Source organism: Candidatus Electronema sp. JM (assembly GCF_048287415.1).
Classification (GTDB): domain Bacteria; phylum Desulfobacterota; class Desulfobulbia; order Desulfobulbales; family Desulfobulbaceae; genus Electronema.
The window spans coordinates 1-41,018 of the sequence record NZ_JBLWEN010000040.1 but is presented as its reverse complement, the minus strand read 5'-3'; the positions used below and the strand labels follow the sequence as shown (position 1 = coordinate 41,018).

The 41,018-nt window shown below is 53.8% G+C and carries 51 protein-coding genes, 1 pseudogene and 1 riboswitch; of the genes and pseudogenes, 35 read left to right on the top strand and 17 right to left on the bottom strand.

Going from position 1 to position 41,018, the window contains the following annotated elements:
* Positions 1-1,242 (bottom strand): annotated as a pseudogene (locus ACNKH6_RS08175) (pyruvate:ferredoxin (flavodoxin) oxidoreductase); the annotation flags it as partial.
* Between the two features lie 161 nt (positions 1,243-1,403).
* Here ACNKH6_RS08175 and ACNKH6_RS08170 point away from each other — a divergent pair.
* The 6 genes from ACNKH6_RS08170 to ACNKH6_RS08145 all read left to right on the top strand — a co-directional run bounded on the left by ACNKH6_RS08170 (position 1,404) and on the right by ACNKH6_RS08145 (position 5,833).
* Entirely contained in the window at positions 1,404-1,973 is a 570-nt protein-coding gene (locus ACNKH6_RS08170; RefSeq protein ID WP_417915059.1) for a hypothetical protein, read from the top strand.
* Positions 1,974-2,042: 69 nt separating this feature from the next.
* Positions 2,043-2,708, top strand: coding sequence for an MORN repeat-containing protein (locus tag ACNKH6_RS08165; protein ID WP_417915058.1), 666 nt, complete (start codon positions 2,043-2,045; stop codon positions 2,706-2,708).
* A gap of 24 nt (positions 2,709-2,732) precedes the next feature.
* On the top strand, positions 2,733-3,284 hold the full coding sequence (locus ACNKH6_RS08160; protein WP_417915057.1) for an epoxyqueuosine reductase QueH: 552 nt from the start codon (positions 2,733-2,735) through the stop codon (positions 3,282-3,284).
* A 79-nt stretch (positions 3,285-3,363) separates the two neighbouring features.
* Positions 3,364-4,383, top strand: coding sequence for a Holliday junction branch migration DNA helicase RuvB (gene ruvB / locus ACNKH6_RS08155; protein WP_417915056.1), 1,020 nt, complete (start codon positions 3,364-3,366; stop codon positions 4,381-4,383).
* A gap of 123 nt (positions 4,384-4,506) precedes the next feature.
* Positions 4,507-5,442, top strand: a complete 936-nt coding sequence (locus tag ACNKH6_RS08150) for an SDR family oxidoreductase (protein ID WP_417915055.1) — start codon at positions 4,507-4,509, stop codon at positions 5,440-5,442.
* Positions 5,417-5,833, top strand: coding sequence for a gamma-glutamylcyclotransferase family protein (locus ACNKH6_RS08145; RefSeq protein ID WP_417915054.1), 417 nt, complete (start codon positions 5,417-5,419; stop codon positions 5,831-5,833). Before ACNKH6_RS08150 ends, ACNKH6_RS08145 begins: the two co-directional genes overlap by 26 nt.
* On the opposite strand, the gene ACNKH6_RS08140 is transcribed toward ACNKH6_RS08145, so the two are convergent.
* Positions 5,819-6,694 carry a hypothetical protein gene (locus ACNKH6_RS08140; protein ID WP_417915053.1) on the bottom strand — a complete coding sequence of 292 codons (876 nt, stop codon included), beginning with the start codon at positions 6,692-6,694 and terminating at the stop codon, positions 5,819-5,821. The two genes, ACNKH6_RS08145 and ACNKH6_RS08140, sit on opposite strands and share 15 nt — an antisense overlap.
* Before the next feature lie 171 nt (positions 6,695-6,865).
* A complete protein-coding gene (locus ACNKH6_RS08135) occupies positions 6,866-7,402 on the bottom strand; it encodes a cold shock domain-containing protein (RefSeq protein ID WP_417915052.1) in 537 nt (178 codons plus the stop codon).
* 344 nt (positions 7,403-7,746) lie between these two features.
* Here ACNKH6_RS08135 and hemH point away from each other — a divergent pair, with 344 nt between their 5' ends.
* On the top strand, positions 7,747-8,691 hold the full coding sequence (hemH, locus tag ACNKH6_RS08130) for a ferrochelatase (protein ID WP_417915051.1): 945 nt from the start codon (positions 7,747-7,749) through the stop codon (positions 8,689-8,691).
* A gap of 5 nt (positions 8,692-8,696) precedes the next feature.
* On the opposite strand, the gene ACNKH6_RS08125 is transcribed toward hemH, so the two are convergent.
* From ACNKH6_RS08125 to ACNKH6_RS08090, 8 genes are all read right to left on the bottom strand, one after another.
* On the bottom strand, positions 8,697-9,353 hold the full coding sequence (locus ACNKH6_RS08125) for a ComF family protein (RefSeq protein ID WP_417915050.1): 657 nt from the start codon (positions 9,351-9,353) through the stop codon (positions 8,697-8,699).
* Between the two features lie 33 nt (positions 9,354-9,386).
* On the bottom strand, positions 9,387-9,980 hold the full coding sequence (gene yihA, locus ACNKH6_RS08120; RefSeq protein WP_417915049.1) for a ribosome biogenesis GTP-binding protein YihA/YsxC: 594 nt from the start codon (positions 9,978-9,980) through the stop codon (positions 9,387-9,389).
* Positions 9,977-10,849: an ATP phosphoribosyltransferase gene (gene hisG / locus ACNKH6_RS08115; RefSeq protein WP_417915048.1), complete on the bottom strand. Its 873-nt coding sequence runs from the start codon at positions 10,847-10,849 to the stop codon at positions 9,977-9,979. The genes yihA and hisG overlap by 4 nt, the downstream gene beginning before the upstream one ends.
* 59 nt (positions 10,850-10,908) lie before the next feature.
* Positions 10,909-11,280 carry a phosphoribosyl-AMP cyclohydrolase gene (gene hisI / locus ACNKH6_RS08110; RefSeq protein ID WP_417915047.1) on the bottom strand — a complete coding sequence of 124 codons (372 nt, stop codon included), beginning with the start codon at positions 11,278-11,280 and terminating at the stop codon, positions 10,909-10,911.
* Between the two features lie 135 nt (positions 11,281-11,415).
* Positions 11,416-12,615 (bottom strand): class I SAM-dependent methyltransferase, encoded by a 1,200-nt coding sequence (locus ACNKH6_RS08105; protein ID WP_417915046.1) that lies wholly within the window; start codon positions 12,613-12,615, stop codon positions 11,416-11,418.
* A 191-nt stretch (positions 12,616-12,806) separates the two neighbouring features.
* On the bottom strand, positions 12,807-13,310 hold the full coding sequence (locus ACNKH6_RS08100) for a hypothetical protein (protein ID WP_417915045.1): 504 nt from the start codon (positions 13,308-13,310) through the stop codon (positions 12,807-12,809).
* 53 nt (positions 13,311-13,363) lie between these two features.
* Positions 13,364-13,513 carry a DUF3096 domain-containing protein gene (locus ACNKH6_RS08095; RefSeq protein ID WP_417915044.1) on the bottom strand — a complete coding sequence of 50 codons (150 nt, stop codon included), beginning with the start codon at positions 13,511-13,513 and terminating at the stop codon, positions 13,364-13,366.
* Complete coding sequence (locus ACNKH6_RS08090; protein ID WP_417915043.1) at positions 13,510-13,704, bottom strand: hypothetical protein; 195 nt, start codon at positions 13,702-13,704, stop codon at positions 13,510-13,512. Before ACNKH6_RS08090 ends, ACNKH6_RS08095 begins: the two co-directional genes overlap by 4 nt.
* Positions 13,705-13,849: 145 nt before the next feature.
* Here ACNKH6_RS08090 and ACNKH6_RS08085 point away from each other — a divergent pair, with 145 nt between their 5' ends.
* A complete protein-coding gene (locus ACNKH6_RS08085) occupies positions 13,850-14,284 on the top strand; it encodes an FKBP-type peptidyl-prolyl cis-trans isomerase (RefSeq protein WP_417915042.1) in 435 nt (144 codons plus the stop codon).
* Here ACNKH6_RS08085 and ACNKH6_RS08080 read toward each other — a convergent pair.
* Positions 14,251-14,496 carry a hypothetical protein gene (locus ACNKH6_RS08080; protein ID WP_417915041.1) on the bottom strand — a complete coding sequence of 82 codons (246 nt, stop codon included), beginning with the start codon at positions 14,494-14,496 and terminating at the stop codon, positions 14,251-14,253. The two genes, ACNKH6_RS08085 and ACNKH6_RS08080, sit on opposite strands and share 34 nt — an antisense overlap.
* Positions 14,497-14,509: 13 nt before the next feature.
* On the opposite strand from ACNKH6_RS08080, the gene ACNKH6_RS08075 reads away from it, so the two are divergent.
* The 9 genes from ACNKH6_RS08075 (at position 14,510) to ACNKH6_RS08035 (ending at position 23,378) form a co-directional block, all read left to right on the top strand.
* Complete coding sequence (locus tag ACNKH6_RS08075; RefSeq protein ID WP_417915040.1) at positions 14,510-14,938, top strand: MazG nucleotide pyrophosphohydrolase domain-containing protein; 429 nt, start codon at positions 14,510-14,512, stop codon at positions 14,936-14,938.
* The gene (locus ACNKH6_RS08070; protein ID WP_417915039.1) at positions 14,935-15,378 is read left to right on the top strand and encodes a ComEA family DNA-binding protein; all 444 of its coding nucleotides are present in this window, start codon (positions 14,935-14,937) and stop codon (positions 15,376-15,378) included. The genes ACNKH6_RS08075 and ACNKH6_RS08070 overlap by 4 nt, the downstream gene beginning before the upstream one ends.
* A complete protein-coding gene (gene miaA / locus ACNKH6_RS08065) occupies positions 15,365-16,303 on the top strand; it encodes a tRNA (adenosine(37)-N6)-dimethylallyltransferase MiaA (protein WP_417915038.1) in 939 nt (312 codons plus the stop codon). The genes ACNKH6_RS08070 and miaA overlap by 14 nt, the downstream gene beginning before the upstream one ends.
* Positions 16,304-16,506: 203 nt before the next feature.
* Entirely contained in the window at positions 16,507-17,169 is a 663-nt protein-coding gene (locus ACNKH6_RS08060) for a TetR/AcrR family transcriptional regulator (protein WP_417915037.1), read from the top strand.
* Between the two features lie 24 nt (positions 17,170-17,193).
* Positions 17,194-18,561: an efflux RND transporter periplasmic adaptor subunit gene (locus ACNKH6_RS08055; RefSeq protein WP_417915036.1), complete on the top strand. Its 1,368-nt coding sequence runs from the start codon at positions 17,194-17,196 to the stop codon at positions 18,559-18,561.
* A gap of 39 nt (positions 18,562-18,600) precedes the next feature.
* Positions 18,601-18,819, top strand: coding sequence for a hypothetical protein (locus tag ACNKH6_RS08050; protein WP_417915035.1), 219 nt, complete (start codon positions 18,601-18,603; stop codon positions 18,817-18,819).
* Positions 18,820-18,969: 150 nt separating this feature from the next.
* Complete coding sequence (locus ACNKH6_RS08045; RefSeq protein WP_417915034.1) at positions 18,970-19,209, top strand: PIN domain-containing protein; 240 nt, start codon at positions 18,970-18,972, stop codon at positions 19,207-19,209.
* 42 nt (positions 19,210-19,251) lie between these two features.
* Positions 19,252-19,956 carry a restriction endonuclease gene (locus tag ACNKH6_RS08040; RefSeq protein ID WP_417915061.1) on the top strand — a complete coding sequence of 235 codons (705 nt, stop codon included), beginning with the start codon at positions 19,252-19,254 and terminating at the stop codon, positions 19,954-19,956.
* A gap of 290 nt (positions 19,957-20,246) precedes the next feature.
* Entirely contained in the window at positions 20,247-23,378 is a 3,132-nt protein-coding gene (locus ACNKH6_RS08035; RefSeq protein ID WP_417915033.1) for an efflux RND transporter permease subunit, read from the top strand.
* 48 nt (positions 23,379-23,426) lie between these two features.
* Here ACNKH6_RS08035 and ACNKH6_RS08030 read toward each other — a convergent pair whose 3' ends face one another.
* Both ACNKH6_RS08030 and ACNKH6_RS08025 read right to left on the bottom strand, forming a co-directional pair.
* Positions 23,427-24,299, bottom strand: a complete 873-nt coding sequence (locus tag ACNKH6_RS08030) for a YitT family protein (protein WP_417915032.1) — start codon at positions 24,297-24,299, stop codon at positions 23,427-23,429.
* A gap of 71 nt (positions 24,300-24,370) precedes the next feature.
* On the bottom strand, positions 24,371-25,375 hold the full coding sequence (locus tag ACNKH6_RS08025; RefSeq protein WP_417915031.1) for a TIGR00266 family protein: 1,005 nt from the start codon (positions 25,373-25,375) through the stop codon (positions 24,371-24,373).
* Between the two features lie 225 nt (positions 25,376-25,600).
* On the opposite strand from ACNKH6_RS08025, the gene ACNKH6_RS08020 reads away from it, so the two are divergent.
* Genes ACNKH6_RS08020 through ACNKH6_RS08010 form a run of 3 tightly spaced genes read left to right on the top strand, consistent with a single transcriptional unit; the run spans position 25,601 to position 26,242 of the window.
* Positions 25,601-25,855 (top strand): hypothetical protein, encoded by a 255-nt coding sequence (locus tag ACNKH6_RS08020; RefSeq protein ID WP_417915030.1) that lies wholly within the window; start codon positions 25,601-25,603, stop codon positions 25,853-25,855.
* Positions 25,855-26,061, top strand: a complete 207-nt coding sequence (locus ACNKH6_RS08015) for a hypothetical protein (RefSeq protein ID WP_417915029.1) — start codon at positions 25,855-25,857, stop codon at positions 26,059-26,061. Before ACNKH6_RS08020 ends, ACNKH6_RS08015 begins: the two co-directional genes overlap by 1 nt.
* Entirely contained in the window at positions 26,051-26,242 is a 192-nt protein-coding gene (locus ACNKH6_RS08010; RefSeq protein WP_417915028.1) for a hypothetical protein, read from the top strand. The genes ACNKH6_RS08015 and ACNKH6_RS08010 overlap by 11 nt, the downstream gene beginning before the upstream one ends.
* A gap of 6 nt (positions 26,243-26,248) precedes the next feature.
* On the opposite strand, the gene ACNKH6_RS08005 is transcribed toward ACNKH6_RS08010, so the two are convergent.
* Entirely contained in the window at positions 26,249-28,042 is a 1,794-nt protein-coding gene (locus ACNKH6_RS08005; RefSeq protein WP_417915027.1) for a DUF190 domain-containing protein, read from the bottom strand.
* Between the two features lie 66 nt (positions 28,043-28,108).
* Positions 28,109-28,180: riboswitch (Fluoride riboswitch) on the bottom strand.
* 150 nt (positions 28,181-28,330) lie between these two features.
* Here ACNKH6_RS08005 and ACNKH6_RS08000 point away from each other — a divergent pair.
* From ACNKH6_RS08000 to ACNKH6_RS07980, 5 genes are all read left to right on the top strand, one after another.
* A complete protein-coding gene (locus ACNKH6_RS08000; RefSeq protein ID WP_417915026.1) occupies positions 28,331-28,672 on the top strand; it encodes a CU044_2847 family protein in 342 nt (113 codons plus the stop codon).
* On the top strand, positions 28,669-28,998 hold the full coding sequence (locus ACNKH6_RS07995; protein WP_417915025.1) for a hypothetical protein: 330 nt from the start codon (positions 28,669-28,671) through the stop codon (positions 28,996-28,998). Before ACNKH6_RS08000 ends, ACNKH6_RS07995 begins: the two co-directional genes overlap by 4 nt.
* 6 nt (positions 28,999-29,004) lie before the next feature.
* Positions 29,005-29,919, top strand: a complete 915-nt coding sequence (locus tag ACNKH6_RS07990) for a hypothetical protein (RefSeq protein WP_417915024.1) — start codon at positions 29,005-29,007, stop codon at positions 29,917-29,919.
* A gap of 182 nt (positions 29,920-30,101) precedes the next feature.
* On the top strand, positions 30,102-30,620 hold the full coding sequence (locus ACNKH6_RS07985) for a hypothetical protein (protein WP_417915023.1): 519 nt from the start codon (positions 30,102-30,104) through the stop codon (positions 30,618-30,620).
* Positions 30,621-30,798: 178 nt separating this feature from the next.
* Positions 30,799-31,413, top strand: a complete 615-nt coding sequence (locus ACNKH6_RS07980; RefSeq protein WP_417915022.1) for an SAM-dependent methyltransferase — start codon at positions 30,799-30,801, stop codon at positions 31,411-31,413.
* Positions 31,414-31,457: 44 nt separating this feature from the next.
* On the opposite strand, the gene ACNKH6_RS07975 is transcribed toward ACNKH6_RS07980, so the two are convergent.
* On the bottom strand, positions 31,458-32,075 hold the full coding sequence (locus tag ACNKH6_RS07975; RefSeq protein WP_417915021.1) for a CAP domain-containing protein: 618 nt from the start codon (positions 32,073-32,075) through the stop codon (positions 31,458-31,460).
* Between the two features lie 20 nt (positions 32,076-32,095).
* Here ACNKH6_RS07975 and ACNKH6_RS07970 point away from each other — a divergent pair, with 20 nt between their 5' ends.
* From ACNKH6_RS07970 to ACNKH6_RS07930, 9 genes are all read left to right on the top strand, one after another.
* Complete coding sequence (locus tag ACNKH6_RS07970; protein WP_417915020.1) at positions 32,096-32,221, top strand: hypothetical protein; 126 nt, start codon at positions 32,096-32,098, stop codon at positions 32,219-32,221.
* Between the two features lie 120 nt (positions 32,222-32,341).
* The gene (locus ACNKH6_RS07965) at positions 32,342-33,172 is read left to right on the top strand and encodes a polysaccharide deacetylase family protein (RefSeq protein ID WP_417915019.1); all 831 of its coding nucleotides are present in this window, start codon (positions 32,342-32,344) and stop codon (positions 33,170-33,172) included.
* The gene (locus tag ACNKH6_RS07960; protein ID WP_417915018.1) at positions 33,159-33,518 is read left to right on the top strand and encodes a hypothetical protein; all 360 of its coding nucleotides are present in this window, start codon (positions 33,159-33,161) and stop codon (positions 33,516-33,518) included. Before ACNKH6_RS07965 ends, ACNKH6_RS07960 begins: the two co-directional genes overlap by 14 nt.
* A 175-nt stretch (positions 33,519-33,693) precedes the next feature.
* A complete protein-coding gene (locus ACNKH6_RS07955; RefSeq protein WP_417915017.1) occupies positions 33,694-35,280 on the top strand; it encodes a peptide chain release factor 3 in 1,587 nt (528 codons plus the stop codon).
* A gap of 267 nt (positions 35,281-35,547) precedes the next feature.
* Entirely contained in the window at positions 35,548-37,194 is a 1,647-nt protein-coding gene (locus ACNKH6_RS07950; protein ID WP_417915016.1) for a hypothetical protein, read from the top strand.
* Positions 37,195-37,540: 346 nt separating this feature from the next.
* Entirely contained in the window at positions 37,541-37,816 is a 276-nt protein-coding gene (locus ACNKH6_RS07945) for a DUF2442 domain-containing protein (protein ID WP_417915015.1), read from the top strand.
* A 223-nt stretch (positions 37,817-38,039) separates the two neighbouring features.
* A complete protein-coding gene (locus ACNKH6_RS07940; RefSeq protein ID WP_417915014.1) occupies positions 38,040-38,723 on the top strand; it encodes an ATP-binding cassette domain-containing protein in 684 nt (227 codons plus the stop codon).
* Entirely contained in the window at positions 38,713-39,462 is a 750-nt protein-coding gene (locus tag ACNKH6_RS07935) for an ABC transporter permease (protein WP_417915013.1), read from the top strand. The genes ACNKH6_RS07940 and ACNKH6_RS07935 overlap by 11 nt, the downstream gene beginning before the upstream one ends.
* Positions 39,463-39,474: 12 nt before the next feature.
* Positions 39,475-40,452, top strand: a complete 978-nt coding sequence (locus ACNKH6_RS07930) for an ABC transporter substrate-binding protein (protein ID WP_417915012.1) — start codon at positions 39,475-39,477, stop codon at positions 40,450-40,452.
* 67 nt (positions 40,453-40,519) lie between these two features.
* Here ACNKH6_RS07930 and ACNKH6_RS07925 read toward each other — a convergent pair whose 3' ends face one another.
* Entirely contained in the window at positions 40,520-40,762 is a 243-nt protein-coding gene (locus tag ACNKH6_RS07925) for a hypothetical protein (protein WP_417915062.1), read from the bottom strand.
* Between ACNKH6_RS07925 and ACNKH6_RS07920 the strand changes: the two genes are divergently transcribed.
* Positions 40,700-40,843 carry a hypothetical protein gene (locus tag ACNKH6_RS07920; protein WP_417915060.1) on the top strand — a complete coding sequence of 48 codons (144 nt, stop codon included), beginning with the start codon at positions 40,700-40,702 and terminating at the stop codon, positions 40,841-40,843. The genes ACNKH6_RS07925 and ACNKH6_RS07920 overlap by 63 nt on opposite strands.
* The last annotated feature ends 175 nt before the right edge of the window (positions 40,844-41,018 follow it).

Below are 41,018 nucleotides of genomic sequence, written 5' to 3'. Positions count from 1 at the left end.
GGACTTGTCGTAGTCGAGCGAGCTGAAGGTCACGTCGTCGTTCGGGCCGACGCAGAACTTGTTTTTCGGAGCCAGCGCGGCCATGTTGTCATAGACCGCCTTGACCATCGCCGGGCTGAACTCAGCGGAGCCAAGGCCGTAGCGTCCGCCCAGAATCATCGGCATGATCATGGTCGGGTTGGCTTCGGCGGCCTCGCCCACAGCAGCGCGGACATCAAGATACAGCGGCTCGGCAGGCGCGCCCGGCTCTTTGCAGCGGTCCAGCACGGTGATGCGCTCAACGGTCGGCGGCAGGGCATTGACCATCGCCTTGACATCAAAAGGCCGGAACAGGCGGACAACAACCATGCCCACTTTGCGGCCCTCAGCCACGAGGTGATCAATGGTGGCAGCGACGGTCTCCGCGCCGGAACCCATGATCACGATCACATCGGTCGCATCCGGCGCGCCGTGATAATCAAAGAGGCGGTACTTGCGGCCAGTCAGGGCGGCGAATTTGTTCATCGTCTCCTGCACGATGCCCGGCACCGCGTTGTAATACTTGTTGACCGTCTCGCGGCCAGTGAAATATACGTCCGGGTTCTGCGCCGTGCCGGACATGGAAGGCCGGTCAGGAGTCAGAGCGCGCATTCTGTGGGCGGTGATCAGCTTCTCGTCCACCATCGCCAGCATGTCCTCGTTGGTCAGCTGCTCGACCTTCTGGATTTCGTGCGAGGTGCGGAAGCCGTCAAAGAAGTGCATGAAGGGAATGCGCGAAGCCAGCGTGGCCTGAGTGGAGATCAGGGCCAAATCCTGCGCTTCCTGCACGTTCTGCGAGCAGATCATGGCCCAGCCGGTTTGCCGCGCGCTCATCACGTCGCCATGATCGCCGAAGATCGAAAGACCTTGGCAGGCCAGCGAGCGGGCAGTGACATGGAAGACGGTCGGGGTCAGCTCGCCCGCGATTTTGTACATGTTCGGCAGCATCAGCAGCAAGCCCTGCGAAGCAGTAAAGGTGGTGCAGAGTGCGCCTGTTGCCAAGGAGCCATGCAGCGAGCCAGCCACGCCGCCTTCAGACTGCATCTGGGAGATTGCCGGAACAGAACCCCAGATGTTCTTCTGGCCAGCTGAAGCCTTGACATCCGCCTCGGCAGCCATCGGCGAAGACGGGGTGATGGGGTAGATGGTGATGACCTCACTGGTGGCATAGGCGACGTGAGTGCAGGCCTGATTGCCGTCAATGGTGACCATTTTCCGCGACATAAGAAATCTCCCTGAATCCTGAAGTTGACGTATCCTGGCAGGATGCCGTAATATAATAAACTGTTTGAACGCAACGGCTGCGGCGGGACTGATTTGCAGGTTGCGGTATTTGCGTTTTGATGCTACAGAAATAAGGCGTTCCGCGCAGGATGCGGAGCGCGGTGCTGACCGCCAGAAAAGAACAGAAGTCTCTTATTATAGATGATTGCCGCCGTTTGCGCAAGAGAAAGAAAGGGTCTATGCAAAACGAGAAAACATCTGCTTGCGGACAGAGTAAACTGACAACGCGAAATTGGTTGCTGATCGTCGGAGTATTGCTGCTGTCACTCTTTCTTTTCTTATTTTTGAAAATAACAATCGCCTTGGTTAGGGACAAAACTACTCTGGCATATCCCAATAGAATCACGAAAGAAACAGGGTTGACGTTACCGAAGGATGCCACTATATTGGCGACAACTATGAATACGTTGACGATAGCCGACGGACCAAATTATTCATGGTTGTTTGAATGCAAATTAACCGATATTGTTACATGGATTTCAACAACTAATGGCTATACAGCTCCTGAAAATTGGGGTGACACCAGTTTTATTGACCAAAAAGGTAAAACGAGAAAACTTCATAGCGTTTGGAGGTCTGTGCAAAAAATGCCGGACGGCCAATATGAAACAGCATATCTCTTTGTAGATAAAGAAAGAAAAATATCCAGTTTGGATACATTTAGACCTTGAATGCAAAAATACTTATTTATCAATTTCTAATCTCGATATGTAATGAAGAAGAAATATCTATTTTTTTTGTTGTGTCTATGGACAGTCTCAGTTCATGCTGAAGACAGCAAGAATGCCGTTCCTCAAGGCAACTGGATTGCCGACGCGAAAACCGGCTGTAAGGTTTGGAATCCTGCTCCTGCGCAGGATGAGTCCATCAAGTGGTCAGGCGATTGCAAAGACGGCAAAGCGGTTGACAAAGGCTCGCTGGAATGGTACAAGAACGGCGAGCTGCAAAACACCATCACCGGTGTGCTGGAAGATGGCCGCTGCGTTCGGGATTGCTCTGCCAAAAGCAGGGCTGGTGACAGCTACGTCGGCGATATGAAGGACAACATGCCGTATGGTAAAGGCATTATCATCCGCGCTGACGGAAGCAAGTATGAAGGAGAAATGCAGGACGGTGAGCGGCACGGCAAAGGTGTCTTGAAATTCGCCAGCGGAGAAACCTATACCGGCGAATGGCAGCATGGTAAAATGCACGGCAAAGGTGAACTGGCCTCTGCTGACGGCAAACAAAAATACACCGGAGAATTTAAAGACGACATGCCGCATGGCCACGGCATCATGCTGTATGAGGACGGCAGCAAGTATGAAGGCGAGTGGTCAGAAGGCAGGCGGAACGGCAAAGGGAAATACACGACCAAAGACGGCGCGGAACAGGAAGAGACTTGGGAGAATGGGCAAAAGAAATAATGCCGGTTTTTTCATGACTGCGCCATGAAAATCCTTCTTCATGTCTGCTGCGGGCCGTGTTCAGTGTATCCACTTGCCTTTCTTCGTCAGCAGGGACATGACGTGACCGGCTGGTTTTACAATCCAAATATCCATCCTTATAAGGAATTCCGTCGGCGGATTGAAGCACTCGAAGATTTTTCCCGGCAGAAAAATTTTCGAGTGGAAATAGACCGCAGCTACGGCCTGCGAAATTTCCTCCGCCACGTGATTTTTCACGAAGAACGCAAGGAACGCTGCGGCATCTGCTATGACTTGCGCCTGCTGCCGACTGCAATGCGGGCCGCCGAGCAAGGGTTCGATGCCTTCACGACCACCTTGCTGTATTCCAAGTATCAGAACCATGCCGAGCTGCGCCGCAAAGGTGAAGCCTTGGCAGCGCAGTTCGGCAGCGCATTCTTTTATCACGATTTCCGCGAGGGCTGGCAGCAGGGGATTGATGAATCTATCGCCATGCAGCTTTATCGTCAGCCCTACTGCGGCTGCATCTACAGTGAGCAGGAGCGGTATGACAAAACCTTGGGCACCCCGGCGTGAGAAATAAAAAATCCCGCTGGGTTGCGGCAGGCCAGCGGGCAAAGGAGAGAAGGGAGCAAACACCACGTGAGGACAGAGGATGAAGCATGAGGAGGAGCTGACCGGCAAACGGCTGGTGGAAGGTCGTCGCTTGGCGGATGAGGTTCAGCCTGACATCAGCCTGCGCCCGCAGCGTCTGGACGACTGCATCGGCCAGACGCAGGTGCGGAGCAGTTTGCGGGTCTTCATTGAAGCCGCCCGCAAGCGGGGCGAGGCCCTCGACCACGTGCTTTTTCACGGTTTTCCAGGTCTCGGCAAGACCACGCTGGCCTGCGTCATCGCCAACGAGCTGGGCGCGGGCATCAAAACCACCTCAGGCCCTGTAATCGAGCGGGCGGGCGATCTCGCCGCAATTCTCACCAGCCTGCAAGCGGGCGACGTGCTGTTCATTGACGAAATCCACCGCCTCAGCAGCGCGATTGAGGAAATTCTCTATCCGGCGATGGAAGATCGCCAGCTTGATCTTGTCATTGGTCAAGGGCCGGGCGCACGCTCGGTGCGGCTTGATTTGCCGCCTTTCACGCTGGTCGGCGCGACGACACGGGTCGGCCTGCTCACGCCGCCGCTCCGCGACCGCTTCGGCGTGCTCCTCCGCCTTGAGCTGTACTCGCCCGAAGAGCTGGCGGCGGTCGTCAGCCGCTCGGCGCGGCTTTTCGGCATCGCCATCACGCAGGACGGCGCATTGGAGATAGGCCGCCGCTCGCGGGGCACGCCGCGCATCGCCAACCGCCTGCTCCGCCGCGTGCGCGACTGCGCCGAAGTCGAAGGCAAGGTAGTGATTAACGCTGACGCAGCCTGCCGCGCCTTGGACATGCTCTCCGTTGACCGCTTCGGGCTGGACGAGATGGACCGCCGCATCCTCCTCACCTTGATTGACCGCTTCCAGGGCGGCCCGGTCGGCTTGGAAACCTTGGCCACAGCGGTCTGCGAAGAAAAAAACACGTTGGAGGATGTCTGTGAGCCGTTCCTCATCCAGTGCGGCTTCCTCATGCGCACGCCGAGGGGCCGCGTGGCCACCGCAGCGGCATACGAGCATTTTGGCAGGACGCAGCCGGGATGAGCAGAAAAATTGGCAGCTTATTCTCTTGACAGCGGCGGCAAACCGCGCTAAAGCTATCAGAAAAGGCAATTAGAACAAGTACTCTTCACATCTCCCCCCACTTCAGCCGCACAAAAGGTCATCATGCAGGAAATTCACGCTGTCACCGGAGCCTTTGGTTTTTCAGGAAAATATATTACCCAGAGGCTGCTGGCTGAAGGGCATAAGGTAATCACGCTCACCAACTCATTTCAACGAAAAAACAGCTTTGGCGACAAGGTGCGGGCATTTCCCTTTCATTTCGATGCGCCGGAACAGCTGACCGAATCACTCCGGGGCGTGTCTGTGCTCTATATCACCTACTGGGTGCGTTTCAACCATTGCCTGTTCAAGCATGAGGATGCGGTGCAGAACACCCTGGCCCTGTTCAAGGCCGCAAAAGCAGCAGGTGTGCAGCGCGTGGTGTATGTGAGCATCACCAATCCGTCCGAGGATTCGCCACTGGAATACTTCAGCGGCAAGGCCCGTCTTGAGCGCGCATTGATCGAAAGCGGCCTGTCGTATGCTATACTCCGGCCTGCGGTGATTTTTGGCAAGGAGGATATTCTTGTCAACAACATCGCGTGGGCGTTGCGCCATCTGCCAGCATTTCCGGTTTTTGGCGATGGGCGGTATCGGCTGCGGCCCATCTATGTGGATGATCTTGCTGCGCTGGCTGTGCAGCAGGGCAAGGAGCGGGAAAATCGGATTATTGACGCGGTCGGCCCGGAAACCTTCACGTACCGGGAGCTGGCGGAAACCCTTGGCAGAATCGTCGGCAGCCAGCGGCCTGTTGTTGCTGTGCCGCCTGCGCTCGGCCATGCCGTGGGCTGGGCTGTAGGCAAGGTGTTTGGCGATGTGATGATCACGCGGGAGGAAATCAAAGGGTTGATGGACAATTTGCTGGATGTGGATTCACCTGCGGCAGGGCCAACCAAGCTGACCGATTGGGCCGCAGCGAACGCCGCCACATTGGGATTGCGCTACACCAGCGAGCTGGCCCGCAGAACTGACCGTGCAACGGCGTACCAAAGCAACTGAACTGCTCTTCGCCTACGGCACCTTGCAGGACGCAGAGCTGCAACGGATTCTTTTTGGAGCAGCCTGCATCATGCGCCGCGCGGTGCTGCCCGGCTGGACGCTACATGTCGTGCCGGAAGGCTGGCTTTTCATCAAGCCTGATCCGGCGGGAACAGTCTCCGGCAGCCTGCTGGAGCTGGACGCAGCAGCTTTGCAGGCTGCGGATTTGTGGGAAGAAACGCCGACGCTGTATCAGCGGGAAAAAGTCACAGTTCTGCTCGACGGTGATCAGCAGGAGGCGTGGGCGTACACCCGCCGGACAGCGGCTGGCGTTCCGCATTCCGGTAACGCATTGAGCCTGTTTTCGCGCGAGGATTTGCTGGCCATAGTCCGCCGCTCAGTCGTGGCATGAGGATGCGACTGCCAGCAGGGGAATGTTGCTGCCGAACAAGGTATTAGCGGTCTTGGCCAATACAAAAAAGGATGCCAGCGGCAGGATAATGACCTGAATCAAAAAAATGCCAAGATAAAGAAAAGCAAGTTGGAGTAGATTTTCAGTCAGGCTGCCGATATTCTTGCTCACCTCAGTCAAACCCTCGCGGAGTTCAGCAGATTTCTGCTGAAGAAAAGACGCTGTTCCCAGCAGGCCGCCCTCAGGAAATTTGAAATCTTTCAGCTTGTCGAAGCCTGCCGAGCTTGCGCTGAGATTGCTGCCAACCTGCTCAATCCGGTCATTGAAAAAATGCTGATTGACAACGTCATTGACCAAGGATGAGATCGGCAAGCAAAATCTGGCCGCGAAGAGCAGCAGCGCAAAGCGGGTCAGTGTGTTCTGTGCAAGGCGAACGCGTTCGCCGCCGAGCCAGACCAGCAGCGAGAGCAGGATCAGCAGGACGGCCAGCGCGGGCGGCGCGAGCGAGATGCCAATCTCATAGGCTAATTTCTGCACACCCAGCGAAACAACTGCTGTCACCAAGACATCGGAGACTCGCTCCGTAAGGTCATCAATCGGATCAAGGGCCTGTCCGACCGCCAAAGACACCCCCACTCCGGCAGGCTGCAAATGCAGGCTGGACTCCTTGATGATTGAGACTGAAGCGTTGATCACCCGGCAGGTGGCGTAGGACAGCCCGCCTTTGCTGATTGCTGTGCGGAAGTAGGCATCGGCTTGGTCGTCCAGCACCGGCAGCTTTAAGCCGGGGGATAAGAAAAGCAAAACAGCAGCGAAAATTCCGGCGGCGGACAGCAGGACTTTCTGCATCAGTGGGTTCATGCTGCGTTCCTGGGTAATGGTGATTTGCGAGTGATAAAGCGGAACGCACTTGAAAATATTTTTGTCAATTTTGACACTCCCCCTCTGATGCGGGGGAGTGTCGACTCTTTTTTATTAACAGGCTATAGCACAGCAGGGGCGATTCGTAAACCGCCCCCTGTCGCTACAGCATCAGGCCGCTTTCACCCAGGCCGCCTGAAGGCCCTTGTCGCCTTCCTCCAGAGCCAGGCAGACCGCCGCGCCTTCCTCAAGCTCGTTCATGCGCATGTCCTTGAGAGCGTTGGCGTGGAAGAAAACTTCCTGATTATCCAAGGTCATGATGAAGCCGTACTCGTCAAAGACCCGCTGCACCGTGCCCCGCGTGTCGCCGGGCGCGCCGCCCAGAACCTTGACGGTGGCCTCATGCTTGTGGTCGTGCTTTTTCCTGACTATATCTTTGAGCTGCTGATTGAGCACATCAAAGCTCTCCACCAGCAGGGGATGCACTTTCTCGCCCCAGCGCTTGACCACCACAGTGTCGTTGGGCACTGATGCGACCAGACTGACCTCGTAGCCGCCCTCTTTGTAGCCGGGCGTGGCTTCGATGCTGACCCGCAGGTGCAGGACGAAATTCGCGTAGTGCCGGATCAGCTTCTCGCGTTCTTCCTCGATTTTCTCCTGCCAGCCTGCGCGCATGTCAAGATTTCTGGTCTCAACTTTCAGATCCATATTTCCTCCAAGTTCTCAGCGTCAGCGACCCCATGCCGCTGCCTTTGGTTGCGCAGCAGTAGCTGCTGCGGTCTTCTTTCATCTCGCAATCATGGCGGTGTCCTCCTGAATGGTCTTGGCCCGAAGACGGAATCTGCGGAAAGGACGGAACAGGGAAGGATTGCGCGGCGCACGGCGGAAGAGGCCGCCGCCAAGCGGTGAAAATCAATCGTACCATACAGTTATTATAGACATTGAATGCGCGGCAGGCAAGGCCTAAAAAATGACATTCGCTTGACATTGGCGGCAAAATCCATGTACGCTGACCTCAGACTGACTGACAATTGAACTGAGGGGAGGAGAAAATGGAGAGAAAAACCGGAGTGCTGCTGCTGAACATGGGCGGGCCTGAGACGCAGGCCGATGTCCGTCCTTTTTTATACAACCTTTTTTCTGACCGGCAGATCATTCGTCTTGGCCCGGCCTTTCTCCAGCAGCCGCTGGCCGCTCTGATCGCTTGGCGACGTGCGCCAAAAAGCATGGCGAATTATCAGAAAATCGGCGGCGGCTCGCCTATTTCAGCCATCACTGCCAAGCAAGCGGCAGCCTTGGAGCAGGCTTTAGCAGCAGACGGCGCGTTCATTGTCCGGCCTGTGATGCGCTACTGGCATCCTTTCGCCGCCGCCTCGCTGATGGAAATGTCTGCCGCCGGAGTGACGGAGCTGATCGCTTTGCCACTCTATCCACAGTACTGCCGGGCCACCAGCGGCTCCTCCTTTGCCGATCTGCGCGAGCAAAATCAGAAGCTCGGCCTAAATTTGCCGATTAAGGAAATCCGCTCTTGGCCGGACGAGCCGGACTACATCGCCTGCCTGGCCGCCCGCATTCAAGCCGGGCTGGCTAAATTCGATGGGACGGCGCAAGTGGTGTACAGCGCACATAGCCTGCCGCAAAAGTTCATTGACGAGGGCGACCCTTATATGAAGGAAATCCAAAAGACTATCGCCGCAGTGGAGCGGCAGACCGGCCAGCAGGGCAGGCTCTGCTTCCAAAGCCGCAGCGGCCCGGTGCGATGGCTGGAACCGTCCACGCCGGACATGCTCCGCCAGCTCGCCGCCGAGGGCTGCAAAAAGATCCTCATGGTGCCCATCTCCTTTGTCTCCGATCACATTGAGACGCTGTACGAGATTGACATGCTGTATAAAGATATGGCGCAGGGGCTGGGAATGCGGCTGGAATCCACGCCCGGCCTGAACGACGATCCGCAGTTCATCGCCGCCTTGCGAAAGCTGGTCGTAACACCACGCTGACAGCCTTATCTCGCAATTGTCCGCGCTGCGGTGAAGGCCGTAATTTCCGCCGCTCCGGCCTGCCGCAGCACCTCGGCGCATTCACGCAAAGTTGAGCCGGTGGTAAAGACATCATCCATCAGCAGAATGCGCCTGCCGCTGATCTCCTCCGGCTTGCGGACGCAGAAAGCCCCGGCCAGATTGCTGCGCCGTTCCGCGCCGCTCAAGCCAAGCTGCGGGACAGTCGCCCGGTGCCGCTGAAGCAGGTCAACGCGGATTGCATCTTTCCAGCCGGGAAAGCAGGCTTTAGCCAACAAAACAGCTTGATTGAAGCCGCGCCAGCGCAGACGGCTGCGGTGCAGAGGCACAGGGAGAAGCAAGTCCGGCTTCGGCGGCAGGCGTTCTGCTTCAGTCTCGCGGGTCAGCGCGGCGATTGAGGAGAGGCTGGAAAGATCGCCCTGAAATTTAAGCCGCCGTAGCAGGCTGCTGACCGGCTCTTGGTAAATGCAGAGTGAATACGCCGCGAAAGGAAAATCATCCTGCCGGGCGCAGGACGGCAGGATGATTTTGGCGCGGCAGGCAGGACAGAACAGCGGCGGATGATGCGAAACACCCTGCTGCTCGCAGCCCAGACAGCGTGCCGGGAAAAGCAGATTGAGAAAGGATGCGAGCAGAGGGCGCATTGCAGCGTATCCGCGTCAAGTGCCCTTATTTGTTCAATCTGATTGTCCCGCAAAGGCCGCCAGCCGCTGCCGCAGCTCCTCGCAGCCTTGTCTGGTCTGCGAGGAGAAGAGCAGGCGATCCGCCGGGCGGATGCTGAGAGCCACGTCCAAGGCGGCGGCCTGCTTGGCCTGCTGGTTCGCTGAGAGCTTGTCCGCCTTGGTGTAAACGATGAGGAAGGGCTTGCCGTTGTTGTCCAGCCAGTCAATCATCTCGCGGTCAAGCTGCTTCAGCTCGTGGCGCAGGTCAATGATCACCACCACGCAGGCAAGCGCGGTACGGCTGAGAATGTAGCCATTGATCAAGTCCAGCCACGCCTCACGGGTCTGCTGGTTCTTTTTGGCGAAACCGTAGCCGGGCAGGTCAACCAAGTACAGCCCCTCCTCCACTTTAAAGAAGTTGAGACTCTCGGTCTTGCCCGGCTTGGAGCTGGTCTTGACCAAGTTCTTCCGGTTGACCAGCGTGTTGATCAGGCTCGATTTGCCGACGTTGGATCGCCCGGCAAAGGCGATTTCCGGGATGAGCTGCGGCGGCAGCTTGCGCAGGTCATAGACCGAGTCAACAAAGGCGACTTGCGTGAAGTCTATCATATCACTTTGTTGAGCGGATATTCGATGATGCCCGCCGCGCCCAGCTTCTTCAGCCTGGGGATCAGGTCGCGCACCTGATGCTCGGAGATGACCGTCTCGACCGAGAACCACGGCTGCTTGTGCAGGCGGGCGACAGTCGGCGCAGTGACGCTGGGCAGAATCGCCAGCACCGCGTCAAAGGCTTCCTCCGGCACGTTCATTTTTAGGCCGACGATCTTGTCCGCCCGCAGCGAGCCTTGCAGGAGCATGGCAATGTGCTCAATCTTCTCCTTCTTCCACGGATCAGACAATGCTTTTTTGCCCGCGATGAGCTGGGTGTTCGACTGCATCAGCTCGTGGATCACCCGCAGGCCGTGCGCCCGGATAGTCGCTTCGGTTTCAGTCACTTCGACTATCGCGTCCGCCAGACCGGAGACCGCCTTGGCCTCCGTTGCTCCCCAGGAAAAGGCGATGTCCACCTTCAGGCCGCGCCCCTCGAAAAAGCTGCGGGTGACATTGACCAATTCAGTGGCGATTTTCTTGCCATCGAGCTGCTCCACCGTGGTGACCGGCGAATCGCCCGGCACAGCGATGACCCAGCGGGTGGGCTTGCGGCTGACCTTGGAATAAATCAAATCTTCAATCACTTCCACGTCGGAGCCGTTCTCCAGCGTCCAGTCCTTGCCGGTGATGCCCGCGTCCAGCATTCCGTCCTCGACGTAGCGCGACATCTCCTGCGGACGGCAGATGTAGATGGACAGCTCCGGGTCGTCCACTTCCGGGAAATAGTTGCGGGAAGTCATGCTGATCTTCCAGCCCGCTTTCTTAAACAGCTCGACGGTCGCCTGCTCAAGGCTGCCCTTGGGAAGACCGATTTTCAGTACCCTCATGATATGCCTCAAAATATATCTCGCAGGGGCGAAAAATTTTTCGTCCCTGCATGAAATGATTAACCGTACACCTTGGCCGGATCAAAAACCGGCTCGCCTTGCACTTCCAGCTCGTCGCCCTGCACCCGGCGGTAAAAACAGCTTTTATGGCCGGTGTGGCAGGCCGCGCCGCCGAGCTGTTCGACCTTGAACACCACGGTGTCCAAGTCGCAGTCCACCAGAATTTCCTTCACCATTTGCACATGGCCGGAGGATTCACCCTTGAGCCAGAGCTTGTTGCGAGAACGGCTCCAGTAATGCGCCTTGCCGGTCTCGATGGTTTTCCGCCACGATTCCTCGTTGATATAGGCCAGCATCAGCACTTCGCCGGTGGCTGCGTCCTGCGCAATGGCGGGGAGCAGGCCGTCTGTTCCTTTGGTGAAATTAAGCATAGTGTTGATGAAGCATCTTGCCCTAGGAGTATTTTTTCATACAAGTTAGTGTCACTAATTATCAGCAGGAAGAAATTTAAAAAATCTACGTCCAAAATTAGACTATCCACTAACATTCTTCTTTCACATTGACAGTCACTCGTCATATAATTTGTATACTTTTATTCCGTATTCCTGTATATACTTAATTTGGTTGAATATTTCATCTTCAAATGCGTTTGAAGAGATAATTATAGAATCAATCTGTTTAGATAGAAGTTCTGGCTTGCTGAATTCAGTTATATTGATGCCGGAAATTTCCCCCCCGTGCTTTTTAGGGTCATTATCGAAAATACATAACACATCTTCTTTTGTCAGATTAACTATCGAGAGCAGTTGCGAAGTATGTATGCCAGCTCCCCATATGGCTAGTTTGCTTTTAAGAGAATTTTTCTTAATATAATTTATTTTCGATATAATTTTGCTTGATACTTGAAATTTATTTTTTTTATATTCTTCAATCACCTTGCAAACAACCTCGTAATCATTACGAGCAATTGTTTTTTTATCTTGTGACTTCCTGCATATTGCCGATATAACCGGATAATATGGTTCTATATTTTTAGAATTATCAAACAGTTCTACCTCGACACTGAATCCAACTCGCTCCATCAATAATGATAATGTGGATGGGGTGAAATAATTCAAATGTTCAAAGGAAAAATACACTATAGGAACAAAAGGACGCAGCAAATTAGGCACTTCTATATAGATCAAGCCGCCGCTGGCAAGATTTTTTTCAATATCAATCAATATTGATTCTGGCGACAAGAGATGCTCTAATACATGCGAGAGAATAATCACATCAAAAGGCCCCTTCTCAGCTATTAACTGATTATCAAACATTCCGTTAATAACCTCTATGTTATATAATCTGCGGGCGATATTTGCAGCGATTTCGCTCGGATCTATCCCCAGCACAGTCCATCCTTCAGACTTAAAAACAGACAATCCAGTGGCAGTTGCACAGCCTACATCCAAGACCTTTCCACTGTATTTTTCAGGAAAACAGTTAGATATCAACTTATAAGTTCTTTGCCATCTGTTCAATGATTCTACTGATGCCCTGCCTTGCCTCTGATGATTCTCATAGTTCGAAAACAAGCTGTAATGTTTTGTCAACTCATCATCTGCTGGAGAAGGATTGCTATATACAAATCCACATTTTTTACAAACCACAATCGTCTGAAAATAAGCAGCACCATCCAAAGCTGCAATGGATTCATGTTTCTGATGATATATTTTTACAGATTCAATAGAGTTGCACACAGAGCAATCTCGATTCGTCAGTTCCATTTTGTTTTTTCGTTGTGTTAATTGTCTTGCGACAATATGCATGAATGTTACGGATATGATGCAACAACAAAAATTGTGCTGGATAAAAACAACCCAGCCTATGACTTATCTTAGTTGCATCGATAGACCTGCTTACTACGGTAAAACATTACCTTATCCTGCTTGACGGAATCAGCAGTCATTCATTTTCTTCATACCAGCACAAACTTCGTATTCAGCTCAACCGTGCTGAAGTAGAAATAAAATCCTCCATACTTCCGCGAAGTCCGTTCGCTTGCAGGAACCATGCGTTTTTCAACAGCCTTGTACACCACCGCCTTCGCATACGCCCCAATCGGCTTTGCCTCAGCAGGCTCAATGTGCACAAACACCCGCTCGCCCTGCATGAGCATTCCCTTGCCGCCGCCGGTGAACGGCGCAGCCCATGCGGTCATGAACTCCACTTCCATATCCTGAAGGACTTCATACACATCGCCTTTCTGCGGAAACCGCATTGCCGCCGGAATCAGACTACGTTCGTAGTCACGCGCCCAGTCCAGCTCCGGCTGCCCGACCGAGTTCCGCTTTCCGGCCCGCATCTCGTCCAGCAAATCGGCATAGGTGAAATGCCAATCGGCTGGACGCGGAGGCCGCTTCGCTGACGGCGCAGCCCGCTGCTTGGTTGTGCGGCCAAAGAGCTTGTCAAGAAAACACATAAACCACTCAGGCAATTTTCTGCGCTGGCAGCAAGCGGGTTTTCCCTTCAGGGTTATATTTTCAACCCAAGAATTCCAATCACACCAACCACAATTAGATAAATCGCCACAATGTAATTCAGCAGCTTTGGCGTGATTAAAATAGCTGTTCCCGCAATAATGGCTAGCAGGTATTCAACAGTGAAATGCAGATGAAGATTCATAGCTTTTCCTCCTGAGTAAAAGTTTCGTTCTTCTTTTCAGCCTGAGCCGCTTCTGTCATGCTTCCTCTGTTCTCCCGCTCCATGAACTGAATCATGCAGGATTTCCGGTATTGGCAGTAATCGCCCGGATGCCTGCACGCCGCCGCAGCGGAGTTCATCTTCTCGCCGTATTTGGCGCATTCCAGTTCCATGATTTTCTGAACAGAGAACGTAACTTTTATGCCCTCAGGCGGGCTTTGTCAAGCATCTATTTTGCGGCCAGCCTTGCCAGACGGCGAAGATTCTTTTATATATGAGGAGGCAGCCGCGCCGACCAATTTCAGCCAAGGAACCGAGATGCCCCCTGTCTCCCTAACCGACACCGTCACCATAACCTACACCGCCGCGCTGGAAAACGGCGAAGTGATTGAAGCAACCGACAAGCCGCTGACGCTGTCCATCGGCAGCGCGACGATCTGCCAAGCCGTGGAGGCCTGCCTGTTCGGCATGGAGGCGGGCCAGACCAGAGTGATCCGTGTGCAGCCGGAAGACGCTTACGGCCTGCGCCAGCCGGAGCTGGTGCAGCAGATTCCGCTGACGGTTTTCAAGGGCCGGATTGATCCCAAACCCGGCATGATTCTTTCGCTCAACGTGCAGCGCGAGGGCCGTGCCTGCCCAGTGCCCGCGACCGTCACCGCTGTCGCTGACGGCATGGTCACGGTGGACTACAACCATCCGTTGGCCGGAAAGGTGATTGTTTACACAGTCAATTTAATCGGCATTGCCACATGAGCTGGTGTCGGAAATTCCGCCTCGCGCTCGTCTGTGAAATAGCAGAAGCGATCCCAAATAAACTCCCGGCCTGAGACCGGACAGCGCAGCGTCACTTTGCGTTCGTCAATGCCGATGACCAGCCAGTCGCCCCGGCGCGGCCCATCCTCAATATGAATTTTCTGGCCCGGCGCAAAGGGATAAGGCCGGAAAAAAATCACCTGCTCGCTCATGGAGGCCCTCCTCGTGAATTTCGCTGATCAGCTCCCTACTGAACCGGAAGCGACGCAGTCTGTCAAGCTCTTTCAGCAGCTTGAAGGCATCGTCGAACTCCTGCGCTCGGAGCGTGGCTGCCCGTGGGATCAGCAGCAGACTGCGGCGGGCCTGAAAAAATACCTGCTCGAAGAGGCGGCGGAGCTGGCCGAGGCGATTGAGAGCGGCGACAGCCAACAGATCGCCGAGGAGGCGGGCGACCTCTATTTCGTCCTTGCCCTGCTTCTGCGGATCTGCGCGGAGCAAGGCCGCTGCTCGTCCGCTGATGCCCTCAGCTCCATCTGCGTAAAAATGCGGCGGCGGCATCCGCACGTTTTTGCCGCTGACGGCAGGCCCATGCCTTCGGACGAGCAGCTTCGGGAGCAGTGGGAGCGGATCAAGGCTGAGGAAAAAAGCCGATGAACACGCAAGACAGGCCAGTTTCTGCCGATCTGCGCAGCCTCATTCTTCTGCTCTTCGCCGCCGCAGTTCTTGGCGCAGGCTGGCTCAGTTCCGCGCCGGACAGGCAGGCCAGCTCGTATTTCTGGGCAAATGGCAAGCTGATCCGCAGTCAAGACGGCAAATTAGGGCAAGGCATCCACCTTGCTGACGAGATGGCCTGCGCCGACATTCCGCCGGAACTGGCCGCTTTCTTCCATCTGCCGCTGCCGGTGAACCGGGCTGATCAGGCCGCACTGATGCGCCTGCCGGGCATTGGCCCAAAATTGGCGGAAAGCATCATCACATACCGAGCAGAGCACGGCGGCATCACCGGGCCCGATGATTTGATCAAAGTCAAGGGCATCGGCCCGAAACGGCTTGTCAATCTGACTCCGCTCCTCTGCTTTGATGCAAACCGTTGATTGCCCTGTCATCGTGCTGGTCGGCCCGACCGCTGTCGGCAAAACCGAGCTGTCCTTCCGGCTGGCCGAGCGGTTTAGCTGCGAAATCATCAGCATGGATTCCATGCAGGTCTATCGCGGCATGGACATCGGCACAGCCAAGCCCAGCCGTGAGGAGCAGGCGCGAATTCCTCACCATCTCATTGACATCATTGCCCCGGACGAGCAGTACGACGCAGCCCGCTTTGTCCGTGATGCCTTTGCGGCATTGGAAAAAATCGCCGCCCGCAGCAAGACCGCGCTGCTCACCGGCGGCACCGGATTATATTTGAAAGCCTTGTTTGAGGGGCTGTTTGATGCCCTGCCTGCTGACAAGGCTGTCCGCGAACGGCTGCAAGCACGGCTCGCGGAAGAGGGCAGGGCGGCCCTTCATACCGAGCTGTGCCGCGTTGATCCGGTCGCCGGGGCGCGGATTCATCCCAACGACACGCAGCGGCTTCTGCGCGGGCTGGAGATTTTTCATGCTTCCGGCAGGACGTGGACTGAGCTGATTGCGGAGCAGCAGCGGGCAGGGCAGGGCAGGGCGGTGTTCAGCCGGGTCTATCAGGCGGGCCTGCGCTGCGGCAAAGAGGAGCTGCGCGAGCGGATTGCCCGGCGTTCGCTGGCGATGCTGGACGGCGGCCTGATTGAGGAAGTGGAACGGCTGCGGCAGGCGGGTTACGGGCCGGAGCTGCCCTCAATGCAGGCCATCGGCTACCGGCACGTCAACAGGTTTCTCGACGGCGAATGGAGCAGGACAGAGCTGACCGAGCAGCTCATTCTCGACACTCGCCGTTACGCCAAGCGGCAGATGACGTGGTTTTCCGCCAACAAGGACTTGCACTGGTTTGAGCGGGAGGACTATGCTGCGCTGGCGGAGGAGCTTTCTGAACGATTTGGTTTGTAAATATTTTCTGTGAATTCAAGTTCCAAGTCCGCGCCGCCAAGCCTGATATGACTGCGCCGCAGTCGCGCAATTTTTCCTCCGCACTCCTCGTGCTTGGCCGTGAGAATCGAGCCATCATGCTGCCGCAACTGCGTACTCCCTACTTTTTTCGTTGAACAAGCTGACACTATAGTTTACATTGTGAATCAAGCATCATCTTTTGCATGAAAACCTCACCAGCCGCCCTGCGCAGACAACAGACCGACATGGAGGAACAAGAGCAGAACCTTCCCCGCCGGGAGCGGGAAAAGCTCAGGCAGCGCGAAGACATGCTTGCCGCCGCGCTGGCTCTTTTCTCGGACAAGGGCTATCACAACGTCTCCATGCAGGAGATTGCCGAAAAAGCCGAGTTCGCTGTCGGCACCCTGTACAAATTCTTCAAAAACAAGGAAGACCTCTACAAGGCGCTGATCTCGGAGCAGGCAGACCGATTTCACGAGGCGCTGACGCAGGCCCTCCTGCTGGAGGGCGACGAGATTGCCCGGCTGCGCCGCTACGTGCAGGCCAAGGGCCGGGTCTTCATGGACAATGCCGCCTGCGTCCGCTTGTATTTTGCCGAGAACCGAGGCGCGAGTTTTAACATCAAAGCAGGATTAGACAAAGAAATACGGGAACGCTGCGACCACGTATTGCACCGTCTCGCTGCGGTCTTTGCTGCTGGGATGGAGAAGCAACGTTTCCGGCAGACCGCCGAGCCATACCATTTAGCGTTGGCTTTGGACAGTCTCTGCAACGCCTTCCTCTTTCACTGGCTTGAGGGGCGGCAGTCATATCCTGAATCACCGGACATCATTCTTAATATTTTTTTCCACGGGCTGATGGAATAAGACAACAATAAAATCGGAGACACCATGAAGATGATATATCAACGAAGCCTCCTGCTTGTCCTGCTCTCCGGCAGCCTGCTGACCGCTGGCTGCAAAGAGAGTGTTCAATCTTTGGCCGCACTGCTTGGCAAAGGCGGCGGCCCGCAGCAGCAAGGTCAGCCCGGCCCAGGGCCGCAGGGCAAGCCGGGGGGGGCGCCCATGCCTTCGGTGTCCTTTGTCGTTGTGCAGCCGCAGCGGGTGGAGCTGACCGCCGAGCTGCCGGGCCGCACCGCTGCCTATCGGGCGGCGGAAATCCGGCCTCAGGTCAGTGGCATTATTCAGAAGCGGCTCTTCACTGAAGGCGCGGACGTGAAGGCGGGCGATGCTCTGTACCAAATTGAACCTGCGCCGTTTCAGGCTGCGCTCGACAACGCCGAGGCCAGCCTGCTCGCTTCGCGCAAGGCTGCCGAGCGGGCGCAGGCTGCGCTGCGGGCGGGCCAGGCGGATTTGGTGCGCCTGCGGGCCACCTTGAGCCTTGCCCGCAGCAACAGTCAGCGGGCCGATGAGCTGTTCAAGAGCAAGGTGAATTCGGCGGTGCAGCGCGATCAGGCCGCCACAGAAGTGGCTGTTGCCGAAGCCTCTCTGGCAGCCGCCGAAGCGCAGGTCGAGAGCAGCAAAAGTGCAATCGCTGCTGCGGAAGCCTCAGTGCAGCAGGCCGAGGCAGCAGTGAAAACCGCCCGCATCAACCTCAGCTACACCAAGGTCACGGCGCCGATTTCTGGCCGCACAGGCATTTCTAACGTCACCGAAGGCGCGGTGGTGACAGCCTATCAGGCCGCGCCCCTGACCACAGTGCAGCAGCTTGATCCAATTTACGCCGACATGCCGCAGTCAGCGGCCAAGCTGCTCCAGCTCAACGGCGGTGGCCAAGCGGCGAAAGGGCAGCGCAAGGTCCGTTTGCTGCTGGAGAACGGAGCGGCCTATCCCCTTGACGGCACGCTGCAATTCAGCGATGTGACCGTGGAGCAGAGCACCGGCTCGGTGACGCTGCGGGCGGTGTTCCCGAACCCGGACGGCCTGCTGCTGCCGGGCATGTTCGTCCGCACTGTGATTCAGGAAGGCGTGCGCGAGCAGGGCCTGCTTGTGCCGCAGCAAGGCGTATCGCGCAACGGCAAGGGCCAGCCCTTTGCGCTGGTTGTTGGGGCAGAGAACAAGGCGGAAATGCGGATGCTGACGGTTGACCGGGCGGTGGAGGACAAATGGTTGGTCTCCAAGGGCCTTGCTCCCGGCGACAAGGTGATCGTCGAAGGCCTGATCATGCTCCGGCCCGGCGCGGAGGTGAAGGCCGTGCCGTTCGGGGAAAAGCCGCAGGGTGGCGGGGCGGCGGCGGAGAAGAAGGAAGCTGGGAAATAACCACCGGGCAATGGTTGCGGCACGAAAACAGGAGATGAAATGGGAACAATAGCCTTTGAAGCGATTGCTATGAACGGCGCAATAGCCATTCCTGAGCAATACCGCCCTCTTTTTGCTGAAACCGTTCGGGTGCTTGTTCATGTCGAGCCGCTGCATGTTTCTGAAAGGCGGAACACCTTGTTCAAGGCGATGAATATCCGCACGAAAGGATTCAAATTTGACCGAGAAGAGGCGAATGAACGGCAAGGTCTTCTTTGACACGAATATTCTCCTCTATCTGTATTCAGCTGATGAGCCGGAAAAACAATCCATCAGCCTTCATGCTGTTCATGACTGTATCTGTCCAACGGTGAGCACACAGACGTTGAATGAGCTTGCCAACACGCTCTTCCGCAAAATGAAGGTGCAATGGTAGTCATTGATATGGTGTTGGCGGAGATTGAGCAGGCTTTCCGCGTCGAGCCAGTGACTGTTCCGGTGATCAGGAAGGCGTGCGCCATTGCGGAACGCTATCGGTATTCCTATTACGACAGCGCGGTGCTTGCCTCAGCACTTTCCTGCGGCTGCGCCCTGCTCTTCAGCGAAGATATGCAGCCCGGCCAGCTGATAGAAGAGCAGTTGCGGATTGTGAATCCTTTTCTTAATTGAGAAAGCGAGGTCGTTTCGTATTGCGCCGGAGACGCTTTGGGAGTGTTCGAGGACAGTTTAATTTCAACCAACAATATTCATTTAATATTTAAGATGAGAACATGCCATGATTGCGGAAAAGTTCTTCCTAAAAACGAGGAAGGAGAAATACCGCCTTGCCCTGAGTGTGGCTCAATAGTATACGATATTGGTATTTCCATAGAGGAAGGATTAAATATATCGGACCAATTAGAAATTCCTTCGATATTGCTTCAATCTGTTATCATACCTCTTGCTAAGACTACCGAAGGAGAAATAATCAAGGCTGCTTTGGTGCCGTGGCTGGAGATCATAAAGCTGATTGAACGCGATCCAAATGCAATTTTTCAGATAGACCCAAGAAGATGGGAAGAAATAATTGCCGCAGCCTACGAGCAGGCAGGATTCGATGAAGTTACCTTGACACATCGCAGCGGAGATTACGGGCGAGACGTAATCGCTGTCAAGAAAGGGTTGGGCGAAGTTCGTGTTATTGATCAAGTGAAGGCCTATAAACACGGTCATCTTGTTACAGCTAATGATGTTCGGGCGTTGATGGGTGTTTTGCAGACAGATGGAGCATCAAAAGGATTCTTGACTACCACTTCTGATTTTGCTCCAAGAATAAAAGATGATCCTCTTATCACTCCATTGATTCCTCAACGTTTAGGACTGATAAACGGAGAACAATTAATCACACGATTGCAAGAGATAGCGAACAAAAAATAGTTTTAACGCATTGAGAACTAGATGAAACCCGTAGGGGCGGTTCGCGAACCGCCCCAAATGGCTGCTGAACAGACCTGCGGGGCCGTTCTTCAGCGGCCCTGAACATCGGCTGAACCGCTCTTGGCTGCCGTTTTTCGCCTCTGGCGGGCGGAAGAACGGCGCATTGGCACGTAGGGACAGGCCCCTGTGCCTGCCCAAAGACCGACGAGGGCGAACACAGGGGTTCGCCCTTACATATTTAGCATAAAACCGCCGTCCGAATCACCACCAGCACCCAAAGGGGGAGTCTGATGCTCTCAAAATTCTTTCTCGACCGACCTGTTTTTGCCTGGGTCATCGCCATCATCATCATGACCGTGGGCCTGCTGGCGATCTACAAGATGCCAGTGTCTCAGTACCCGCCCATCGCGCCGCCCGCCATCGCCATTGACTCCTATTTTCCGGGCGCGTCGGCGGAAACGGTGGAAAACACGGTGACGCAGATCATTGAGCAGAAGATCACCGGCCTGGATGACATGCTCTACATCTCCGGCACCAGCTCCTCGTCCGGCTCGTCGCGGGTGGAGCTGACCTTTGCGCCAGGCACTGACCCGGATTTGGCCTGGGCCAAGGTGCAGAACAAGCTCCAGCTGGCCCTCGCCAGCCTGCCGGACGTGGTGCAGCGCTCCGGCGTGCGGGTGAACAAATCCACCCGCAACTACCTGCTCATCGTCGGGCTGATCTCCGAAGACGGCAGCATGGACGGCAACGATTTGCAGGACTACGCCCAGTCCAATTTGGAGAAAATCCTCTCGCGGGTGCCGGGCGTGGGCGAGGTGGAGCCGTTCGGCGCCCAGTATTCGATGAAAATCTGGGTCAACCCGGACAAGCTGACCAGCTACAATCTGACCGTTGACGACGTGAGCGCGGCCCTGCGCACCTACAACGTGGAAATCTCCGCCGGACAGCTTGGCGGCGCACCGGCCATGCCGGGCCAGCGGCTGAATGCGCCGATAGTCGTCCAGCACCTGCTGCAAACGCCGGAAGAATTCGCCAATATCCCGGTGCGGATCAATCCTGACGGCTCTTCGGTGCGCATCAGGGACATTGGCCGCACTGAATTGGCCAGCGAGCGCAGTGACTCCATTGTCAAGAGCAGCGGCAGGCCCGCAGCGGCGATGGCGGTGCGTCAGGCAGCCGGTGCCAACGCCTTGGCGACCGCCGACGCGGTGAAAAAGAAGCTCGAAGAGATGAGCAAGTTCTTTCCGCCGGGCGTGAAGGTGATTTATCCATACGACACCACGCCCTTCACCAAGGTTTCGATCCATGAAGTAGTGAAGACCCTCTTCGAGGCAGTCTTTCTCGTCTTCATCATCATGTACGTCTTCATGGGCAACATCCGCGCCACCATCATCCCGACCATCGCGGTGCCTGTGGTGCTGCTCGGCACCTTTGCCGTGCTTGGTTTTGCTGGCTATTCGGTCAACATGCTGACCATGTTCGCGATGGTGCTCGCCATCGGCCTGCTGGTGGACGACGCAATCGTGGTGGTGGAGAACGTCGAGCGCATCATGAGCGAGGAAGGTCTGTCGCCGAAGGCCGCCACGGCCAAATCTATGGACGAGATCACCAGTGCCCTGATCGGCATTGGTCTGGTGCTCTCCGCCGTGTTTGGGCCGATGGCCTTTTTCCCTGGCTCGACCGGCGTGCTCTACCGCCAGTTCTCTGTCACCCTGATTTCGGCCATGCTCCTCTCCGTGGTCGTGGCGTTGATCCTCACCCCGGTGCTCTGCGCCTCCTTCCTCAAGCCGGTCAAGGCTGGGCATTCGCCCTCGGAGAGCGCAATTTTTTTCATGCGCCCCTTCTTCGCGCTGTTCGAGTTATGTTTCGGCTCAATCCGCAGCCTCTACGTGCGCTTCGTCGCCTTCTCGCTGCGGGTGAAGGTCATTTTTTTGGTGCTCTACGTCGTGATCGTGGCGGCGGTGTTCATTCTCCTTCAGCGGATGCCCACCTCGTACATCCCGGACGAAGACCAAGGCATCCTCTTGGTGCAGGTGCGGCTGCCCGCCGGTTCCACCTTGGAGCAGACCGAAGCCGTGATCGGCAAGGTGCGCAAGCACTTTCTGGAGAATGAAAAAGAGGCGGTGGAGAATGTCATGACCGCTGCGGGCCGCAACTTTGGCGGTCAAGGCCAGAACATGGCGATGAGCTTTGTCAAACTCAAGCCGTGGGAGCAGCGGCAGCGGCCTGATTTGAAAGTCAAGGCCGTGGCGGGCCGGGCAATGGGCGTTTTCTCCCAGATTAAGGAAGGGCAGGTTATCGCCTTTCCGCCGCCGCCGGTGATGGAGCTGGGCATGGCCACCGGCTTTGATTTTCAGCTCCAAGACCGGGAAGGTCTGGGCCACGAAGCGCTGACTGCGGCCCGCAACCAGCTCCTTGGCATGGCCATGCAGGAACCCCGTTTAATGGCGGTGCGGCCCAATGGCATGGACGACACGCCCGAATATAGGGTGGATGTGGACTGGGACAAGGCGGGCGCGCTCGGTGTGCCGCTCAATTCCATCCACAGCACGCTGGCCACGGCCTTTGGCAGCTCCTATGTCAACGATTTCATCCAAGCGGGCCGCGTCAAGAAGGTCTATGTCCAGGCTGATGCGCCCTACCGCAGCCTGCCGCAGGATTTAGACCGGCTCTATGTGCGCAACACAGCAGGCAAGATGGTGCCCTTCGCCTCCTTCGCCTCTGCCCGCTGGAGTCTTGGCTCGCCCAAGCTCGAACGCTTCAACGCCTTCCCAGCCATGAACATCCAAGGCCAGCCTGCGCCGGGCCACAGCACCGGCGAAGCGATGGCGATCATGGAACAGCTCGTCTCCAAGCTGCCCAAAGGCATCAGCTTTGACTGGAGCGGCCTGTCGTATCAGGAAAAAATGGCGACCAAGCAGGGGCCGCTGCTGTACGCCTTCTCTATTTTTGTTATTTTCCTCTGCGTGGCGGCCCTGTACGAAAGCTGGACGATTCCCTTCGCCAACCTGCTGATGCTGCCGCTCGGCGTGTTCGGTGCGATTGTCGCCAGCTTCCTGCGCGGGATGCCCAACGACGTGTATTTCCAGATCGGCTTCCTGACCACGATGGGCCTTTCAACCAAGAACGCCATCCTGATCATTCAATTCATTCAGGAGCGGATGGAGAAAGGCCAGCCGCTGCTTGCCGCCACACTTGATGCGGTCAAAACCCGCTTCCGCCCGGTCATGATGACCTCGTTGGCCTTCTTCTTCGGCGTGCTGCCGCTGGCGATTGCCTTCGGCGCAGGCGCAGGCGCAATGAATGCCCTCGGCACAGCAGTCTGCGGCGGCATGTTGTCCGCCACCTTCATTGACCTGGTGTTTATTCCGCTCTTCTTCGTGCTGGTGTCGGAGTGGTTCGGAGAGAGGCGGGCGCGGTGATTATCAAGTCCCTGCCGCATGGCTGCCAACCGTGCGGCAGGGAAATTTTCACCAATGCGGCTGATTGCCGATGCGGTAATTGACCACTTCCAACGTGTCGCTGATCACGACAAAGGCACTGGGATCAATGCTGCGAACCAGCCGTTTGAGCTGGCCGATTTCAGTAAAAGCGATGACGGCATACAGAATATGCTCCTCATTGCGCATGTAGCCGCCTTCTCCCTTGATGATGGTCACGCCGCGCCGGATATCCTTCAATATTTCGTGCGATATCTCTTCCCATTTGGAGGAGATGATGAAGACAGACTTTCGTTGGCTGAGTCCAGTCACAACAATATTGACCACTTTTGAAGTAACATAGACCACAATCATCGTATGCAGGACGGCTTCTATCGAATAATAGACCGAGATGATCAGCAGGACGATGACGTTCACCGTCAGGATCGTAGTGCCGATATTGATCGAGAAGCGTTTCAGCAGCATGACCGAAAGAATATCTGTGCCGCCCTGTGAGCCGGATGTTCGCAGGCAGAGTCCTGCGCCGCCGCCAAGAATCAGACCAGCAAGCAGGGCATTCAGGGTTTGATCATGCAGATTGAAGTGGATGAAGTTGACAAAGAGCAAGGCCAGCGTCAGCGTCGTGGTGCCGATGACGCTGAAAAAGAAAAATCTCCGTCCAACCACCATCCACGCTAAAACAAAGAGCGGCACATTGAGCAGCAGATAGGCCAGGCCAACATCAATCCCAGTCATTTTATGCAGGATCAGCGAAATGCCGGTGATGCCTCCAGTGGCGAAGTTATTGGGAATGAGGATGCCATTGGTGGCGGTGGCGCAAAGGCTGCTGCCAATGCAGAGCAGAATAATGTCAGTGACAACCTGCCGGGGAGATTCAAACAGTCGCTTGGGCTTGCTGTTCATAAGACGATGAGATGGCGGTGGCGGGAAGCATGATGGGGCGGTCGACAGCGACCGCCCATTTTTTTGCCCGTTCACCGTTCAAAAATAGTTGCCAGTCCGCCCAGCACCGAGCCTTCATCGCCGCCTTTGCCGCCAGCCTGCGGGGCTGCGGCCCAGATGCGCCCGGCAAGGCGTGAGAAGGGCAGCGATTGCAGCCAGACATGACCTGGCCCGCGCAGCGTGGCGAAGAAAAAGCCCTCACCGCCGAAGACTGCGGATTTAACATTGCCGACGAACTCGATGTCGTACTGCACGGTCTGGGTGAGGGCGACGAGGCAGCCGGTGTCCACGCGCAAGGTCTGGCCTGCCTCAAGCTGCTTCTCGACGATAGTGCCGCCCGCATGGACAAAGCAGAGACCGTCGCCGTCCAACCGCTGCATGATGAAGCCCTCACCGCCGAACAACGCCACACCGATTTTTTTCTGAAAGGCGATGCCGACGGAAACGCCCTTGGCGGCGCAGAGAAAGGCATCCTTCTGGCAGATGATCCGGCCATTGTATTGTTTCAAATCAAGCGGAATGATCTTGCCTGGATAGGGCGCGGCAAAGGCGGCCCGGCCTTTGCCAGAGCCAGCGTGGGTGAAGACAGTCATGAACAGGCTTTCGCCGGTGAGCATCCGTTTGCCTGCGCCGAGCATCTTGTCAAAAAAACCGCCAGACTGCGAGCTGGCCGAGCCGTCGCCGAAGATGGTGTCCATGCGGATGCCGTCGGTCATGTGCATCATGCTGCCCGCTTCAGCAATCACGCTTTCGTTCGGATCCAGCTCAATCTCGACAAACTGCATTTCATGGCCGAAGATTTCATAATCAATCTCGTGCGCATGAGTGCCGGACATCGGCGGCGGCGCGGAGCTGACTGCTCCTGCGCCCGGATCAGCCAACTCCGGCACCTGCTCAATCGGCAGCCAGCCGCTGAAACCCTCGCGCCAGACCAAGGTCGAGCGGCTGTATTGTCCTGAACGCAGCCCGGCTATGAGCTGCTGCTGCGAGAAAGGGCCGACGGTTTGGCCGTTGACGGCGACATGCCAGCTATACATGAATGCACCTCCTGAAAATGGACGAACATGCCGCGCAGAACATTGCCGATTTCCTTGCAGCGGCGCGGCCCTCCGCTGGTCAGCGTGATTTCACTATACAGCATCACCCCGGTTGGAATGCAAGTTTTTTCCCGAACGAGATGAGGCCGGAGCTGTTCATCTTTTCAAGAAAATTGAATTTTCCGCAGAAACGCGGCAGAGTTGGCGGCACGGAGGGAAAAAATCATGGTGCTGGAAGCGCTGGCCTTTGTCAAAGCGGAGTGGGTCAAGCCGCTCTGGAAGCAGTTGGAACGGATAAGCGGCGAGCGTGCCAAGGAATATGACCGCCTGCGGGACGAATTTGTTGATCCGAACGTGCTGAAGGATGTTTATGTGGCACCGCAGCTTCAGGACAGAAATCCCCGCAGGCTTTTGCCGGACTGCTTTCTGTCATTCAGAATGATTTTCCGCCGCTGGCTGAACAGAAGCGCATCTTCTTGATGGACTCCATGCCGCTCATGACTGCTGATGTTCGGCGCAGCAGCCGGGCATCAGCTGCCCGTGAAATCGCGACAAAGGCTGTGATGCTGTCAAGGAAAGGCAGTATTGCGGCATCAAACTCCATATTCTTGCTGTCCGAAGAAACAGGAGGCTTCCTCTGCCTGACGGTGAAAAAACAAAGGACAGCAGATCAACATGACGGATGAAATCATTTCAACCGCCGTCAGCCGGTTCAGACAGACAATTGAGTCCCTGTTCAACTGGATTAACGAAAAAACAGGCAGTAAAACAGCTTCAAAAAATTGCTCAACACAAGGGCTGCTTGTTCATGTCTATGGAAAATCAGCTGACGCTATGTTGCTGCTGACCCTTATTTTCAGCTCCTAATTCGCATTATACTGCGTTGGCTGCAGCCGCGCCGTCCTGCTGCTCGTGCAGCTGCCAGCGTTCCAGCTCCTTGAAGACTATCACCTTGTCGTGCAGCAGCTCGCTGTGCTTGCGGCAGAAGCTCTCCAGTTCCTCATGCGGCCCGATGATCTCGACGCAGAGGTTGAGGGAAGGGTTCGGACTTTCCAGCCTATCCGTCTGAATGCCGCTGTAGCCGTAATGGCTGTGATGAGCGGTCGCGTTGAGCAGGCCGTGCTCCTTCGCCGCCCGGATGATTTCCATGTACAGCGGCGGCGGGCCGAACAGCCGCCACAGGCCGCGCTCCCTGCCCGTCGTGCGCCGCGCGCTGGGAGTCATGTAAATGCGGACTTGACCGATGGCCTGACGATGCACTGCATAACGGCGGTGCGGCATGAGCTGTTCTCCTTCAGAAGACAAGCGGGCCGACAGGATTCCCACGCCGGGCCGCAATTCCCGCGCCAGGCGCAGCGAGGCGTTCGGCGGCAGATGCGGCTGGGCTATTTTCGGCGTGCCGATGCGCTGCGACAGATAGCTGCCTGAATGCCCGCTGAACAGGTAGGCGACAAAGCAGGCGATGGCGAAGGGCAGGGTGTATTCGGAGCCGAACAGCTCCACGCCCATGATGGTGCAGGCCAGCGGGGTGTTGGTCGCGCCAGCAAAGACCGCGACAAAGCCGAGGGCGGCGAAGAGGTCTGCCGGCGCGGCCAGCAGCTGCCCCAGCACATTGCCCAAAGTCGCGCCGATGAAGAAGAGCGGGGTCACTTCGCCGCCCTTGAAGCCGGTGCCGAGGGTGAGGGCGGTGAAGAGCAGCTTCCACCACCAGCTCCACGTGTCCGCGCCGCCGGGCTGGAAGGCGGACACCAGCGTGACCGCGCCCGGCTGGGCCGCGCTCACGCCAAGGCCGAGATAGTCGCGGGTGCCGAGCAGGTGGACAAGGGCGATGAGCAGCAGACCGCCCATGACCGGTCGCAGATAAGGGCTGCGGACAAGCCGCTTGGCGGCATGACTGACGCTGTGGGTCAGCTCGGCGAAGAGCACGCTGGCCAAGCCGAAGCAGACTGCGGCGGCGGAGATCTTCACCACCAGCAGCCAGCTCATGGCCGGGCTGGCCTCCATGAACACTGCCGTGACCACATAATGGGTGTGTTTGCCGCCCCAGGCCAGCGTGGTCCAGTTGCTGACAATGGCGGCGATCAGGCAGGGAATGATCGCGTCATAGCTCATCCTGCCGATAGTCAGCACCTCCATCGCAAAAACTGTGCCGGTCAGGGGCGTGCCGAAGACTCCGGCAAAGCCCGCTGCGATGCCGGACAGGAGCAGGCTGCGCGTGTCCTCCCGGTTCAGGCCGAGGCGGCGGCTGATCAGGGCGGCGATGGAGCCGCCCATCTGCACGGCAGTGCCCTCGCGGCCCGCCGAGCCGCCGAAAAGGTGGGTGATGACCGTGGCCGTCAAGATCAGCGGGGCCATCAGGCCGGGCACGATCACCGCGCTGTCGTCCCCCTGCTCCTGACCGTGGACAGCGTCCATCAGCAGGTTGTTGCCGCCTTCCGCCGCATGGCCGAAGCGGGTGTAGAGAAAGGCGATGAGCGCGCCTGCCAGCGGCAGCAGCCAGAGCAGCCAAGGCTGGGCGAAGCGGAGCCGCGTCGCCTGCTCCAAGGCCCAGAGAAACAGGGCGCAGGCCGTGCCGATGACAGCGGCGGTCGGCCCGGCCAAGGCCAGCCATTTCAGCACATGCGCGCCCAGCGCGACATGCTCGCGCGGATCCCAGCGGAAGGGCATCTCTTCTCCTCAGCAAATAAAAAAACTGCGTGACAACGGCTGCACAGAGGGGTACATCCTTCACCACCTCTTGCAGGAGTCATCAGCGCAGTTGCAGGGCAACCGGCGGTTGCGGCGAACTCCATCGCCTTCATGCCAGCATGTAGGCTAAAGTATAACGGCGGGCCGGGCCGGTGTCAAGCGGCAGGGAAATGCCCGCGCGGCGATTGCGAGCGCACAATTTTTTCCGTTGAAAAAAGAGGTTTTTTAAAGTAATACAGGGCGAAACATCCCGAAGGAGAAACGGATATGAGCAGACAACTGGTAGAATTTTCGTTAGAAAACGGCAAGTCGATTTTTGTTGAAGAGCGATGCTCTGATGAACCGAGGCGTGGAGAAAGCGAAGCATCCCGGATGGGCGATTTTATCAAGGATAAGGTTAAAGTGCCGTTTCAGGAGGCAATGGAGACAGCACGGGAGGCAACTGAGGTCATTATCAAGCAGATAGACAGTTTGAAGAATTCACCAAAGTGTCCTGATGAGATAGATGTGGAGTTTGGCATTAAACTTGGTGCAAAAGTTGGCGCAGCGGTTATATCAAGCCTTGATGGCGAGGTTAATCTGAAAGTCACCTTGAAGTGGAAGAAATGAGTCAGCAAAATTGGAAATTTGCTGATTCGTTTGCGTGGATATACAATTATAGCGAGCAAATTATAGGCGCAGGTTTTCTAATTGGGTCGAAAGATATAGCAACTTGCACCCATGTTGTCCGAGAGGCTCTTGGATTGCAATCAACCCCTGCCGATGCTCCTAATGATGCTATTTCTCTTTCATTCCCATTCCTGACGCAAGATAAGTTATCAGCAACTGTTTTTGCCAAAGGATGGGATATTAAAAAAGACATTGCACTTCTTCATATAAATGGTGAGCTGCCAGAAGGTGTTCAGTCTGCGATGATGTCTTCTGGAAAAATATAGCATCATTTGTTCAGTGTATATGGCTTTCCAAAAGATGCGGAAAGAGGTGTCTGGGCTTATGGCATCATAAGAAAGAAACGGGAACATGGATTGGTGCAGTTAGAGTCTGCAAGTTTAACAGGATACGCAGTTCAAAAAGGATTCAGCGGTGGGCCTGTTTTTGATGAGGAGATAGATAAGATTGTCGGCATGGTTGCCACATCTGACCAAAGCGTCAGAGTTGCGTCTATGATCCCGATTGATATTATCTCAATCGGTTACAGTCAAGTCAGGAAAGCTCTTGTATCAAATGCGAATCGGCAGGATGATGCGAATACGCTCTCTCAAAGAGAGAGAATTTTAATAATAATGGAATATATCGCAACGCATAAAAAAACGAAAACTTTCCAAGAACAACTCCTTACATTTAAGGAGTATAAGGTTGAACGTAAATGGTGTGGCCTAAAAACAGTGCTGCCAAATTTGCCAAAGGCAGATAACGAACATCATGTTCTTGTAATGAATTTCAAAGGAATTTATCCAAGCATAATTGATATTTTAACCCAAGAGAAACCAGAAACCGAAAATGGCCTGAAAACGAACGAGTTAGGCCAATATCTTTTTGTATTTATAAAAATTAAGCCGAAGTTATTAAGCATACCATCCCCAAATGGAGGGTATCAATTAGGAGACTGGCACACGATCAATGCGGCTCTTGATATAACTTATCAGATTAAAGATGTACAGGAATTCTGGTTAAGTGCTGATGATCCAATGGCAATGTTTCAACGTGCCGTGATCAACGAAGCAAGAAAATATTTTTTCAGCGTTACAAGTGAATATTTAATCAGAAGACCTGGGGATTCAAAGGATGATTTTGAATCGTATATCCGGGAGCATCGGAATAGCGATTCTGAGACAAAAAGGTCAAAGATTTTCTAGAAAAAGATATCGAGTCAAGATGCTCTTCATCAGGGATTAAAATAACAGAAGTATATGCCGATATTCAGCTTAGTCAAATTTTAAGTGAACATATTCAACGATTGCATGAACGGATATACAAGCAAGGAGGTATCTACGAGTCGTATTATTCCTTGCATGAAATCGCTCTTCGCAGAAAGAATGTGGATGAAGTGATAAACAGTGACCGAACATTCCATCCGTTTAACTTAAAACAAGTTATTATTGCCTTGGATATTGGACTGATGGAGAATTTCTACAATCTTCCGTGGCCTGAAGCAATGCAAAAGGTGCATGATGAGATACAAAGAACTAAGAATTCATATCTGTCTAAACATAAAAACGTAAAGATTGATGGCATAAGAAAATTACTAAATATAGCCAAAGAAGAAGATTTTTACCAAGAAGACATAATTATTCTAAAGGAAAAACTTTTCAAAGAGATGAATAGTGATCATGAAAATGACAATCGACTATTCATCGACAGACAGTTTTTGCAATTAATTATAACTCAACAGGTCGATATTGACAGATCAAATGAAGATGAAATCTCAAGAATGAGAAAATTTATACAGATAGCTAAAGAGGAGGAATTAGACAATGTTGATATTTGCTTTCTTAAAGAGAAATTATTTAAGGAGTTGAATTCACATATAGATTATTTCTCAGCGATTAGCAGGTAGTGCTCGATTGAATTCTCATGATTATTATTCCAAGACAATCGTAAATCGCGGCACATCGTGCTGCTGCCATTTCACCATTCGCTTGAATTATCTTAATTAACTCTTAAATCAGTCTGACTCACTTGTTATTTTTCAAGCGGGTAGAATTTTATCATTTAATAACTTCTAAAGCCATCTCATGCGTAAAGAACAAGATTTTTATTTTCATAAGGCAAAGAAGGAAAACTATCCGGCCCGCTCTGTTTACAAGCTGGAAGAGGCGCAGAACAAGCACAAATTCCTCAAGCGTAAGCAGCGGGTATTGGACTTAGGCTGTCATCCGGGAAGCTGGAGCCTGTATGCTGCGAAGATTATCGGCGAAGGTGGCGCAGTTGTCGGCGTGGACATTCAATTCACCGAAATTCCAACACCGAAAGATCATGCCGAAATTCATTGGCTTTGCCATGATGTTTATGCCGACGAGCTGATTGCCGATCTACGCAAGCAATGGCCCGGATTTCATGTGCTGATCAGCGACATGGCCCCTTCCACCACCGGCAGCCGCTTTGCTGATCATCAGCAATCGCTGCGTTTAGTGCGCCGGGCTTTGGAAATTGCCGGGCTGCTTCTGCATGAGAACGGCAGTTTCTACTGCAAAGTCTTTCAAGGCGAGGATTTCCCAGTCTTTGTCGAGGAATGCAAAGCGCATTTCGCTGAGGTCAAAGTGATCAAACCGCAAAGCTCCCGCGTGGAAAGCCGCGAAGTGTTTGTGTTGGGGACAGGGTTCAAGCGGCAACGTCGGCAAGCAGCGTGATCTGGCAGTAGCTCCGCCGGATTTTCCTGAGAGGTCATGAACCATCAATACGGTTTCTGTCCATCCACATTGCCGACAGGCGCGTAATTGCAGACCCATATCTGAGATTTGTCAGGACAGAGCGCGGCGGCGCAGCCCACTTCCGTGCTGTCCCGCCAGACTAACTGCGTGTAATGGCCGCAGATGCCATTGCAGGTATTATTTTCATAATCATAGTCTTGGCGTTCAGCAGCCCAGCCGTCCACAATCTGACGCGGACTTCTGTTTTGAATCTCCCGGTGGCCATTGGACCAAACCACTGGGCTGACTTTGTAAATGTTCTCGCCATAGCCGCCGCCGCTGTGCTGCAGCCTGCACCCGCTGCTGCTTAACTGCTCCGCCCAGTTCCGCGCAACGTCCGCCAGCGATTCCGACCACGTGAGTTCCGGCACACCGGTCTCTGTCCGCCAGCGGTTGTGGGCAGCCACGATCGCGGTTGAATCCACCTCGCCGATGCCTTCGGAAAAGCTGTCTGTGTGTTGATAATATCCTTCAACCAAAACCACACCGCCGCCTGCCGCCTGATCAGCGGCAATGTCGAGACGGAGGGTTTGAGTCTGGGCGCAGGAGGTGAGCAGAAAAAAGACAGAAGGGAAAATGCTGCATGTTTTCGTGAGGATCATTTTCTCGGCGGTGGCTGTCTGTGGCATCTGCAAAAAAAGGTGGACAATATTTTATACCAGCAAAAGAGCGTGCAGGCAAGACCAGCCTGATTATCCGCCGATTTTTGCTGGCGGTTCATGCTTTGCCATCTCAAGGACATGATTGAGCTGATCAACTGAGTCTGCCCGGCAGCAAAAAAATGTTTCAGCTTTCCAGGCGGATCAGCTATGCTGAGTTGATACCCGTTGCACAAAACGCTGTCAAACCCCAGCAAGCGAGGTGAACAATGCCTGTCATTCATGATTCAGTGGGCGAAAACGGTGGGAACCGCCCTGAGGATGTGCGCCAAGTTCGTTCCCTGTTTAATACATTTCTCCCGGCTCCATTGCAGGAAAGTGATCAATGCACCGCCGATTTAATTCAGGCGATTCGTGATTTTCAGCGATCTTTCCTGCCGCATCCTGATGGACGGATTGATGTCGGCGGCACGACATGGAGCAAGCTGCTTGAGCGTGCGGGCCAGCCAATCCAAAAAAAACTGCTCCTCCTTTCCTTTGATGATGGCCCGCAGCCGGAAAGCGCGCTCAATTCCATTCTCAGCACCTTGAAAGCACATGGCATCAAAGCGGAATTTTATGTGCTTGGTTCAGAAGTGGACAGCAGTCCGGCAGCGACAAAACGGATTGTTGAACAGGGACATCGCTTGCAAAATCATTCCTACAGCCATCCTGATTTGTCGAAGCTGCCGAAAGCAACCGTGCTTGCTGAACTGCGGCGGACGCAGGAAAGTATCCGCAAGGCTGCCGGAGTGACAGCGACCAAAATACGGCCTCCTTTCGGAGCGGGCGGTTGGCCGTCCAACTACGATCCTGAGCTGAAGGCGGCGGCAGACAGCATCCCGCTGCGGATTGTGAACTGGGATGTTGACACCGAAGACTGGAAGGCCCCGGAGGGCATCGGCCAAAACAAACTGACTGAAATTCAGCGGCAGCTCAAGGCGCAGCGGAGCAAGCCTGTGCTGAATGTGCTGATGCACGTCAAAAGCGGCACCGCCAGAGACCTCGACCAATTCATCGTCCAGCTCAAAGCGTGGGGTTACGGCTTTGCTGAACCATAATTTTTTCAAGATGCTGCCGCTCCTGTTCGCCGCCATTCTTTTCCTGAGCGGAGCGCGGGAGCAGAGTCTGGACGATGCGAGCCGCAGCTACAAGCAGCATAAAGATTATGCCAGTCTGGAGCTGCTCTGCCGCCGTTATCTGAAAACGGAACTGCCCCGCGCTGCGGTGGAATCGCTGCTCGGCAAGGCGGATTATTCGCCAATTGACGGGCAGGAATATTACCTCGCCAACCAAAAAAGCAATTCTGGCAGAGGAACGATGGGCTTGGTGGTGGATTACCGGGATGAGCAGGGAAAACTGACTGCCAAGCTGCACGATTTCTGGTTGGGCGAGATTGGTGAATAAATCATCGTGCAGCATCGTGTCATGATGCTGCACGATGCTGCTTCAGAGCATTTTGCGTAAAACCTGCATGGCGGCAAGCGCGCTTGCTCCTGCGGCGAGATTTTTATTTTCCTCCCCCCGCCTTCCTGATAAGCTGCCGCAACACCTTTTCAACCTCAACAGGAAGGCAGCATCCATGAGCAGCGCATTGCAGCAGGAAATCCAGAAACGCCGCACCTTCGGCATCATCAGCCACCCGGACGCAGGCAAGACCACCTTGACCGAAAAACTCCTCCTCTTCGGCGGGGCGATCAACATGGCCGGCGCGGTCAAGTCGCGCAAGACGGCCCGCCACGCCACCAGCGACTGGATGGCGATTGAGCAGGAGCGCGGCATATCAGTCACCACCTCGGTGATGAAATTCAACTACCGCGACTTTGAAATCAACCTCTTGGACACGCCCGGCCACCAGGACTTCTCGGAAGACACCTACCGCGTCCTCACGGCGGTTGACTCCGCCCTGATGGTGATTGACTCGGCCAAGGGCGTGGAGGCGCAGACCACCAAGCTGATGGAGGTCTGCCGGATGCGCAACACGCCGATCATCACCTTCATCAACAAGCTCGACCGCGACGGCCTCGACCCCTTCGACATCCTCTCGGATATTGAGGATAAATTACAGATCGAGTGCGCGCCGCTTTCGTGGCCGATCGGCATGGGCAAGGGCTTCAAGGGCGTGTACGACCTGCGCCGCAACGAGCTGAATCTCTTCACGCCCAGCCGCGACACCCGCCCGGAAGACCGGGTGGTGGTCAAGGGACTGGATGATCCCCGCTTGGACGAGCTGCTGGGCCGCGATGCCGACCGTCTGCGCGAGGACGTGGAGCTGCTGCACGGCGCGGCAAATGCCTTTGAGCATGAGCAGTACCTGAAGGCGGGCCAGACTCCGGTCTTCTTCGGCAGCGCGATCAACAACTTTGGCGTGCGCGAGCTGTTGGATAATTTCGTTGAGCTGGCACCGCCGCCCAGCCCGCGTCAGACTGTCAGCCGCATGGTCGCGCCGAACGAGGAAGCCTTCTCCGGTTTCACCTTCAAGATTCAGGCCAACATGGATCCGGCCCACCGCGACCGCATCGCCTTTTTCCGCATCTGCTCCGGCAAGTTCACGCGGGGCATGAAGGTGAAGCACCACCGTATCGGCAAGGAGATCAACCTCAGCAATGCCACTGTCTTCATGGCCCAGGAGCGCAGCCATGTGGACGAGGCCTATCCCGGCGACATCATCGGCATTCACAACCACGGCACGATCAAAATCGGCGACACCTTCACCGACCGCGAGCCGCTCAAGTTCACCGGCATCCCTAACTTCGCGCCGGAGCATTTCCGCCGCGTGCTGCTGAAGAATCCTCTCAAGACCAAGCAGTTAGGCAAGGGCTTGGTGCAGATGGCGGAAGAAGGCGCGGTGCAAGTTTTCCGCCCGGTCATCGGCAATGACTACATCCTCGGCGCGGTGGGCGTGCTCCAGTTTGAGGTGACGATGGCGCGGCTGAAGGATGAGTACGGCGTGGACGCGGTGATCGAGGGCACCAACTGGCATTTGGCCCGCTGGGTGGGCTGCGATGATCCAAAGAAGCTGAAGGTGTTTGAGGCCAAGAATCAGGCCAATTTAGCCTTTGACGCGGAAGGGCATCTCGCCTTTCTTGCCGACGGCCAGTGGCGGCTGAAGCATGTCGGCGAGCTGTTCCCGGAGATCGTGTTTTATAAGACAAGGGAGCATAATTGAGCTATCTATTTAGATAGGATAGATTTTTCATCCTGTAATCGCCAAGTTTCTCAGCGAAGATCAGCAAATTCCTTAATCAATAAAGCTCGTTTTCTGACTTCTTCGCAAGAACAGTAAAAAACGGGGGTGGCATCGCCCCCTATCTATATAAACTTAATTATTTTTTCTGTTGAGTTTAGCGACATAATATTTTAAATTTAGTTTGACTGCTGCCTAATAGGCAGAGATGGCCGATCTTCCTTAAAAACTACGCTAAAAGGATCAAAAATGAATAAAATGTTCCATGAAGCTATTGAAACGGCTCAAGGAAGATTTCGTGAAGAGATTGAAAGAGCGTTAAAAGGGAAAGAGGCTGATCCTGCCCGTATCAACAGAAGAAAAAACGAGCAATACCATGAAAGATTAACGAGATCATGTCTTGGGGTTGACATGAAGTCAGAGTTAAATGACTCTCTTTATGCTTTAGCTGTCGCCATCCCAGAGGGATTGATTTCTAAAATGTATTTTTTAGCATGGGGAGATGCGAGAAAACAAAAACAAACAGATGCTACGCCTAATCAATTGATGAAATCTTACTCTGAAGCATTCTCTTTCTCATACAAGGTAAGAACTAAAAATCTTGTTGACATAATTAAGGATGGAAAGATTGATAAATCTCTCGTTTGTCATGGATTATCACCAGAATCAGATACAATTTTAGTATTAGCTGAACTTGGAAGGTCTGTAAGGCTTACAAAAGCACTCGGACTGAAAACAATAGAGATATTATTGGCTGATATTTCTTGGGTGAAATACAATAGATCTATCAGTCAAAAATTTGACAACAATAAAACATTTTTAGATAAACTTCGCGTGTGTATTGATAAAAGAAAAAGGTTATACAGGGCTTTAAACTTGAATTATACTACTTTTGGAATTACAGATTATGGCGAAAATGATAGTTATATCAAAAAAACAAGTATATTACAAGCAACTACAAAATATCGTGAACTTGCGAAAGTTTTATGGGGCGAGAGAGCACTATATGGGCAGGACAGCAAAATTAGGACAATAATAGGAAAACAATTCAACGTATTAGGCAAAAAAGATTTGCAAGATATTCCTGAATATTTGCAAGTTTTGCTTAATTTTGATGAATTTGGCAATGCTTTAGAGACATCACTTAGAGATGAGCTTGCGGTTCTAAGAACTTTATCAAATTTATTCAGCACATTTGAGGAAGAAATTTTTATTTATTATTTCGCCCAATATTTCGCCCAGAGAAAATATAACAATTATTTAAAAATAGCACCTTACAGCGAGATTAAGTTTGACGAGCCTTTTAAAGAAAATCATGCTCATTTTAATAAGTTTATTAAAACAGAGCATCATAATGATGATTCTATAGAGAGTAGCAATATTTATTTCCCTCAATATCGCCTTGGTAAATATGAAATATTGCCATATACATCAATATCAGGCGATGTTATAAGAAAAAATATTGATATCGATCAATTTTATTCCGAGACAATTTTATTAGAAGATTCATCTCCTGCGGAAACAGAAAAAATACTTCAGGTGCTAAAAGATACTCCTGTTGAGCACAGAAATAGACTAATGTCAGATATATTATCTTTTCTGCATTTCCTATTTTCTACATCAAGTATTGAAAAGTACAGATATGATAAAATCAAAAACTGCATAAAGCGGTTGAATGAAAATATTTTTGATCAAATATTTTCATCAGAAACAATAAATTCGTATAATCAAATTTTCCCTGATGCTTTAAAAGCTATTGCTGACAAGAGCGTAGTTCTTCCGTTTCATATAATCCCATATTCTTGGACGGATGATATTTGGACGCAAGAACGCTATATCATGTGCACAGAATTAATACAAGAAATATTAACTGTTGTTAATGAGATATGCGAATAGCAACAGCCTTTTCTTTATAATTTCTCCCCTTCCTGTAATCAGAGGCTACTCGGCCAGAAATTGGTCGGTCAAGATAGTCTTTCTTCCCCTCCACAGCCCCCAGAAAGTATATTTTTTATATCTGCTCATCTACTTTTCCTATTTTCTCATAGGCGCGGACTATGAGAAAATAGCCGCCGCCTATTTCCAGACAGAAAAAAGAGATGTGAAAGTCCAAAAAATATACTTCGAGATAGGCGCGGGGTGTTTCCTGCCAGTCCGGGAGGGCATTTTTGCGGATGCAAACAGGAAAAAAAGATCATAGACTTCATTCTGGCGAACAAGGAGGAATTGATGGAGGCGTGGAATGATCTCAGCAAGTAAAATTCCTTGGAGAAAAGCGGTCAGAGTCGAGCCGGATCATGGCTATCGGCTGCATGTGCTCATGGAAGATGATGAAGAGATGGAACTGGATATCACTCATCTGCTCACAACCCGCGAATCTTTCTGGCGGCTGAAGAATTTCATCTATTTTCAGAAGGTAGCTGTTGATCCTCTGTGTGGTTTATGCTGGCCAGGAGGCGAGGATATTGCTCCGGACAGAATTCCGCATTATGCCGTCGGCGCAGATAAGGATATGTAACAAGTGACTGAAAGAAATTCTACTGGAGCACTGAATACTTGTTAGAAAGCTCTGTCATTTTTTCTTCATCTATAGCGATTTTTTCTTGAATGGATATCAAAAATTGCTTGAGCGCAGAGTTCTGTGAAGGGAAAAGACTGCCGCAGATTGCTTGCTCCTAATGAAGAGCTGCCTGTTGCAGTTGGAAGATGGGCAGATGGATCAATTTTTCTCAGGAAACATCATGCTGCTGGAATGCAAGGAGCTGCGCTTCACTTACCCGGACAGCTCCGCCAACGTGCTGAACAATCTCTGCTTTGCTCTGCATGAGCCGGGCTTCAACGCGGTCTTCGGGCCTTCCGGCGCGGGAAAAACTTCCTTGGCTAAGATCATCGCGGGCAGCATTGCCGCATCTGAAGGAGAAATCACAACAGAAGGCATCAGCAGTATTCTGTATTCCTGCAATTTGGAAAGGCTGCCGGGCTGGGCGACGCTTACGCAGCACTTGGACGCGGTTGCTCCGCCGGGCAAGAAAGAACTGCGGCATGATTTGATTGAAGTTTTCGGCCTGCGTAATCTCATGCAGGCCAAATTTTCCCAGCTTTCCTTGGGCCAGCGCAACCGAATCAATCTGCTCCGCTATCTTTTGCAGGATTTCGACCTGCTGATCATGGACGAAAGCCTTGCCAATGTGGATGAGAAGCTGCGCGAGACCATCATTCTTCATATCAAGCAGTGCTTTTCAGACAAAATGTTCCTTTGCATCTCACATAATCTGCTGGAAGTGGCGAAATTTTGCAAAGAGATAGTCGTTCTGCTGGATGGTTCCGGCTGCCGGGTGCTGCACGGATTAGACTGCCGCCAGCATTATGTCCTCGACAAAAGCAAACTTGATGCCGTCATGCTGGAGATCATGAATGCTTGTTAGAAAGCTCGGCCAATTTTTCTTCATCTACTGCCTCGGCTTGGCTTTTCTGCTCGGCCTGAAATATTTTTTTGGCCTGTCCAATTACGTCCTGCCGGACATTCATCTGCTTGTTGTCACCGCAGGGCAAGTGGTGAAAGACTATGTGGCCGCCGTATTCAGCACCTTGGCCGTGACCGTGCTCGGCCAGTTCATTTCCATCGCCCTCGCCTTTGCCGTGGGCATCGCGGGCCGCAAATCCTCATGGCTCGGCTCGCTGATCAGAGCCGCCGCCTACAGCATCCAGTCCTACCCCATTGTCGCCCTGGCACCGATCATCTTCATCCTCCTTGGCGACGGCTTTCTCTCCCGCCTGCTCATCGCCTCCATGATCTGCTACTTCCCGCTCCTCCTCTCGGTGCTCGGCATCATGGCCGCGCCGGTCGAGGACATCGAGCAGTTCTACCGGGCCACAGGCCGGATGACTTGGCTGCTGGAAGTGAAAATCCGCGCTTTTGAAAACCTGAGCAAACTGAGCACCGTCATCTCCGGCAGCGCGTCCTTGGCCCTTGCCGGAACTATCGTCGCGGAATTCATTGCCGCCGAAGCAGGCATTGGGTACTGTATCAGAACTGCCTTATATCAAAGCGACATGGCGAAAATCCTCACCGCCCTGTTTCTGATCGGCATCGTCATTTCCCTGTATCAAGGCGTGCTTGAAACCATCGGAGCGCGGCTCACCCGCGCTTGGTCCGGCGCATAGGAGACAAATCTCATGAATAAAAAAGTCAGCGCAATCATCGCGGCAGCATTTCTGCTCTTTTTCGCAGTCACAGCGCAGGCCGAGCCGACCGAGCTGAACTACCGGCTGAAATGGCTCTTTAACACCAGCGTGGCCGGGGACATCTACGCGGACAGCGGCGGCTTTTTCGCCAAGGCTGGCCTGAAGGTGAACGTGAAAGAGGGCAGCCCGGAGAAAAACGCCATCAGCGAGCTGGAGCTGGGCCGGGCTGATTTTGGCTGCGCTTCCGCTGATCAGGTCATCCGCGCCTTGGAGAAAGGGGCGAAATTGGTTGTGCTGGCGCAAATTTTCCAAATCAGCCCGATGCAGTGGATATATCGGGCTAATCAGCCGGAAATCAAGACACTCGCCGACCTCAAAGGCAGAAGCATTGGCATCACTTTTGGCGGCAACGATGAAACGGTGATGAACACCTTGCTTGCTCAGGCGGGCATTGCGAAAAAAGATGTCAAGTTGACTGGCGTGCGGTTTGATTTCAGCCCGTTCCTCACCGGCAAGGTGGATGTCTGGCCGGTTTATCGCAACACGCAGGGTGTTTTGCTGCAAGACAAAATGGCGCAGGCGGGCGAGCAGGTGCGTTTTCTTGATCCAGCCAAGTTCGGAGTGAATTTTGTCGCCAATTCAGTCATCACCTCGAAAAAAATGCTGCACGACCAGCCACAGCTCGTGGAAAAATTTCTCGCCGCCCTGCTGCAAGGCTGGGAAGCGGCGATGAATCCAGCCAACGAGGCATCTGTGCTGGCCGCAGTCAAGCACTTGGAAAAAGACGGCCAGGACGACATCATGCGCAAGCAGCTCGCCGTCACGCGGGAATTAGTGCAGCCCGCGCCTTCCAGTAAAATCGGTGCGCTTGACATCCCTGCTTGGCAGCAGACCGAGGCCATCATGCTGCGGGAAAAGCAGATTGAAAAGGCGGTGGGGGTGAAAAAAAAGCTGGTGGTGCGGAAATAGTGTCAAAAACAAACTCGTTAGTGTTTTACCCTATCAAAAGCTGGTGGTGGCTCAAATCCGTTGACCGTTATTTTCTTCCCGGAATTGTTCCGTCATTATGAAATATATCGAGATAACGTGTCGTCATTGCGGTGCCGTTGACCTGGTGAAAAACGGTCGCAGTGAAAACGGGACACAGCGTTGCCGCCGTAATGAGTGCGAAAAAAGTTTTCAGCAGCAGTATACGTACAACGCCTGGAAACCCGGTGTGAAAGATCAGATCGAGCAGCAGACTCTCAGCAGTTCCGGTGTCATAGATATAAGCAGGCATTTTGATATCTCAAGGAACACTGTGATTTCTGAGCTGAAAAAAAACTCCCGCCGAAGTGAATCCTTACTTTTCTCCCGGTGAGGAGGGGCTGGAAATTGAAATAAGGACGGAGGCCGAAGCTGATGAATTCTGGAGTGATATAGCTGAAGCACTATAAAATGACACCATACTGAACCACACAAAACAGATGGCCTATTCAATAGATTTTCGTCGGAAGGTTTTGGAGATTAAAGAGCGGGATGGCCTGAGTTTGGAG

Coding starts and splice junctions, on each gene's coding strand:
- ACNKH6_RS08085 (WP_417915042.1), top strand. CDS start 13,850: ATGCCCCCTGTCTCCCTAACCGACACCGTCACCATAACCTACACCGCC.
- ACNKH6_RS08030 (WP_417915032.1), bottom strand. CDS start 24,299: ATGAACAGCAAGCCCAAGCGACTGTTTGAATCTCCCCGGCAGGTTGTC.
- ACNKH6_RS08125 (WP_417915050.1), bottom strand. CDS start 9,353: ATGCGCCCTCTGCTCGCATCCTTTCTCAATCTGCTTTTCCCGGCACGC.
- ACNKH6_RS07935 (WP_417915013.1), top strand. CDS start 38,713: ATGCTTGTTAGAAAGCTCGGCCAATTTTTCTTCATCTACTGCCTCGGC.
- ACNKH6_RS08090 (WP_417915043.1), bottom strand. CDS start 13,704: ATGGAACTGGAATGCGCCAAATACGGCGAGAAGATGAACTCCGCTGCG.
- miaA (WP_417915038.1), top strand. CDS start 15,365: ATGCAAACCGTTGATTGCCCTGTCATCGTGCTGGTCGGCCCGACCGCT.
- ACNKH6_RS08160 (WP_417915057.1), top strand. CDS start 2,733: ATGAAAATCCTTCTTCATGTCTGCTGCGGGCCGTGTTCAGTGTATCCA.
- ACNKH6_RS08055 (WP_417915036.1), top strand. CDS start 17,194: ATGAAGATGATATATCAACGAAGCCTCCTGCTTGTCCTGCTCTCCGGC.
- ACNKH6_RS07925 (WP_417915062.1), bottom strand. CDS start 40,762: ATGCCTGCTTATATCTATGACACCGGAACTGCTGAGAGTCTGCTGCTC.
- ACNKH6_RS08000 (WP_417915026.1), top strand. CDS start 28,331: ATGAGCAGACAACTGGTAGAATTTTCGTTAGAAAACGGCAAGTCGATT.
- ACNKH6_RS08070 (WP_417915039.1), top strand. CDS start 14,935: ATGAACACGCAAGACAGGCCAGTTTCTGCCGATCTGCGCAGCCTCATT.
- ACNKH6_RS08080 (WP_417915041.1), bottom strand. CDS start 14,496: ATGAGCGAGCAGGTGATTTTTTTCCGGCCTTATCCCTTTGCGCCGGGC.
- ACNKH6_RS08100 (WP_417915045.1), bottom strand. CDS start 13,310: ATGTGTTTTCTTGACAAGCTCTTTGGCCGCACAACCAAGCAGCGGGCT.
- ACNKH6_RS08050 (WP_417915035.1), top strand. CDS start 18,601: ATGGGAACAATAGCCTTTGAAGCGATTGCTATGAACGGCGCAATAGCC.
- ACNKH6_RS08105 (WP_417915046.1), bottom strand. CDS start 12,615: ATGGAACTGACGAATCGAGATTGCTCTGTGTGCAACTCTATTGAATCT.
- ACNKH6_RS08025 (WP_417915031.1), bottom strand. CDS start 25,375: ATGTATAGCTGGCATGTCGCCGTCAACGGCCAAACCGTCGGCCCTTTC.
- ACNKH6_RS07995 (WP_417915025.1), top strand. CDS start 28,669: ATGAGTCAGCAAAATTGGAAATTTGCTGATTCGTTTGCGTGGATATAC.
- ACNKH6_RS08010 (WP_417915028.1), top strand. CDS start 26,051: ATGACGGATGAAATCATTTCAACCGCCGTCAGCCGGTTCAGACAGACA.
- ACNKH6_RS08035 (WP_417915033.1), top strand. CDS start 20,247: ATGCTCTCAAAATTCTTTCTCGACCGACCTGTTTTTGCCTGGGTCATC.
- ACNKH6_RS07980 (WP_417915022.1), top strand. CDS start 30,799: ATGCGTAAAGAACAAGATTTTTATTTTCATAAGGCAAAGAAGGAAAAC.
- hisG (WP_417915048.1), bottom strand. CDS start 10,849: ATGAGGGTACTGAAAATCGGTCTTCCCAAGGGCAGCCTTGAGCAGGCG.
- ACNKH6_RS08140 (WP_417915053.1), bottom strand. CDS start 6,694: ATGAACCCACTGATGCAGAAAGTCCTGCTGTCCGCCGCCGGAATTTTC.
- yihA (WP_417915049.1), bottom strand. CDS start 9,980: ATGATAGACTTCACGCAAGTCGCCTTTGTTGACTCGGTCTATGACCTG.
- ACNKH6_RS08150 (WP_417915055.1), top strand. CDS start 4,507: ATGCAGGAAATTCACGCTGTCACCGGAGCCTTTGGTTTTTCAGGAAAA.
- ruvB (WP_417915056.1), top strand. CDS start 3,364: ATGAAGCATGAGGAGGAGCTGACCGGCAAACGGCTGGTGGAAGGTCGT.
- ACNKH6_RS07950 (WP_417915016.1), top strand. CDS start 35,548: ATGAATAAAATGTTCCATGAAGCTATTGAAACGGCTCAAGGAAGATTT.
- ACNKH6_RS08020 (WP_417915030.1), top strand. CDS start 25,601: ATGGTGCTGGAAGCGCTGGCCTTTGTCAAAGCGGAGTGGGTCAAGCCG.
- ACNKH6_RS07975 (WP_417915021.1), bottom strand. CDS start 32,075: ATGATCCTCACGAAAACATGCAGCATTTTCCCTTCTGTCTTTTTTCTG.
- ACNKH6_RS08135 (WP_417915052.1), bottom strand. CDS start 7,402: ATGGATCTGAAAGTTGAGACCAGAAATCTTGACATGCGCGCAGGCTGG.
- ACNKH6_RS08095 (WP_417915044.1), bottom strand. CDS start 13,513: ATGAATCTTCATCTGCATTTCACTGTTGAATACCTGCTAGCCATTATT.
- ACNKH6_RS07955 (WP_417915017.1), top strand. CDS start 33,694: ATGAGCAGCGCATTGCAGCAGGAAATCCAGAAACGCCGCACCTTCGGC.
- ACNKH6_RS07930 (WP_417915012.1), top strand. CDS start 39,475: ATGAATAAAAAAGTCAGCGCAATCATCGCGGCAGCATTTCTGCTCTTT.
- hisI (WP_417915047.1), bottom strand. CDS start 11,280: ATGCTTAATTTCACCAAAGGAACAGACGGCCTGCTCCCCGCCATTGCG.
- ACNKH6_RS08005 (WP_417915027.1), bottom strand. CDS start 28,042: ATGCCCTTCCGCTGGGATCCGCGCGAGCATGTCGCGCTGGGCGCGCAT.
- ACNKH6_RS07940 (WP_417915014.1), top strand. CDS start 38,040: ATGCTGCTGGAATGCAAGGAGCTGCGCTTCACTTACCCGGACAGCTCC.
- ACNKH6_RS08060 (WP_417915037.1), top strand. CDS start 16,507: ATGAAAACCTCACCAGCCGCCCTGCGCAGACAACAGACCGACATGGAG.
- ACNKH6_RS08015 (WP_417915029.1), top strand. CDS start 25,855: ATGGACTCCATGCCGCTCATGACTGCTGATGTTCGGCGCAGCAGCCGG.
- hemH (WP_417915051.1), top strand. CDS start 7,747: ATGGAGAGAAAAACCGGAGTGCTGCTGCTGAACATGGGCGGGCCTGAG.
- ACNKH6_RS07945 (WP_417915015.1), top strand. CDS start 37,541: ATGATCTCAGCAAGTAAAATTCCTTGGAGAAAAGCGGTCAGAGTCGAG.
- ACNKH6_RS07965 (WP_417915019.1), top strand. CDS start 32,342: ATGCCTGTCATTCATGATTCAGTGGGCGAAAACGGTGGGAACCGCCCT.
- ACNKH6_RS08045 (WP_417915034.1), top strand. CDS start 18,970: ATGGTAGTCATTGATATGGTGTTGGCGGAGATTGAGCAGGCTTTCCGC.